31 protein-coding genes and 2 pseudogenes (1 of these 33 cut by a window edge) are annotated in these 55,595 nt (G+C 61.3%); 19 read left to right on the plus strand and 14 right to left on the minus strand.

All coding sequences use genetic code 11. From position 1 onward, the window contains the following. Nucleotides 1-407: the start of an urea ABC transporter substrate-binding protein gene (urtA, locus tag J2848_RS32355; RefSeq protein WP_149234997.1), read on the minus strand. 904 nt of this gene lie to the left of the window's left edge; 407 of the gene's 1,311 nt are visible here — the first part of the coding sequence; it begins with the start codon at nt 405-407; its stop codon lies beyond the left edge, outside the window. A gap of 370 nt (nt 408-777) precedes the next feature. Here urtA and J2848_RS32360 point away from each other — a divergent pair, with 370 nt between their 5' ends. The 6 genes from J2848_RS32360 (at nt 778) to J2848_RS32385 (ending at nt 14,769) form a co-directional block, all read left to right on the plus strand. Then, the gene (locus J2848_RS32360) at nt 778-2,289 is read left to right on the plus strand and encodes a L,D-transpeptidase family protein (RefSeq protein WP_149234998.1); all 1,512 of its coding nucleotides are present in this window, start codon (nt 778-780) and stop codon (nt 2,287-2,289) included. A 40-nt stretch (nt 2,290-2,329) separates the two neighbouring features. Continuing rightward, a complete protein-coding gene (locus J2848_RS32365) occupies nt 2,330-3,091 on the plus strand; it encodes a class I SAM-dependent methyltransferase (protein ID WP_149234999.1) in 762 nt (253 codons plus the stop codon). A 374-nt stretch (nt 3,092-3,465) separates the two neighbouring features. Further along, nucleotides 3,466-8,826, plus strand: a complete 5,361-nt coding sequence (locus J2848_RS32370) for a PAS domain S-box protein (RefSeq protein ID WP_170307266.1) — start codon at nt 3,466-3,468, stop codon at nt 8,824-8,826. After that, nucleotides 8,813-9,730: a diguanylate cyclase gene (locus tag J2848_RS32375; protein WP_149235001.1), complete on the plus strand. Its 918-nt coding sequence runs from the start codon at nt 8,813-8,815 to the stop codon at nt 9,728-9,730. The genes J2848_RS32370 and J2848_RS32375 overlap by 14 nt, the downstream gene beginning before the upstream one ends. 608 nt (nt 9,731-10,338) lie before the next feature. Beyond that, nucleotides 10,339-11,559 carry an efflux RND transporter periplasmic adaptor subunit gene (locus tag J2848_RS32380; RefSeq protein WP_246194404.1) on the plus strand — a complete coding sequence of 407 codons (1,221 nt, stop codon included), beginning with the start codon at nt 10,339-10,341 and terminating at the stop codon, nt 11,557-11,559. A 12-nt stretch (nt 11,560-11,571) separates the two neighbouring features. Beyond that, nucleotides 11,572-14,769, plus strand: a complete 3,198-nt coding sequence (locus J2848_RS32385) for an efflux RND transporter permease subunit (protein ID WP_170307267.1) — start codon at nt 11,572-11,574, stop codon at nt 14,767-14,769. Between the two features lie 246 nt (nt 14,770-15,015). Here J2848_RS32385 and J2848_RS32390 read toward each other — a convergent pair whose 3' ends face one another. The 3 genes from J2848_RS32390 to J2848_RS32400 are packed head-to-tail and all read right to left on the minus strand — an operon-like array spanning nt 15,016 to nt 20,472. Continuing rightward, a complete protein-coding gene (locus J2848_RS32390; protein ID WP_149235002.1) occupies nt 15,016-18,081 on the minus strand; it encodes an AAA family ATPase in 3,066 nt (1,021 codons plus the stop codon). Beyond that, nucleotides 18,078-18,830 carry a hypothetical protein gene (locus J2848_RS32395; RefSeq protein WP_149235003.1) on the minus strand — a complete coding sequence of 251 codons (753 nt, stop codon included), beginning with the start codon at nt 18,828-18,830 and terminating at the stop codon, nt 18,078-18,080. The genes J2848_RS32390 and J2848_RS32395 overlap by 4 nt, the downstream gene beginning before the upstream one ends. Continuing rightward, on the minus strand, nt 18,823-20,472 hold the full coding sequence (locus tag J2848_RS32400) for an ABC-three component system protein (RefSeq protein WP_170307268.1): 1,650 nt from the start codon (nt 20,470-20,472) through the stop codon (nt 18,823-18,825). The genes J2848_RS32395 and J2848_RS32400 overlap by 8 nt, the downstream gene beginning before the upstream one ends. 426 nt (nt 20,473-20,898) lie before the next feature. Here J2848_RS32400 and J2848_RS32405 point away from each other — a divergent pair, with 426 nt between their 5' ends. Further along, nucleotides 20,899-23,769, plus strand: a complete 2,871-nt coding sequence (locus tag J2848_RS32405; protein ID WP_170307269.1) for a patatin-like phospholipase domain-containing protein — start codon at nt 20,899-20,901, stop codon at nt 23,767-23,769. Nucleotides 23,770-23,990: 221 nt separating this feature from the next. On the opposite strand, the gene J2848_RS32410 is transcribed toward J2848_RS32405, so the two are convergent. The 4 genes from J2848_RS32410 to J2848_RS32425 all read right to left on the minus strand — a co-directional run bounded on the left by J2848_RS32410 (nt 23,991) and on the right by J2848_RS32425 (nt 30,108). Continuing rightward, nucleotides 23,991-24,809 (minus strand): hypothetical protein, encoded by an 819-nt coding sequence (locus J2848_RS32410; protein WP_149235006.1) that lies wholly within the window; start codon nt 24,807-24,809, stop codon nt 23,991-23,993. 11 nt (nt 24,810-24,820) lie between these two features. Beyond that, nucleotides 24,821-25,990 (minus strand): toll/interleukin-1 receptor domain-containing protein, encoded by a 1,170-nt coding sequence (locus J2848_RS32415; protein ID WP_170307270.1) that lies wholly within the window; start codon nt 25,988-25,990, stop codon nt 24,821-24,823. Nucleotides 25,991-26,209: 219 nt separating this feature from the next. Next, nucleotides 26,210-27,985, minus strand: coding sequence for an Ig-like domain-containing protein (locus J2848_RS32420; protein WP_149235008.1), 1,776 nt, complete (start codon nt 27,983-27,985; stop codon nt 26,210-26,212). Further along, nucleotides 27,979-30,108, minus strand: coding sequence for a two-partner secretion domain-containing protein (locus J2848_RS32425; protein ID WP_149235009.1), 2,130 nt, complete (start codon nt 30,106-30,108; stop codon nt 27,979-27,981). The genes J2848_RS32420 and J2848_RS32425 overlap by 7 nt, the downstream gene beginning before the upstream one ends. A gap of 70 nt (nt 30,109-30,178) precedes the next feature. Between J2848_RS32425 and J2848_RS32430 the strand changes: the two genes are divergently transcribed. The 3 genes from J2848_RS32430 to J2848_RS32440 all read left to right on the plus strand — a co-directional run bounded on the left by J2848_RS32430 (nt 30,179) and on the right by J2848_RS32440 (nt 34,757). Further along, a complete protein-coding gene (locus J2848_RS32430) occupies nt 30,179-30,724 on the plus strand; it encodes a hypothetical protein (protein ID WP_149235010.1) in 546 nt (181 codons plus the stop codon). A gap of 29 nt (nt 30,725-30,753) precedes the next feature. Continuing rightward, complete coding sequence (locus tag J2848_RS32435; RefSeq protein ID WP_170307271.1) at nt 30,754-33,036, plus strand: CHAT domain-containing protein; 2,283 nt, start codon at nt 30,754-30,756, stop codon at nt 33,034-33,036. A 77-nt stretch (nt 33,037-33,113) separates the two neighbouring features. Next, complete coding sequence (locus tag J2848_RS32440) at nt 33,114-34,757, plus strand: ShlB/FhaC/HecB family hemolysin secretion/activation protein (RefSeq protein WP_253568801.1); 1,644 nt, start codon at nt 33,114-33,116, stop codon at nt 34,755-34,757. Nucleotides 34,758-35,136: 379 nt separating this feature from the next. Here J2848_RS32440 and tnpC read toward each other — a convergent pair. The 3 genes and pseudogenes from tnpC to J2848_RS32455 all read right to left on the minus strand — a co-directional run. Next, nucleotides 35,137-36,120, minus strand: a pseudogene (gene tnpC / locus J2848_RS32445) (IS66 family transposase); the annotation flags it as partial. Nucleotides 36,121-36,556: 436 nt separating this feature from the next. Further along, nucleotides 36,557-37,513 carry a class I SAM-dependent methyltransferase gene (locus tag J2848_RS32450; protein ID WP_149235013.1) on the minus strand — a complete coding sequence of 319 codons (957 nt, stop codon included), beginning with the start codon at nt 37,511-37,513 and terminating at the stop codon, nt 36,557-36,559. 610 nt (nt 37,514-38,123) lie between these two features. Then, nucleotides 38,124-38,675, minus strand: a complete 552-nt coding sequence (locus tag J2848_RS32455; RefSeq protein WP_246194406.1) for a thiamine pyrophosphate-binding protein — start codon at nt 38,673-38,675, stop codon at nt 38,124-38,126. 108 nt (nt 38,676-38,783) lie between these two features. On the opposite strand from J2848_RS32455, the gene J2848_RS32460 reads away from it, so the two are divergent. The 4 genes from J2848_RS32460 to J2848_RS32475 all read left to right on the plus strand — a co-directional run bounded on the left by J2848_RS32460 (nt 38,784) and on the right by J2848_RS32475 (nt 42,639). Beyond that, complete coding sequence (locus tag J2848_RS32460) at nt 38,784-39,707, plus strand: LysR family transcriptional regulator (RefSeq protein WP_211103328.1); 924 nt, start codon at nt 38,784-38,786, stop codon at nt 39,705-39,707. Between the two features lie 273 nt (nt 39,708-39,980). Continuing rightward, nucleotides 39,981-40,457, plus strand: a complete 477-nt coding sequence (locus tag J2848_RS32465) for a PTS transporter subunit EIIB (RefSeq protein WP_149235015.1) — start codon at nt 39,981-39,983, stop codon at nt 40,455-40,457. Between the two features lie 17 nt (nt 40,458-40,474). Then, complete coding sequence (locus J2848_RS32470; RefSeq protein ID WP_246194407.1) at nt 40,475-41,149, plus strand: putative PEP-binding protein; 675 nt, start codon at nt 40,475-40,477, stop codon at nt 41,147-41,149. A 29-nt stretch (nt 41,150-41,178) separates the two neighbouring features. Next, nucleotides 41,179-42,639: a glycoside hydrolase family 1 protein gene (locus J2848_RS32475; RefSeq protein WP_149235016.1), complete on the plus strand. Its 1,461-nt coding sequence runs from the start codon at nt 41,179-41,181 to the stop codon at nt 42,637-42,639. A gap of 24 nt (nt 42,640-42,663) precedes the next feature. Here the strand turns inward: J2848_RS32475 and J2848_RS32480 are convergent, their stop codons facing one another. Next, a complete protein-coding gene (locus J2848_RS32480; protein ID WP_253568809.1) occupies nt 42,664-43,566 on the minus strand; it encodes a transposase in 903 nt (300 codons plus the stop codon). 316 nt (nt 43,567-43,882) lie between these two features. Further along, nucleotides 43,883-44,782 (minus strand): transcriptional regulator GcvA, encoded by a 900-nt coding sequence (gcvA, locus tag J2848_RS32485; RefSeq protein ID WP_149235702.1) that lies wholly within the window; start codon nt 44,780-44,782, stop codon nt 43,883-43,885. A gap of 205 nt (nt 44,783-44,987) precedes the next feature. Here gcvA and J2848_RS32490 point away from each other — a divergent pair, with 205 nt between their 5' ends. From J2848_RS32490 to J2848_RS32505, 4 genes and pseudogenes are all read left to right on the plus strand, one after another. After that, nucleotides 44,988-45,437: a PEP/pyruvate-binding domain-containing protein gene (locus J2848_RS32490; protein WP_211103382.1), complete on the plus strand. Its 450-nt coding sequence runs from the start codon at nt 44,988-44,990 to the stop codon at nt 45,435-45,437. After that, nucleotides 45,361-47,334: a PEP-utilizing enzyme gene (locus tag J2848_RS32495; protein ID WP_211103383.1), complete on the plus strand. Its 1,974-nt coding sequence runs from the start codon at nt 45,361-45,363 to the stop codon at nt 47,332-47,334. The genes J2848_RS32490 and J2848_RS32495 overlap by 77 nt, the downstream gene beginning before the upstream one ends. Before the next feature lie 124 nt (nt 47,335-47,458). Next, a complete protein-coding gene (locus J2848_RS32500) occupies nt 47,459-48,670 on the plus strand; it encodes an MFS transporter (protein WP_149235703.1) in 1,212 nt (403 codons plus the stop codon). Nucleotides 48,671-48,709: 39 nt separating this feature from the next. Next, a pseudogene (locus J2848_RS32505) lies at nt 48,710-49,510 on the plus strand (IS5 family transposase). 1,127 nt (nt 49,511-50,637) lie between these two features. Here J2848_RS32505 and J2848_RS32510 read toward each other — a convergent pair. Then, a complete protein-coding gene (locus tag J2848_RS32510; RefSeq protein WP_149235704.1) occupies nt 50,638-54,747 on the minus strand; it encodes a beta strand repeat-containing protein in 4,110 nt (1,369 codons plus the stop codon). A gap of 453 nt (nt 54,748-55,200) precedes the next feature. Here J2848_RS32510 and J2848_RS32515 point away from each other — a divergent pair. Continuing rightward, on the plus strand, nt 55,201-55,595 hold a 395-nt coding region (locus J2848_RS32515; protein WP_436232167.1), incomplete at its 3' end, for a transposase.

Below are 55,595 nucleotides of genomic sequence, written 5' to 3' on the forward strand. Positions count from 1 at the left end.
TGGACCGGGTAGAAGAGGATGTTGTTCAGTTCCTCGAACACCGGCAGCACCGACTTGCGGCTGACCGAGGTCCAGCAGCCGAACACGGCCGACACCTTGTCCTTGCTGATCAGCTCGCGCGCCTTCTCGGCGAACAGCGGCCAGTTGGAGGCGGGGTCGACCACCACCGGCTCCAGCTTCTTGCCCAGCAGGCCGCCCTTCTTGTTCTGCTCGTCGATCAGCATCAGCATGACGTCCTTGAGCGTCGTCTCGCTGATCGCCATCGTGCCGGACAGGGAGTGCAGGATGCCCACCTTGATGGTGTCGTCCGCCGCCTGGGCGGGCATAGCGAAGGATGCCATCGCACCCATGGCCAGACCGGCCAGCGCGCTGATCCCGAAGCTCGCCGTCAGTTGCTTGGTCCGCATGAAGTTGCCCCCTTCCTGTTGGCGCCCCGGTTGCTCCGGGGCTTCGCCACATCGTCGAAGGAAAAGCTACCGCGCATGCGAAAGGCGGTATCTACGTCAAATGACACATACAGGGCCACGACCCCGTCTTCACGGCCGCCTTCGCGGTGTTACCTCTTGCGAAGGTTCGGAATAAATCGGCCGCCACGGCGTCCAACCAGTGGATGAGCGCGTGTAACGGCAACATCTCTGGACGGGTGAGACGGCGATGCAAGGGAGCAACAGTGTGAACAGCAGGGCTGTCGTCACCAAATGTCGCTTGCGATTCACGGGAGGCTTGTCGAAGGTTGCAGCGTTCGATCCTTTCCGTTCACGTTCCGGTCCCGTCGCCATGCATGACATCCGCCGCCCGATCTCCCGCCGCTCCGCCGCCCTCTGCATGGTCGGCGGGCTGGTCGGCATCGTCCTGAGCGGCCCGGCGCTTGCCGCGGCGGCGAAGGAGGCCGTGCACGCCGCCAAGCCGCCGCTGATCGCCGGCTGGGCCACAGCACTGGAACAGCGCGCGCTGGAGGTGCAGAACGCGCCCAAGGCGCCGGTCACCCGCATCGGCTACGGCGCCGTCGTCAAGAAGGGCGACGGCGGCATGGTCGAGAGCGTGGCTCCGGCGATGGATGTGCCTCCTGCCGACGTGCAGCAGGCGCAGGCCCCCACCCTGCCCGGCCTGGAACCGGTGGAGCCGGCGCCGCCGGTGGTCATCACCGTGCGCTCGCCGCTGGCCGACCGCGTCGGCAAGCTGTCGCGCCGCCTGATCGAGCTGGGCTTCCTGCCCGCCGACAAATGGACCGACAGCTTCAACGACGATGTCGAGACTGCCGTGCGCGCCTTCCAGCTCGCCGAGGGGTTGCAGCCCGACGGCAAGGTCGGCGAGGTGACCCGCCAGGCGATGGACCGCACCCCGGCGCAGACCGTGGCGCTGCTGCGCCGCGCCGCCGCGGCGATGCGGGCACAGCAGGCCTCCATCCCCGACACCACCATCCTGGTCAATCTGCCCGGCCAGTCCGTCACCCTGATCGAACATGGCCGCCCCACCTTCACCATGCGGGCGGTGGTCGGCCGGCCGTCGCGCAAGACGCCGCTGTTGCAGGACAAGGTGACCAGCGTCACCATCAACCCGACCTGGACCGTGCCGCCGACGGTGCTGAGCGAGGACAAGCTGCCGGCCCTGCGCAAGAAGGGCACCACCGGCATCAAGAACGCTGCCGTCTATCTGGACGGGTCGGAGGTGGTCAACACCCAGTCGGTCAACTGGTGGTCGGTCGATCCCGGCCGCGTCCGCATCGTCCAGAGGCCGGGCGACGACAACGCGTTGGGCCGTTTCCGCTTCAACCTGACCAACGGCGACGGCATCTTCCTGCACGGCACCAACGACCCGCGCCTCTTCAGCCGCGACCTGCGCGCCGCCAGCTCCGGCTGCGTGCGGCTGGAGGATGCCCGGATGATGGCGGAGACTCTGCTGGGTGCGGCGAAGATGACGCCGGCCAGCATCGGCCAGCAGCTCGACACCGGGGAAACCAAGACGATCCGGCTGCCGAACGCCATCCCCGTGCGGTTCGTCTACTGGAACGCCTCGGTCGATACCGCCGGCGTGGTGCGCGTCCACCCCGACATCTACGAGGATCCGCCCACGCTGGCGACGCCGTCGGGCCAGTCGGGTTCGGCAGCGGCCCCGGCCATGTCGGCGAACCCGGCAGCGGCCAATCCGGTGACGCCGGTGTCGACGCCGCGCCCGCTGTCGAAGCCGGCGCCTCTGCCGGTTCCGCCCACCGCCCATGCGCCGACATCGCTGTCATCGGCATCGGTCCCGGTGCCGGCCAAGCCGCTGCCGACTTCGACCGGGATGTAAGGTCCGGTTTTCAGGTCCCGCTGGAAGGATGGAGATCGACATGCCGGTTCATCACTCTTCCAGCGGCTACGAGACCGGTGCCGGAGCCTATGTCAAAGGCCGACCCGGCTATCCGGCCGAAGCCGCCGTCTGGCTCCGCGATGTCCTGGGCGTCGGTCCCGGCCGGAAAGTCCTGGAGGTTGGCGCCGGCACCGGCAAGTTCATCGCGGTGCTGAAGCAGTGCGGCGGCGAGATCACCGCCGTCGAGCCGGTGGCTGGTATGCGCGAGCAGCTCGTTCCGGCCTTTCCCGACATCACCGTCCTGGCCGGGAACGCCGAGTCCATTCCCCTGCCCGACGGCTCCGTCGATGCCGTGGTCTGCGCGCAGGCGTTCCACTGGTTCGCCACCGCCGCCGCCTTGCAGGAAATGCGGAGGGTGCTGAAGCCGGGCGGCAGGTTGGGGCTGATCTGGAACGTCCGCGACGAAAGCGTGCCGTGGATGGCGGAACTGACCGCCATCACCGACCCCTGGGAAGGCGATACCCCACGCTATCGGACCGGCAACTGGCGCCGGGTCTTCCCCGCACCCGGCTTCGAGACCATCGACGAGCGCCATGTCCGGCATGCCCATGTCGGCAGTCCGGACGACGTCATCGTCAAACGGACGATGTCGGTCAGCTTCATCGCGGCGCTGCCGCCCGACCGGCAGGCGGAGGTCGAACGCGATACCCGCGCGCTGATCGCCCGTACGCCCGAGCTGGCGGACCGCGCCGAGATCGCCTTTCCCTACGAAACGGTCATGTTCGCCTACCGCAAGGTCTGACGAAGCCCCTTATCATGGCCCGCTGGACGATGCGGGAGATCCGGCCTGTTGCCGATCGCCTGACACGGCGGCCGGATAGGCCGCCGTGATCGCCGCGCTCTGGCTGTAGGGCGACCTGCTGGTGAGATGGGCGCCGGACAGCTTGACCCAGCTTCTGCCCTTGTCGTTCTGCCCTTGTCGAGCAGCCTGCGGATGATCGCGTAGGAAGACTCTCCACGGCCTATGGACGGCTGTCCGGGACGCCATCGACAACGGAACGCCAAGCGACGGCCGGGCCTTCTTCGCCGCTGCCGGACCGGAATAATGGGAATCCGCTCTAGCCGATTTTGGTTGGGCTATTGTACCTTTGGCATAGCCTCCTTGCGGGTATGCCCATGGCCCAAGACAACAGCCTCTTCGGTGGATCCTCCGGGCCCTCCGGCCTCCCAACCATCCGCACCAAGCTGGCCACGGTCGTCCTTGCCTGCATCCTGCCATCCCTGTTGGGTCTGGGTCTGCTGACCTACCAGTCCTGCCAGCGCGAACGTGCCCAAATGGAAAGGGACGCCATCCAGATGGCGCGGGCGCTGTCGATCGCAGTCGACCGCGACATCGACGTCGTGGAGAGCGCGGCAAAGGCGCTCGCAATCTTCCCCTCGCTGGAGGAGGGCGGTTTCGCAGCGTTCGATGCCCAGGCCCGGCAATTGTTGAGCGGCGATTTTCCCGGCACGGCCGTCGTGGTGATGGACGAGGCCGGGCAGCAACTGGTCAACACGCTGCGCCCCTTCGGCACGGCTCTGCCGCGCACCGGCAATCTCGACCCGATCCGCCGGGTGTTCGGGAACGGCCAGCCGGTGGTCTCCGACCTCTTGTATGGGACCATCTACAAGCAATACCTCACCGCCATCTATGTCCCCGTCCGGCAGGGCGGCACGGTGAAATACGTCATCGACATCGTTGTCCTGCCGGAGCGCTTCAACCGTATCTTCGTCGAGCAGCGCCTGCCTCCGGGACGCATCGCCTCCATCTTCGACAGCCAGGGGGTTATCGTCGCCCGCACGCATCTGGCCGAGAAGTTCGTGGGTCAGAAAGGCGTGCCCTCTCTGGTGAAGGCCCTCCAGGAGTCCCCCGAAGGCTTCTTCGAGACAAACACGCTGGAGGGCATCCCCGTCTTCGTGGCGTTCAGCCGTTCCGAGAAGACAGGGTGGAGCGTTGCCATCGGCATCCCGCGGTCCGTCGAGACGGCCGAACTCCTGCGGTCCGTGGCGCCCACCATTGCGGGCGTCCTGATCCTCTTGTGCATGGGGTTCGCCGCGTCCTGGATACTGGGCGGGCGCATCGGCCGGTCGGTCCGGGAACTGGCCGCTCCGGCCCTGGCCCTGGCCGAAGGCAGACCGTTGCAGGCGCTGGACAGCGGCTTCAGGGAAGCCGTCGAGGTCGAACATGCGCTGAAGGCGGTCGAACGGGACCTCAACGCCCACCGCAACCATCTGGAGGCCATGGTCGCCGAGCGCACCCTGGCCCTGCAGAGCGCGACCGCCCGCCTGGAGCAGGTGCTGGAGTCGGCCGGCGAGGGCATCTACGGCGTCGACGGCGACAACCGGCTGGTCTTCGCCAACAGGGCCGCGGCTGAAATCCTCGGCTGGCCGAACCCGCAAGGCATGATCGGCCTGCCTGAGACCCAAGTCGTCCGACACCAGCTGGCTGACGGGCGCGCCTGCGCGGAGGGCGGCTGTTCCATCGTCCGCACCCTTGAGGACGGCGAGACACGGCGCATCCACGACGAGTATTTCTGCCGCACCGACGGTCAGCGCATTCCCGTCGAATATGTCGTTGCCGCCCAGCGGGTCGACGGGGAGGTCGCCGGCGCCGTGGTGATCTTCGGCGACGTCACCCAGCACCGGGTTGCGGAGGCGGCACTGCGGGAACGGCAGGAACTGTTCGAGCAGATGTTCGCCGCAGGGTCGGCCATCAAGCTGCTGCTCAACCCCGAGAATGGCCTAATCGTCGATGCGAACTCCGCCGCGGCGGAGTTCTACGGTTACAGGCTCGACGTCCTGCGTGGGATGACGATCTTCGAGATCAACCCGAAGCCCGAGAGCGAGGTCCGCGCCATGATGGCGGAGGCCCGGGAGGCCGATAAGGGGTACTTTCTGTTCCAGCACCGCCTTGCGGACGGAAGCCTCCGCTGGGTGGAGTCCTACGCCAGCCCGATCGGTCTCCAGAACCGCACGCTGGTGCTGTCGATCGTCCATGATGTCACCGAGCGCATCGAGAACGAGCAGAAGCTGGCGGAGGCCCACCAGCTGCTTCGGGAGCAAAGCGCCAGCATCGAGGCGAACCGCGATTTCATCACCTCCATTCTGGATTCCGTCGCCTCGCACATCGCCATCCTCGATGCCGACGGCACCATCGCCGAAGTGAACCGCCCCTGGCGGAAGTTCGCCGCCGGCAACGGCATGTCGCCGGGATGGGCGGGGGTGGGAGACAATTATCTCGCCGCCTGCACGGTTGCCCAAGGGGACGAGCAGTCGCTGGCACTGGCCGCGGCCGACGGGATCGGCGAGGTGATGGCGGGCAGGCGGGCGGAGTTCGTCATGGAATATCCCTGCGATGCGCCCGACCAGAAGCGCTGGTTCCAGATGCGGGTCACCCCGCTGAGGGATGGTAACGGCCGTGTCGTCGTCAGCCACGACGACATATCCAAATTGAAGACCGCCGAAATCGAACTCGCCAAGGCGAGGCTGTTTCTGGACAGCATCTTCAACAGCGTTCCGGACCCCATATTCGTCAAGGACCGCGGGCATCGCTGGGTGTTCCTCAATGATTCCTTCTGCTCCTTCACCGGAACGGGGCGCGACGCGCTGCTCGGCAAGTCCGACTACGAGTTCTTTCCCAAGGAGGAAGCGGACATCTACTGGGCCAAGGACGAGGAGGTTTTCGCATCGGGACGGGAAAGCCTCAATGAGGAGCCCTTCACCGACCTTGAGGGCAAGACACACACCATCCTGACCAAGAAGACGGTCTTCGCAGACGTCGACGGAAACCCGTTTCTGATCGGAACGATCAGGGACATCAGCGAGCGCAAGCAGATCGAGCTGCGGCTGAACGAACTGCTCGACCTCAACCAGAAGATCATCAACGAATGCCCCGTCGGCATCGTGGCCTTCAAGGCGTCCGGCGAATGCGTGCTGGCCAACCGGGCGTATGCCGACATCGTGGGCACCGGCGAGGAGGCCGTCCGCGCCGGCAATTTCCGGGAGTTGCGGAACTGGGAGGAGACCGGATTGCTGGCCGCCGCACAGCAGGCCCTCGCCACCCACGCGATCGTCCAGAGCAGCGTCCACCACGCCACCCCTCACGGGCAGGAGGTCCTGGCCGACGTCTTTTTCGTCCCCTTCGCCAGCGGTGGCGAGCCGCATCTGCTCTGCATCACGAACGACGTCACCGAACTGCTGAAAGCCCGCGACAAGGCGGAAGCCGCCAGCCGGGCCAAGAGCGAGTTCGTCGCCAACATGAGCCACGAGATCCGGACGCCGATGAACGCCATCATGGGTCTGTCGCGGCTGCTGCAGGATTCGCCGCTGGGCGAGCGCGAGCGGGACTACGTCGCCAAAATCCAGCGTTCGGCCCAATCGCTGCTCGGCATCCTCAACGACATCCTCGACTTCTCGAAAATCGAGGCCGGCCACATGGAGCTGGAGAAAATCCCGTTCTCCCTGGAGGAGGTGCTGCGCAACACGTCGACCGTCCTGTCCACCACGGCGCGCGACAAGGGGATCGAGACCGTCATCGCCGTGGACGCGGAGGTCCCCTTCGGGCTGGTGGGGGACAGCCTGCGGCTCCAGCAGATCCTGCTCAACCTGACCGGAAACGCCGTAAAATTCACCGAAGACGGCGAGGTGGTGCTGTCCGTCCGCAAGATGGCGGAGGACGAGACAGGGTTGACGCTCGAATTCTCGGTGCGGGACACGGGCATCGGCATCGCCGAGGAGCAGCAGAAGGAACTTTTCGCCGCCTTCTCGCAAGCCGACAGCTCGACCAGCCGCAAATACGGCGGCACCGGCCTCGGGCTGGCCATCAGCAGCCGGCTGGCCGCCCTGATGGGCGGATCCATCACGGTGACCAGCGCCCTCGGCCGGGGCAGCGACTTCCGCTTCAGTGCCCGCTTCGGGCGGGCTCCCGAAGGTTCCTTCGCACGCCCGTCCTTCGCCGGCCTGGAAAAGCTGGCCGTCCTCGTCGTCGACGACAACGAGACCGCCCGCGAGGTCCTGGTCCACACCTGCCGGTCCTTCCGCTGGATACCCGATGCGGTGGCGTCGGCGGAGGACGCGCTGGACCTCCTGCGCCGCCGCACGGCGGACGGAGCCGACCTGGACATCCTTCTTCTCGACTGGCGCATGCCGGGAATGGACGGCATCGCCTTGCTCAAGGCCGCCAAGGCGGATCCGGCAATCCGCCTGCCGCCGGTGATCCTGATGTTCACCGCCTATGGAAGTGAAGCCGTGGCGCGCGTCTGCGACGACGTGCGGATCGACGGAATCCTCGGCAAGCCGATCACCCCGTCCTCGCTGTTCGATGCGGTCGCCCGCGTGCGCAGCGGCAATCCCATGGCAGGCAATTCCCCCGCTCTGCCGCCGCTGGCCGGGCGCTTGACCGGGTTGCGGGTGCTGCTGGTCGAGGACAACGAGATCAACCAGGAGGTCGCCCGCGACATTCTGATCCGCGCCGGCGCGGCCGTCGAGGTCGTGGGCGACGGAAGGGCGGCGGTCGCCGCCCTGGCGTCGGACCCCGGCCGGTTCGACGCGGTGCTGATGGACGTCCAGATGCCCGGCATGGACGGCTACGAGGCGGCGGGCATCATCCGCGGGCGGTTCGGCCTGACCGCCCTGCCGATCGTCGCCATGACCGCCAACGCCATGGAGGCCGATCGCCAGAAGGCCTTCGAGGCCGGGATGGATGCCCATGTCGCCAAGCCGATCGACGTCGATCAGTTGATCGCGACGCTGACGGCCCTTGTTCCCGGCATCGTCCCCGGCGTTGTCCCCGGCATCGGCGCGACGGAATCCGCATCGTCCGCCGGTGATGCGGCGCCGGAAGAGGCGGACCGGCCCGAACTCCCCGCCGGGCTGCCCGGCATGGACCTGCGCACCGCCCTCGCCCGCCTGGGCGGCGACGAACGCCTGCTCGTCTCTCTGCTGACAAGGTTCACCGAGACCCAGGGCGGGACGACTGAGGAGGCCCGCCGTCTCGTCGCGGAAAGGAAGGGTGAGGAGGCTGCCCGCCTCCTGCACCGCCTGCGCGGCGTCGCGGCCAATCTCGGGGCCGTCGAGGCGGCCGGCCTTGCCGCTGCGTCGGAAGCCGCCCTGAAGGAAGGTCGCGAGGCGGAACTGCCCGGGCTGCTGGCCGAATTGGACGCGGCTCTGGCGGCGGTCGGAACCGCCGTCCGAAACGCCGCCCGGGATGCCGCCCGAAAGCCGGACCAGCGGCGGACACCGCTGCCTTCGGCACCCCATGCCGCTCCGGCGGACATCGGGGAAAGCCTGGACCGGCTGCTGACCCTGCTGAAGGCCAGCAACCTGGCGGCGGAGGATATGTTCCAGGCCCTCGGGCCGGCGATCGAGGCGGCGGTGCCCGAGGATGCCTTCGCGGAATTGGCGCAGGCGATCGAGACCCTGGACTTCGCGGCGGCTCAGGAAAGCGTTCTGCACATGTTGGCCGGCCTCGCTGCGGGGAGGGGAAATGAACCGGGTTGAACTGTCCGGCAAGGGCCGGATCCTGGTGGTGGACGACGCCATCGAGAACATCCGTATCCTGCGCGCCGCGCTGAAGGACGAGCATGACGTCGTCTTCGCCCTCGACGGGCAGAAGGCGCTGCAGGTGGCGTGCGACCAGCATCCCGACCTCATCCTGTTGGATGCCATGATGCCGGGGGTGGACGGATGGGCGGTCTGTGCGGAGCTGAAGGCTTCCGTGCATACGGCGAACATCCCGATCCTGTTCGTCACCGCTCTCAACAGCCCGGAGGACGAGACCCGGGCGCTGGAGGCCGGGGCGGTGGACTTCATCACCAAGCCGATCAACACCGCGGTGGTGCGCGCCCGCGTCCGCACGCACCTGTCCCTGAAGCGCGCCAACGACCTGCTGCGGCAAATGGCGACCAGCGACGGGCTGACCGGGGTGGCGAACCGCCGCTGCTTCGATGAAACGCTCGACAAGGAATGGCGCCGGTGCGAGCGGGCGCAGCAATCCATCGCCCTCATCATGGTCGATGTCGACTGCTTCAAGGCGTACAACGACCATTATGGCCATCAGAAAGGCGATTCGTGCCTGACCGTCGTCGCGGAGGCCATTGCGGGCTGCGTCTGCCGCCCGTCCGACCTCGTCGCCCGCTATGGCGGTGAAGAGTTCGTCGTCCTGCTGCCGGATGGAGACGAGGACGGCGCCCGGGTGGTGGCCCGACGCATTCTCGACCGCGTGCGGGAGCAAGGCATCCCCCATGCCCGGTCCTCTTGCGCTCCGCATGTGACCGTCAGCCTGGGGATGGCGGCGGCGATGCCCGCAAGGGACAAATCCCCGGCCGGATTGCTGGCCGATGCCGATGCCCGCCTGTATCAGGCGAAGGTGACCGGCCGGGACCGTTTCTGCGGCGGCGACTAGACGTCCAGTCCCGGCATCCGACGGCACATCCCGTCGCCGGAAATGGAGGGACGTCCTGTGGGCCAACTACTCCAGGCTGGCGGTGGTGACGCCGGGCGAGCGGAGGTAAGCCGAAAGCGGCACCGAACAAAGACGTGAGATGGGATCGCGAGATTCCGATGGACGATGACAAATTTTTAATCTTAAAGTTATGCGCGATGTCCGCGCCCATCATCTCAACCGCCATGCGCACATGCTCATAAAGCGGTTCATCTATGTTTGTCATGTCCTGAACAAGCATTTCGTTCTGTATGTCCGGCAAGTTTCCACTGCACACGAAATACGCTTTCGACAAATAGGCGGACGGATCGCCAAGATTTGTTTCAGCAGTGCCGTTATGGAACAAACCGCAATTCTTGCGCGCCTGCTGCCTCGCGGGAGGGTACGGCACCAGCAAACAGAACACGTCCAACTGGAAAGGATTCATGATGATGAACATCATCACCACCAAGGACGGGACGACGACTGTGGATCGCGATTGGGGCAAGGGGCGTCCAATTCTGTTCTCTCACGGCCGATCGCTGCAGTTACGACCACGGGATCAGCCTCCCGATGGGCCGGGAAGTGCCATGATTGCGGCAATGGCTGCCGATGCCGCCCGGGTCAGGCCACAGGCCGCCGCCATCGGCAGACTGCTTCTGACCCTCACCGCGACCGCCTGCCTGTGGCTGGCCGGCGCGAATGCCGAGGGTCCAAGCCCGGCCCATGCCCAGGCGGCCGGCGCCCCGCCGGTGACGGTCAGCCGGCCGCTGCGCAAGGACATCGTCGAGTGGGATGAATTCACCGGCCAGTTCCAGGCCGTGGACTCCGTGGCGATCCGCGCCCGGGTCAGCGGCTATCTCGATTCCGTCAATTTCCGTGACGGCCAGATGGTCAAGGCCGGCGACCTGCTGTTCGTCATCGATCCCCGCCCCTTCGAGGCGACGCTCGCCTCGGTGAAGGCCGAGTTGCAGCAGGCCGAAGCCAAGCTGGACCTGTCGAACCGCCAGCTGGGCCGTGCGGCCGAACTCAGGCGCAGCGACAATGTCGCCGCCAGCGTCTACGACGAACGGCAGCAGCAGGTCCGCGTCGATGCCGCCGGGGTCGAGGTCGCCAAGGCCGCCGTCCGCACGGCCGAACTGAACCTCAGCTTCACGCGCATCCTGGCGCCGCTTGCCGGCCGCATCAGCCGGCGCGAGGTCAGCGTGGGCAATCTGATTGCCGGCGGCGAGGCCGGTGCGGCGACGCCGCTGACCACCATCGTTTCCCTCGACCCGATCTACTTCACCTTCGACATGAGCGAGGCCGACTTCCTCGCCTATGTCCGTGCCGCTCAGAAAGGGACCCTGCGCTCGCAGCGTGACGGCGGCATCGAGGTCGAGGCCCGCCTGTTCGACGAGCGCGACTGGACGCTGAAGGGCACGCTCGATTTCGTCGACAATCAGGTGAATGCCGGGTCCGGCACCATCCGGGCGCGCGCCGTGTTCCGCAACCCCAACGGCGTGCTGACGCCCGGTCAGTTCGGGCGGCTGCGCCTGCCGGGATCCGACCGCTATACCGCGACCCTGATCCCGGACCAGGCGGTGGTCAGCGATCAGGCCAACAAGATCGTGCTGACGGTATCCGACGACGGCACCGTGGTGCCCAAGCCGGTGCGGCTCGGCCCGATGGAAAACGGTCTGCGCATCGTTCGGTCCGGGCTGGCGGACACCGACCGGGTGATCATCAACGGGCTGGTCCGCGCCCGGCCCGGGGCCAAGGTGACGCCGCAGGAGGGATCGATCGAGCCGCCGAAACCGCCGGCCGGGTGAGGGGCGACCGTCATGAACATCTCGCACTTCTTCATCAACCGGCCGATCTTCGCGGCCGTCCTGTCCATCGTCATCACCCTCATCGGCATCTTCGCCTACCTGACCCTGCCCGTCGCGCAGTATCCCGAGATCGCGCCGCCGACCATCGTGGTGAACACGACGTATCCCGGCGCCTCGGCGCAGGTGGTTGCCGACACCGTTTCCGCTCCGATGGAGCAGGAGATCAACGGCGTCGAGAACATGCTCTACATGACCTCGCAGGCGACCAGCGACGGCCGCCTGCAATTGACCATCACCTTCAGGCTCGGCACCGATCTCGACACCGCCCAGGTGCTGGTGCAGAACCGCCTTGCCGTGGCCGAGCCGCGGTTGCCGGAGGAGGTGCGGCGCATCGGCGTGACCGTGCGCAAGAATTCGCCCGACATGCTGATGGTGATCCACCTGAATTCGCCGGGCGGGGAGCGCGACCAGCTCTACATGTCGAATTACGCGCTGTTGCAGATCAAGGACGTGCTGGCCCGTCTGGACGGCGTCGGCGACGTGCAGGTGTTCGGTGCCCGCGATTATGCCATGCGCGTCTGGCTCGACCCCGACAAGGTGGCGGCCCGCGGGCTGACCGCGGGAGACGTCGTCCGCGCCATCCAGGCGCAGAACGTCCAAGTGTCGGGCGGCGTCATCAACCAGCCGCCGGTTCCGACCCCCGGCGCATTCCAGCTGAATGTGGAAACGCTGGGCCGCCTCACCGATGCGCGCGACTTCGGCAACATCATCGTCAAGACCGACGGCACCGCCGTCACCCGCCTGCGCGATGTCGCCCGCGTCGAGCTTGGCGCCCAGGACTACAATTTGAACGCCTATCTCGACCGCCAGTCCGCGGTGCCGCTGGTGGTCTTCCAACGGCCCGGCTCCAACGCCCTGGAGACCGCCAACCGCATCCTGACGACGATGGAGGACCTCTCCAAGGGCTTCCCCGCCGGCATGCGCTACGATGTCGTCTACAACCCCACGGAGTTCATCGCCCAGTCGGTCGAGGAGGTCTACAAGACGATCTACGAGGCCGTCATTCTCGTCGTCGTCGTCGTCATCCTGTTCCTGCAGTCCTGGCGCGCCTCGATCGTCCCGATCCTGGCCATTCCGGTGTCGCTGGTCGGCACCTTCGCCGTGCTGGCGGCGCTGGGCTATTCGCTGAACACGCTGTCGCTGTTCGGTCTGGTGCTGGCGATCGGCATCGTGGTCGATGACGCCATCGTCGTGGTGGAGAATGTGGAGCGCTTCATCAGTCGAGGCATGAAGCCCAAGGATGCCGCGCACGAGACAATGAACGAGGTCGGCGGGGCGCTGATCGCCATCGCCCTGGTCCTGACCGCCGTATTCGTTCCCGCCGCCCTGGTCAGCGGCATTTCCGGCCAGTTCTTCCGGCAGTTCGCGGTGACCATCGCAAGCGCCACGGTGATCTCCTGCCTCGTGTCGTTGACGCTCAGCCCGGCGCTCTGCGCCCTGCTGTTCAAGCCCCACCAGGAGCATCCGCCCAAGCCGTCGCTGCCGATGCGGCCGGTCGCCGCCTTCTTCCGCGGTTTCAACGCCGGGTTCGAGCGGCTGTCCAACGGCTATGCCGGGCTGACGCGGCGGCTGGTGCGGCTGCCCTTCATCGTCCTGCCGGTCTATCTGCTGCTGCTCGGCGTGACCGGCTGGCAGTTCAACCGGGCACCGACCGGCTTCATTCCCAACCAGGACCAGGGTTACCTGATCACCGTGGTGCAGCTGCCGCCGGGCTCCTCGCTCGCCCGGACCGACGAGGTGGTGCGCAAATCGGTGGACGTGCTGCTGAAGACGCCCGGGGTCGTCCATGCCGTGCCCTTCGCCGGCTTCGACGGCGCCACCTTCACCAACGCGCCGAATGCCGGGGCGATCTTCGTGACCCTCGCCCCCTTCGAGGATCGCATCAGGGACGGTCATTCCGCCGACGCGGTCCTGGCCGATCTCAGGAAGCGGCTGGCCGTGATCGAGGACGCCTTCATCATCACCATCCCGCCGCCGCCGGTCCGCGGCATCGGCAACGCCGGCGGCTTCAAGATGATGGTGGAGGACAAGCGGGGCCGCGGCCTGCCGGCGCTCGATGCGGCGGTGACGGAGCTGTCCGCCGCGGCCAACAAGATCCCGGGGCTGGTCGGCGTGTTCACGCTGTTCAACACCAAGACCCCCAAGATCTATGCCGATATCGACCGCCAGAGGGCGGAGATGCTGGGGGTGACCGCCGATCAGGTGTTCGAGGCGTTGCAGATCTATGTCGGTTCGGCCTTCGTCAACGAGTTCAACCTCCTGGGCCGGACCTACCGGGTCACCGCGCAGGCCGACGGCCGTTTCCGCCAGGACCCGCACGACCTCGCCAACCTGAAGACGCGCAACGAGCGCGGCGAGATGGTGCCGATCGGTGCGGTGGCTGCCCTGACCGACATCACCGGCCCCTACCGCGCCGCCCGCTACAACCTCTACCCGGCGGCGGAATTGCAGGGCAACACGCTGCCCGGCTTCTCCACCGGCTACGCCCTGGCCGCCATGGAGAAGGCGGCCGCCGAGGTGCTGCCGGACGGTTTCGGCTTCGAGTGGACGGAGCTGGCCTATCAGGAAAAGGCCGCCGGAAACAGCGGTTTGATGGTCTTCGGGCTGTCGGTGCTGTTCGTCTTTCTGGTGCTTGCCGCCCAGTATGAGAGCTGGACCATGCCGCTGTCGGTCATCCTGATCGTGCCCATGTGCCTGCTGGCGGCGGTGACCGGCTTGATGATTCGCGGCATGGCCGTCGACATCCTGGCCCAGGTCGGCTTCGTCGTCCTGGTCGGCCTTGCCGCCAAGAACGCCATCCTCATCGTCGAATTCGCCCGCCAGAACGAACTCTTCGAGGGGAAGAACCGCTTCGAGGCGGCGGTGGAGGCGGCACGCACACGGCTTCGTCCGATCCTGATGACCTCGCTCGCCTTCATTCTCGGCGTCGTGCCGCTGATGATCGCGCAGGGAGCCGGGGCGGAGATGCGGCAAACCCTGGGCACGGCGGTGTTCATGGGGATGCTGGGCGTGACCATCTTCGGCCTGATCTTCACCCCGGTGTTCTACACGGTCGTCCGCCGCCTCTTCAGCGGACCGCTGGCGGTCAACCAGCATCCCGTCGCAACGGAAGAGGTCGGTCTGCAGACACGGCATCAGCCTGGGGAATGACGCCGTGTCCGGGCAAGGCGGGGCTGAGGGAAGCCCCGCTCAGCTCTCAGGCATTGCCCAAAAGAGGCGTTGACAGCGTCGACCGCCTCGTTCTGCCCGGTATTTCCACCTGGAGTCCGTCTGACGCTTATTGAAGCATCAGACGCACTCCAGGCTTTTGGTTTTCCGCGTGATTCACGCTTCAAGCGAAGTGCCCGCTGACGGCTATCTCCGTCGCAATGCCGTTCGAAGCCAAACCGCCCCCCATCACTCGATGTCATACTCCACACCGTTTTCACCGATTGCCCTCAGTCGGATGAGTGTGAACGGCAGGCGGGCATTCTTGCACTTGCGGCCGATGAAGCGGGCTTCCTCCAAATCATGGGTGGACATGAAGACCTGATATTTCTGTTCGGCGACCAAGGGGCGGAGCAGGTCGATGAATGCCGCTTTGTGGACAATGTCGTTGTACTGGAGCGGATCGTCCAGCAACAGGGCGCGCCAGCGGGACCAGGGATAGGCGGTGCTTGCAGCAAGCAGGAAGCTCAAGCTGAAGACACCCGCCTGCCCTTCGCTGTGTATCAGGTTCGCCGGATGCCCAAGAGCCTGTGCTTTGACGTATGTTTGGTAATTTGAAATTCTGGTGGCCAGTTCGGTGGAAAATTCCGGGAAGGAGGACCAAGCCCGGCTGAACGCATCGGTAAGGTTGCTCAGAGGATTTATGACCTCTTCAAGAAACCCCTTATGTTCAGACTTGATCGTGTCGGCGGCAGTGCCCGCCAGCTTGCGTGCTCTTCTGCAGGTATCGACGCGCCGCTGGCACTTGAACACATGCTGCTCAAGCCGTTTTTCGCAGTCTTCCGCATTCGCGGCCTTCTCTTCCCGGATCGTCCGCTCACGCTCGATTTTCAGATTCTGGACGCTCTCGTTCGACTGCCATCGCTCAAGACCCTTGGCCGTAGCGTCACACCGGTCGGACAGGTGCGGAAGGCGCTCGGTCCGCCTCGCGGTCTCGCGCTGCGCGTCACTGAGCACGGGTGGCGACGGTTCGCCCGGAAGGCCGGCTTCCTCCCAGCCGGTGCGGGCCGCAAGGCATTGACGCTCCAGTTCCTCCCGGTCCCGTCGCAGCAGGTCGGCATGCTCGGCACAGCGGCGGCGCTGCGCCTCCGCCGTCTGCCGGTCCCGGATCGCGCTGTTGAGCATTGCCTGGGCCAAGGTCTCGCCCGTTGCGGCGTCCGCAAGATCCCGCAACGCCTTTTCAAGAGCGTCATTTGTCGCGGGTTCGTCGAAAGCGGCGAGTTCTGTGTCGGCGGCCAGCACGCCGATGGCCTCGCCCCGGCGCTGATCGAGAGCGTTGCCCCGCCCGCGCTCCCTCTCCAGCGTCTTTCCCGCCTCGTCGAGGCGGCTGAGGATGCCGGGCAGCCTCGCCGAAAGTTTGCCGTCCGGGTCCAGCAGCCGACGTTCCACCTTCAGCCGTTCGCACTCGCCTTCCAGATGCGCGATGCGGTGCGACAGCCAGTCAAGCGCTTCCCGGGCGGGCCGGCCGCCGGCCCCCGGCAGGTGGGGAAAAGCGCTGGCCATCTCCGCCGCGTTTTCGACCACGCCGGTATGCTCGGTCTCGACAGCCTTCGCCACCGTGATTGTCCGATCCAGCTCGGTGCGGGTTGCCTGCAACCCGTCGCGGCGATGGCGCATCTCCTTCAACTGAGCCGCCGTTTCACCAAGAGCCGGATCCTGTTTTTCGGCAGCCTGTTGAGCGAGCCCGGCAAGCTCGTCATGCGTTTTGAACGGTGTCTGGCAGAATGGGCAATCGGTCTCGTGCGCGTGCAACTGGCCCAACAGCTCGGTGACCAGACCGGCCCGCTTGGTTGCGGTGGTCCTCAACTCCTCCAGGCGCGCTTCCGCATCCTTGAGTCCGGCTTCCAGATCGTCGAGTTCCCTGGTCAGGCCGTTGTGCCGCGCCTCCAGCAACCGGCGCCGGTCCCTCGCCACGGCGAGTTCCGGCTGGATTTCGCGGGCGCGCTCCTCCGCCTCCAGCACCTTGGAAGCCCGCAGCTTCAGTGCGCTGTCGGCCGTCAGATCCTTGTCGTGGGCTGCGACTTCATCGTCGATGCCGCGGACACGTTCGAGATCGCGCTCCAACCGCTGCTTCTCGGACTCTATCCTGCCATGTTCCGCTACAGCCTCGTTGATCGCCTCGGAGCACGGCCCCCTCTCCTTGTCCACCTCCTGGATTTGGCGGAAGGCGTGCAACCGACTGTCCAACCGGTCGCGGTATCGGCTAACCGACGCGCATTCTCCTTGCGCCGCCTCCAGCACCGATCTTGCCTGCACCTCCAACGCCGCCTTGCCGCTCGCCTCGGTGGCCGCCGCCTCGGTCGCGGCCTCCCCAGCCTGGATGTCCTCATCCTTTCTCCGGATGGCATCGCCCTGCGCAATCCAGGACTGCAATGCTCTTGCGGCGGCTTGCATCGCGCGATCCCGCAACTCGGCCTGCGCGCGGGCCTGCCTGACCGCCTCCGCCACGACGGCCAACGCCTCCACCGCCGTGGCGGGAAGATCGGGACGCTGCCCCGTCAGGGCGCCGAACTCCACGGCGATGGCGTGCGCCTGCTCCAACGCCTCTGCCGGCGACAAGGCCGACTGGGCGCCGAGAAGCGCGTCCGCCTGCGCGATCTCCCTCAGGATACGCCGAAAATACTCCAGGCGTCTCGCCGCGGCCGCCACATCGCCTTCCGCCTTTTCCACCTCGCGATTGAAGGCTTTCGTGGCTCCGACGCCCAGCCGGTTCACCATCTCGTCGACGGCCATTCCGCCGGTCAGTCCGCTGAGGTCCTTCCACCGTTCCTTGGGCGAGCGCGCGGTAAGGCGAAGGCCGGCCGCCTGGCTGAGAAAATGGGTTGTCGCCAGATAGGCCGAGAGATCGTCGATCTTCTGGTGCCAATCGGACGATTTCAGCAGTTCCTCCACGGACGGGATCGGATGCTCGCCGCGGGTTATCTTCAAATCCGTTTCACGGGTAACGGAAACCTCATTGTCGAAGAGCAGTTCGACGCGGTGGTGGCTTCCTGTCGGCGCCCCCTCACGCGTCAGCGCCTTTTCCACGTCCTTCCCCGTCACCCCTGCCGTGGCTGCGGAGGCGGCGAGGCGGCGAACGGTGCCGGTCAGCGCCCATTCGATCGCTTCGAGCAGGCTCGTCTTGCCAAGGCCGTTCGCACCGGCGATCACGGTGACACCGGGAACCGGCTTCACCATGATCGACTTCGCCTCGCCGAAGCTGCGGAAGTTGGACACGGCTACTTTGCGGAGGAACAGAGGTCCGGTCCCAGTCATGCGTCCGTCTCCAAATCGCTCGGGTCCAGATCGGTCAGATCCGGATTGGCCGGGTCCAGCGCCTCGATCAGGCGGTGCACCCGATCGGCGTCCTTGAGGTCGCCATAGGACAGGATCTCCAGCCAGCGCTTCGCCGTAGCCTCGTCGAACTCATCCTGGACAAGCTGCTTGGCCAGCAACGCCCAGCGGTCGAGCTGCCCCTGGCCGGCCTCCCCCTTCCGCGGCCAAGGACGGGCCAGGAAGGTACGGCCCAAAAACGCCTTCAGCGATTCCGAGCGATCCGTCCCGGCTTGTGGGGGCAGCCAGACCAGCTTCCGGCAGACCTGCTCGTTCCGTTCGACGCGGCGCTGCATCCGCTTCCAATCCCGGTTCTCTTCGCCGCCCGCCGGCGCGACAAGCAGCAGCAATAAATCATCCCCTTTATGCCCGAGCCAGGACCAGGCGATGGCGGCCTGGTTCTGATAACGGGCCAGATCATGATCGACCGCCGCGTCGGCGGGATCGTCGCCAAGGCCGCCGATCAGCAGACTGTGGTAGCCGACACGCAAGGCGATGAAGTTCTTCGGCAGGTCGTCGGCATCGAGCGTCTCCAATTCCGCCTGGGCGTCCGAATCCAGGGCGTTGGCGGCCTCGGTCGCCCAAAGCCGGCGGCTCCTCATGCCCTCCGGGTTCTCCTCCACCTCCAGCGGCGGGGTGAAGGCGGCGGCCTGCGTCCGTATCTCGTCGACCAGCAGGGTTACGTCATTCATGGCCAAGCGCTTCCCGCCGTGACTTGATCAGAAGTGGAGTTTGTTGGTTGTGCAGGTCGCGGAAGAGTAGACCAAGATATGTCTCCACTCTGTCGCGCCCGTGCTGGAGCGCGCTCCGGAAGCCCTTTTCAAGGGTCACGATCGCCGGCTTCGGGAATGTCTCCGACTGGAGGCCGTCATTGCTCGGCAATGCGGTGAAAGGCCTCATCCTGTGCTGTAGACGGGGAGGGGAAAGCGTGACGCCACTCAGCAAAACGATCCGGCTGCGCCACGGGAACCCGCGTTCGCCGCAAAGCCAATCCTCGATGGAGCGGCCACCCTTCCGACTGATACCGGTGCCATGCCCGTACAGGGTCTTGCCGGCAAGATTGCCCGGCGATTTGCCATGGGGATGCAGCGGCGCATCTCCTTGCGGGTGGATGGCTTTGTTGCCGCATTCCGCGACGGCGAGCATCATGATCGTGGCCGGCACCATGCAGTTCCAGACCGAGTGCCGGCCCAATCCGAACCGACTCCACTCATGGGTCTCGCCGTCCTCCACCGAGACCAGCATTTCCAGGAAACGATGCAGAATCCGCTGTTCCCTGCGCAGGGTTTGGCGCCACGATTCCCAGAGGCTCAGCAGGTCGGCGGCAAGCGACGGCTCGACCGCAATTTCGGGCGCAATCCTTTGTCCACGGAGATATGCCTCGACTTCGCCATCCAGCCGATCCAGGCACCAATGGTCGAGCGAGATCTCGATCTGGTCGGCCAGCCGCGCGCCGGATGTCGGGGCGCTTCCCGCAGGCGCCGGATTTGCTTTCACCTCGTCGAGGGAAAGGCTTTCGGAAAACCGGGGCCTTTCTCCACACTGTGCCGGCATCCACTGTTCAAGACACTCCGTCAGCGCCACCCGCCATCCGCATTCGGCCGGCGTTTCGACAACCATCGCATCGGCCCGCATATGGCTGACGAGCCGCAGGATGACCCGGGTCAGTCCAGGCTCGTCACTGGTGGAGAACCCCAGCCGAAGGCACCGTGGGGAAGCGAACGGTTCCCACAACTCGGCGGCGTTCTGCGCCGACGGCAAGCCGCTCCACACGACACCGCTCGGGCCGGCGGACCGGATCTCCAGCAGATTGGCGACCGGTTCGGCGGCGGGCGCCGAATGGACGGCCGCCTGGCGCCCGCTCTCCGGGAGCGGAGGCAGTTTCACGCCCAAGACCCGCTCGGCGACGGCGACGATCTGCGCAATCGGCTCCTCTTCGTCCGGCTCACTTTTAAAGACGATGGGAGATAATCCTCCGGAAAATGACAGAGACTCGATAGTTCCTCCAGGCAACTGGACAAGCACCATCTTGGCATTGCCCCGTCGCACCAATCTTCTGGCCAAACTCCGTTCGTCCTTCTGCATCTTTCCAACATCATTCGGGCCGAAGCAGTCAACAAAAACACGGCAATGCACCCGAAGAACTTCTTCGATTTGATCTTCCACGCTATCTTCGTGGCGAATATTATCGATGTCCTGCCATACCGGCACTCCACGCGCCCGAAGTGCGTCTTTGATCCCGGTCACGAAGCTTCGGTCAAGGCTGTTGTGCGCAAGGAACACGATGCCGGTGGCAGGGGCGTCCGCCCGTGCGGCCGCTGTATTGGAAACCATGAGAGGAGTGCCTTGCGTCCGGGCTTTCAACTTACAGATGGGCCGGACTATCGCACGACAGTGGAAAGGCAGGCAACTCTTCGCGCTGTCGTGGTTGCGTTGGAATTCGCCGCAGCTTCGCGTCACCGATTGCGGTGAAAGCGCAATCGACCTGATGCCTTGCCGGATTGCACCTGCTGCATCGGCCGTGGTTGCCCCGGGTCTGGACATCCTGGGAAACGAGCAGGCTTCGAAGCGCTTCCCGGCATGCAGATTTCCTCTGGGCCCGCAGCTTCGACCATGTCGCGAACGAACCCGGCCGGTTGTCTCACATACACGCGGCGCTTGCGACGTGCTTCATGGCCGCTGCCGAATTGCGCTAGGTTGTAACGTCATCTGGAGGCGGCACGCCGCCTTCCAGGGACTTCCTCCGACCAAAAGTGCAGGATGATGACCGGCAAGACTTGGGGAACGTACTTGGAACGTCCAATAAGCGTCCCGGGCGGGCCGCTCCTCTTCGATGCCGCCTTCCTCGCCCATTGGGGACACTGCGACTGGAATCCGGACGTTCCGGATCGGAATGCAGCAAGGGACCTCCATACCGAACTCAACTCCCGGATCACCGTTCAGCCGCTCCGCTACAGCGACGGCGACGCCGCCACCGCGCTCAAGAGCGTGTACGACCTGTTCGCCATCACCCGCAGCATCGTTGCGAAACACCCAGGGTGCCAGCATTTCGAAGAAACGGCCATGCATGTGCTGAACCGGCATGTGCGGCCCTTCACCGCCCGATGGCACAGGCGCAACCTGGCCGGCGCACTGAACGCGATGGACAACACCGACGAGTTCCGGGCCGACCTCGACGCTCTGCGACCTGTATTGATCGCCTTCGATCGCCTGCTCCTGGAGATGCGCACCGGGGTGCAGCCGGCCCAGCCGCAAGTCCGGCAGCCCCACCCCTTCGTGGATGAGATGAAGAAGCCGCTCCGCTGGGGCATCCGCGAGGCAGGATCGCCGAACGGCGGAGTATCGGCCGAGGAGATCAACAAGGCCGAGAAAGCCTTCATCCAGAGGCGCCGGCTCGTGAACGATCCCGCCGATCCGCCGGAACGGCAGCACGCGGCCGGCATCGCCCTGTCCGGAGGAGGAATCCGGTCGGCGACCTTCTCGCTGGGTGTCCTGACCGTTCTGGCCAAGCGCGACGTGCTGAGATATGTCGACTACCTGTCCACGGTGTCGGGCGGCGGGTACCTCGGTGCGTTCCTCGCCGCCTTCCTGTCCACGACATCCGAGCCGGGCATCGGCCTGAAAAAGGGGGACGCCCCCCTCGGATGCACGGGGAGGGAGTCCGACGCCATCCGGCACATCCGCCACCATTGCCGGTACCTTCTGACAGGTTCGGTGTGGGGGCGTCTCCAGATCGCCTTCGCACAGTTGCACGGGCTCACGCTCAACGCTCTGGCCATTGCCTGTATGCTGCTGCTGCTGGCGTCGGGCGAGCGCGCCGTCGGAGCAATACGGGACTCCGTTTCGGCAGCGGCTTCGGACTTCGCGTCACCGGTTTGGCTGGTGATCCTACCGCTGGCGGCACTGCTGTACCGGCGTTGGCGAATGCGCGAGCGGACGCTTCCAGACCGATGGGGAATGCCCGAGTTCATGCTGCTGGCGGTCTTCAGCGCTGCGCTGCTGGTCGGCGGCAACGTCGCCACCGGCGCCGCGGGCATGCTCCTGCTTGGGGCCGTAACCCTGCCGCTGCTGTTCGCCATGCAACCGGATTTGCGCCCATGGGCGGATCGCACGCTCGCTTTGCTGGCCCTTCCATTCGTCGTGCTGGGCACCGGCACGCTGCTGGCGGCCCTGCACCCCTGGTACGAGACGATCAAGAGCACTTCCGATGCGGCCCTTGTGCTGGCAGGCGTGATCACGGTTGCCGGACCGGCGTTCCTCGTCGCGTCCGGCCGGGCGCCGCGCCCTCTCCGTCGGGCGCTTGCGGTGCTGGCGACCCTGACCGCGCCGATGGCTCTGCTGATCGGCGAGCTGGCCATCTATGACTGGCTCGCCGGTCTCCCGCTGTTCGAGAACGTCCGCCAGTGGTGCCTGGTGCTTGCCATGGTCATCGTCATGGTGCCTGTTGGAATAGTGACCGCCCTCCTCTTCGGGGTGGTGAACGTGAACTTTACGTCGTTGCACCGGCATTACCGTGACAAGCTCGCCGGCACCTTCCTGGTCCGTCACTCCGCCGGGCCCGGACCTAGGGCGGCGTGCGAACCGGCAGGACGGGTACGGCTGTCTCCCCTCTACGATAATCTCACCGGTCCCTATCCGCTTTTCAACGGGGCGCTGAATGTGCCGGGCTCGCGCGTCCCGGGGATGCAGGGGCGGCACACCGATCTTTTCCTGTTCAGTCCCGCATACTGCGGCAGCCAACTCACCGGCTACAAGCCTACCGAAAAATGGGAGGATGCGGACGACGATCTGGACCTCGCGACGGTGATGGCGATCTCGGGAGCGGCAGTGTCCCCCCAAATGGGACTGGCGACCTCGGCGTACCTGCGTTTCTGGCTGGCGTTGCTCAACATCCGCCTCGGCTATTGGGTCAACTCTCCCTTCAGGAAACGGCACGCCGACAAGTCCAAACCAAACTTGAAGCACCTGTTCCAGGAAATGCTGGGGTCCATGGACGAGACGGGGAGCCACCTCTATGTATCGGACGGCGGACACATCGAAAATCTCGGCGTCTACGAACTTCTGCGCCGCCGCTGCAAATACATCATCGCTGTCGATGGGGAGCAGGATGTCGGCATGACGTTCCATGCGCTGGCGAATCTCCAGCGGATGAGCAAATCCGACCTGGGCATCGACATCCAGATCGACGTCGATGATCTGCGCCTGGACGCCGAGGGCTTCAGCCGCTCGCACTTTGCGTTCTGCCGGATCCTCTACTCGGATTCGCCGCGAGAGGTTGGATACCTGCTGTACGTCAAACTGTCGCTCACCGGAAACGAGGGGGAGTTCATCCGACGCTACAAGATGGACGAGCCCGCGTTTCCCCATCATTCGACCGCGGACCAGTTCTTCACCGAATCCCAGTTCGAGGCGTACCGCGCCCTTGGCGAGCACATCGGTGAAAAGCTGTTCTCCGTTGCGATCCTTGGGACCGAGCAACTGGGCGGGTGCGATGAGCTTGAGGAATGGTTCCTCCGCGTTGGATCGAGCCTGCTCGAACCGGTTCGGGTGACGACCGCGCCGATGCCGCTGCGACCTTCGCCCACCCAGGCTGCGGCGGCCGGACAACCGCCCGAGGCGGATTCCGCCTGACCAACCGACCAGATGAGGTCCCCGGTCTGCCATGGCGAATCCACCATGGATCCTGCGATGGAGGGTATCGATCCGGCAAGGAGATCTGCGGCCCGTTTGAGGCGAAGGAGCGATAGCCGGCTCCGTCGGAAAGGGTCGACAGGGGTCTCGAACGCAGGTCCTGACTCACTCCATTTGTTGAAGCCGCTCCTTCAGAGCACGATGCCCACATGGAGCGCCGGTCAGCCGCCTTTCGGTGCAACGAAACGGCGGCGGAGTCCGCGCAGCACCAGGGCGACGATCTCGTCGGTGTTCCGGCTTTTGGCCAGTTGCCGGAGTTCGGACCCGTCAAGACCGGTGTGCAGGTCGCCTTCCGTCAAATTCGAGAAGAGCCCGGTCGCCGGCGATTGGCGGGGTCGCTGCGTGCGGAGGTCAAGCAGCCCGAGATCCTCGCAAAGGGCGCCGGCGGCCCCGCCGAAGCCGCCGACGAGGTACACGGCGCTTCCCGCGTTCATAGCCTCCAATGCCTCCTCGACGACGCCGGGCATCCGGCCTTTGTAGCCGTCCATCTTGCCACCGATCAAAATCGCAGCGTCGGCCCGACCCGCGACCGCCCGCCGCATGGCAGTCAGGCCCGCCTCCCAGTCCTCTTCAGTAGGAAGCATGGGCGTCAATTCGGCCGCGCGTCGGGCGGGCGGCATGGGCACGCCTTGCAGGTCGAGAAACTCCATCGCCGCGGCGGGCGCCACCGCCTTCGCCGCGGCCTCCAGCTCGCTCCAGTTCGCGGTGATGTGAACGGGCCAGGGCTGTGGGTTGATCAGCACCGGTTTGCTGACATCGTGGGCATGCCGGTAGGCGAGTTGGAACAGCTGTTCCGTGAAACCGCCTTTGCGCAAGTCGCCGCCATACAGCAGGATGGCCCCCTCGGCGATCAGATGGCGGGCCAGCTCGACGAGGGTATCGCGCAGGTGGGCCTCGCCAAGACCGAGCCGCTTCAGGTCGGGACTGTTGGATACCGACAGGCTGATGGTGCGGCCATCAAGGAAGCGATCGACTCTCATGACACTCTCCGTCAGGCTCGAGCAAGCCACTGGGTGAATGACAGCAGTGTCACCCGCGGCGCCACCTCATTGAACAGCCGGGCTTCCTCTTCGGCCATTGGGGGATCGGGATAGACCACCAGCCCGCTGCCGCGCCGCACGGCAGTCAGCGCCATCAGTTCCGGCGTGCGCGGCACGAACGTGACCCTGCCACGCTTGGCCGCCGCGCGGGCCAGCACGCACCGGCATTGCCATAGGTAGTCTTTCAGCACCTCACGGATCAGCCGACCGACGACCAGCGGAATGCGATCCGTGCGTCCGGGTTCGAGACGCACCACCGGGACATTGCCAAGATAGGGGAAGGAGCGCTCCTCGCGGTCGGTGACGGCATGGGCGACCACCATCGGCACGCCGGTGCGCTTGGCCTCGATCACCTCGCGCCGGCACCACTCGCGGCTGGAGTAGCTGTCGGTGAGGATCGCAAGGAAGGCGCTGCGGCGGACATTGTGCATCAGCACCTCGTCGAACGGCATGCCGGCCGGAATGTCATGCACGTCGAAGAAGCTGCCATAGCCGGAGCCGTGGTGCAGGTGGTTGCGGATCGCCGTGGCCAGGGTCTCCCCCGTCTTGTCCGCGTCGTGCTTGGAGTGGCTGAGGAAGAGCTGGACGTTGCTGAGATATTCGGTGAAGGCGTCACGGCAGGCGCGGTTGCGGGCGGTGCGCTGGCTGATCCAGGCCCGCAACATCCGGCAGCACTGATAGTCGAGGTCGGTGAGCATGCGCTGCATTTTGTCCTCGTCGCCACCCTCCCATTGGTCCCAGCGCAGAAAGTTGAAGCGCCCGACCTTGGCAGACATCGACAGCGCACGCTTGTCAAGGCAGACCAGAAAGGGCCGGGTGCGCAGGTCGGGCGTGTCACAGGCTGCCACCACGCCCTCGACCCACGCCACCCAGGCGGGATCGCCGGCCAGCGCCGCATCGGCCAGCACGACGACCGCGGTTATTTCGCTGGCGTCGAAGTCCGGCGGCACGGTGCCGGGGCCCCGTTGTTCGACCGGCACACCCAATCGCTCTCCAAGCGCGCGGTCGGGATCACCGGTGAAATGCGCCATCAGCCGGTTCTCCATGTCCTGTCCGGCGGTGAAATCCGGATGACGGACGAGGGTGATGGCGAGCAGCGGGCGCGTGACGGGCAGGGTCATGGCGGGTCCGTGGAAGGTGCGAAATCGAAGATATGGACGTTGCCGTCCGATCATATTCCACACCGACGATAGATCAACGCGCTGAACTGCGCCGGGGTGGCCAGGGAGACAGGGCGGACTCGCCGTTGGCGATGAAGCGCCCCGACGCGATTTCCCGGCTCTGCGCCTTGTCGAGCCAGGGTTCCTATCTCAAGCCGATTGACACTGTAAGCCAGATCATTAAAAGATTGGCGTGATTGCTATGAAATTATTGTTATACTCCATAGTAGAATCAATATAATTATTCGATATGGCGGTAGCGTTCGTTAGCTGAGCGCATTTTCTTCCCTCGACCCTCCCATTGTTTACATAATGGGATATTAGAGATATTGCATCGGTGCCGTAACTTGAAAATATATCTTGATAATTAGCAGAGTAGGCAATCGGGTCAAATCCGTTTGCTTTGCGATTCTCTTTCTTCCCATTTAATATATAATGACTTATTAGAGATATTGCATCTACACCAAATGCTTTGAAGAGATCCGGGTTCATGGCTGCATAGGAAAATACATCGAAGCCTGTGCCTGAGCGATTTTCACTTCTTCCCGCGTTGATGTAATGCTTTGTAAGGAGATCGATGTTCGTGCCGAAAGCTGCAAAAAGATCGGCGTTTCCAGCCGCATAAGCCAAAGGATCAAAGCCTGAAGCAGAGCGTCCTTCGTTTCTCCCATATTGTATGTAATGAGCAGTCAGAGCCTGGGTGTTGAGGCCATAAGCGGCATAAAGATCCTTGTTCAAAGCCGCATAGGCATAAGGAGAGAATCCTGTCGCCGACCTTCCCTCATTGCGCCCGTTTTTCTGATAATGATCGATCAGTGCTGACGTATTGAGCCCAAAAGACTGGAACAAATCGGCATTGTTCGCCGCATAAGCATAGATGGAAAAATAGTTGTCTTCCCCCGGGATTGCCTGGGTTACCGTTATTGATACCGTGGCTTCGGCAAAATTTCCTTGGCTGTCTTTGATCTGATAGCGAAGAGTGTCTGCTCCGGAATATCCGGCGGCAGCGGTATAGGAGATATAGCCGTCACTGGTGATCGCCGCCGTGCCGTGCGACGACGGCAAGACAATGTCGGAAAGGGTGATGGTGTCGCCATCGGGATCGCCGTCATTCGACAGGACATTGATCCTTGTTGTCGAGCCTGCAACCACACTTGCGGCGTCATTTCCCGCGTTCGGACGGCTGTTTACAACGGGTGACGTTACCTTGACCGACACGGTGCCGACACCTGCCGCACCGTAGATATCTTTGATTTGATAGGAGAAGCTGTCGTTTCCGATAAATCCCTTGCTTGGCGTATAAGTGAACTTGCTGTTCGCCATCGTCACCGATCCATGGGATGGTTGGGAGACGATGGAGTTGAGGGAGATTGGGTTGCCGTCCTCATCGCTATCGTTTTTCAACGGATCGATCGTGATCGATGCATCGGTTACCGTCGTTACCGAATCGTTGTTCGCAACCGGAGCCCCATTGATATAAATAATGGCTGATCCGACAGGTCGAATAACCACCTTTCTCTGAGAGTCCAGAAGAAATGACGTGTCTTTGGCTACAACCTTGATGAATTCCGATCTTTCATTGTGGTCTTCGTCTGCGATTGCATTTATCTTATATTCGGCACTTTTCTCGAATGTTACCGGAATGGACAGGTTTGCAAGATCGGGTAACGTGAAGTCATTCGTGGACGCCGTGCCTGTCGAGACGCTCAATTCCACGTTATAGGAAATGTGCTCCGCACTAGGATCATATGAGGAGGAGTAATCTCCAGAGTATCCGGAAAGAGCATAAGTCGTAATCAGTTGAAATGCGACCGCGCTGTCTCCCTCATTGATGCGATCGACCAATGCCACAACTTGCACGTCAAAGTAGTGGACCATAACCAATGGAGAATCGAGGTATTGCGGCCCGGGAACGGAGGGCGCGACAGGCGCGGATGCCGTCATCGGGGTCACCATGTCATGTTTCCATTGTCGCAGGATACCGATGTCCTGCTGCCCGATCCGGCCTCCTGGATGTCTCCAGGAAGCGGGAAGGCCGTCGGCAGGCGAATGGCTGGCCCGGCCACCAGCAGGGATGCCTGATCGACCACCGCATGGACCCGGCCGGCCCGGTCGCAGGGCGGCAGGACGGGGGCGGCGGGCAATTCCTTGACGGGCGCAATGCCGCCCGAGGGCGCGAATTGCCCGAAGCTCGGGGTGTTCACCTGCACACGGCCATCCATGCCGAAGGTGGAGGACACCGAAACCAAGCTGCCGGTGCTCACATGGTAGGTGTTCGAATCGATCAGGATGCTGCCGCCGGTGCCACCGACCGCCTTGGCTGTCACCTGGGCGTCGTTGAGCACGATCGAGCGAGCGCCGAACACCAGGTTGCCGCCGTCGCCGCCCGCAGCGGCCGATGCGGTGACTGCTCCTCCTTGGACATAGACGATTCCTCCGGAGGCGATGTGAATATTGCCGCCCGCCCCGGAGGCCGAGGTTGCGTTGACCATCCCGTTGACGGTCAGCCCTCCGGTCAGAAAGACTTGAAGACTTCCGGCATCATGGGAGGACAGGCTGCGCACCGTCACCTCTCCCCCGCGGTCAACTCGCATTTCGCCGCCGGAAATCGTCACCGAACCGGCTCGAAGAGCATTTTCGCCGGCCGATGAACCGATGGTGCCGCCGTTGGAGAGGGACAGTGAGCCGGCGATGATCTCGACCGAACCGGCGCCCCCCTTGCCGAAAGCGCCGCTGCCGATCTGCCCGTTGCTGTCCAGGAGCAGTTCCTTGGCTTGAACACGAACACGGCCTCCGTCGCCGAGAGCCGCCGCCCGGGACAAGGCGAAAACGCCGGATTGGGCCGCGAAAGGCGAATCGATCGGCATGTCGCCGATGATGGACAGGCGTTCGCCTGCCGTCACCGAAACGGATGCCCCGTTGCCGGCGCCATAGGTGACGCCGCCGATTCCGCCCCGTCCCTCCAGAAAGATGGAGCGCGCGTCGACGGTCACGGTTCCGGCGTTCCCGGCTGAATAGGTGTTGGCGGCGATCGACCCTCCGGAGGAAATCGTGAGATCCTTGTCGGCCTTCACCACGAGACTGGCTCCGGCAGCGGCGGAGTTGGTCTCGCCGGCGATCCATCCGCCGTCCAGGACGATGTCCGTCGCCCGTATGTTGATTGCGCCGCCCGATTTGGCCGAGGATGTCTGCGAGGTGATCTGGCCGATCCGGCCGGAGGATCTGGAGACCTTCAACGCACCTGCGGAAACATCGATTCCTCCCGACGCCTGCTGCGCCGTGGATGCGATGCTGACCGATGCCCCTTCGACGGCGACCGTGCCGCCCTCGACGACGACGCTGCCATACCCCCCTTTGATCTGGCTGCCGTCCGTGATGGTCACGGTTCCGGCGCTCGGTGCCTTGACGGAAATGGGCGCTGCCGACACGCGCGTGTTCGCGCTTCCCACTGCTCCGACCCGCACCCGACCGCCCGCCGTGCCGCTGATGATGGCGCCTTGTCGAACATGAATGTCCCCACCCAGCAACTCCAGATTTCGGCCGGCCGAAATCCCCCCTCCGGTAATCTCGATGCTCGCCGCAGGACCGGTAAACCCGAATGCACTGGGTTCGGCCATCGACAAAGCCGGGGATGACGTGGAACGGGCGGAAAATGTCTTGCCGTCAGGAAACTGAATCTCTGTCGCTGTACTCGCGTGGAATGAGCCAGTGACATTGATTGCCGCATTCGGGCCCATGACGAAACCGTTCGGATTGATCATGATCAGATCCGACCCATCGATTTCCGAAGATACGTTACCAAATATCTTCGTGCTTTCTCCGCCACTGACTCGGGTAATGACCCGGCGTATGTCAGGAGAGCCGCGAAATCTTGCGGACTGCCCTTCCCCGACCTCGAATTTGTTGAAGCTATGGAAAAGATTGTTCCCTTTGCGTGTCCCCAGTTCCTCGGAGATGACCATGGTCGGTCCGCTGAGGTGGAGAGCTGGTCCGACGCTGCCGTCCGTCAGGATGTCCGCACGGGCCTGGAACGCGCAAAAGGCCGTCATCACCAGGGCATAGCGGCATAATGGCGGCATTTTTTGCTTTTCATACCCTTTAAGAGAGTTTACTCCTTATAAATTCTATTATCAGACAAGGATTCTGGCGATGTCAATGCGGAAATGGATTTTTCTACCGATTTTAACTACTCTTGGTTTTATTTCTGTTTTGACGTGCGACAACTATTCATATGCTTCTTCAAATGATGAAGCTGTTCTATGCGGTCCCCTCAACAGCGCATACAAAAACGCAGAGTTGGCTTATAACTTTTTCTCTGATGGTATAAATCCTTTCATGACTCGCGACGAAGCTTCCAACGCAGAATTACGGAATATTTATAATAAAGCGCGAAATAACTATAATCGCTCTATTCAAAATTTATCTGATTCTATAATAAATGGTCAGCATCACAACATAACTTTTTCTTCTGATTTGAACGAAGCTTCGGATAAACTTAACAAGTTGAAAGGTGAAATTATTTACATAGAACAAAAAAATTCAAGAAGAAACGCATCGGAATATATCGATATAATGATTAACATAATTGAAAATCTGCCTTCATGGATCGAGAAATATGACTTGTTAATCAATAAAAAGGAAATTGAACAGAGAACTCTCTGCTCCAATGCTTTCAAACGAATAGCCCTTCCTTGAATGCCATGAGGGCGATTCGGCTGATCTGGATGACCGTGGCCGCGTTGGGCGCGGCCAACGATGCGTCCTTTGCCGGCGTGGCCTGCATAGATCTTCAGTGGCCTTTCCGAACCCAGCAGATCCTGCAGGCGGCGACCAGAACCGGTCCCGCAAAGGCGCCTTGCCTCGCCGAAGCTGCCCGCCTGCCGCAAGCCCTCTGGCGGCCGACCGCCCCGGATGGATGGCCCTCCTGGACGAGCTATGTCGAGGCCTGTCTCCCCTATCTGAACCATCGTGCACAAGCGCAGGCGCTGCTTGCGAGCTTTAGGGAGATGATCGCCGTTCCCTGTCCGTCGGAGGGTTTGGAAAATGTCGGGGGGCAGATTTTCAATGCGGTGAAACTGGACGGGGCTTCACCGGATCTGCGTGCCGTCCACAGGCTGCTCCAGTCGGTCGGTGCCGCCCGCCGCCGGGAAAACGCGTCACAGGTCCAGCTTGTGGAAAGCAATGTGTTGCGCATCAACGAGATCGTCATAATGCTTGAGGATCTCCGCGACGGCATGTCCGCGCGGCAGGCGGAGTGCCGCCACGAAGAGTGTGTCGTCAATGTCCGGCTTGCTGCCGCCTACGCCTGCCTGCACCTGTCGTCGCTGAAAGGGACGATGGACGGCGCGGCCTGCGCCATGGCAAGGCTGGGTGGACTGGGCGATGACATCGCGGGTGTCGCGGAGTTGAAAGCGGCAGCCGGTATGGAGTCCGGAAGGGCACGCAATGCCGGTGCCGTGATCCCCATGGACGGCGGAGTGCCGCCGGCGCTGACTTTGCCGAACGATACCGCGACGGAGTTGCGCGGGTTGGCTGATCGCGCGGCAAAGGCATGGAGGAGCGGCCGGGTCAATGAAGCCGCGCGCTTGCTGGCCATCGCCCGCGAATTGATCGGGCAGAACAGGCTCGCAATCTCGGAGCATGAGCGGTCCGGCGCAACATGGTTGAGCGATGTGGTGGACAATATCTTCGAACAATCTCTGATCGTCGCGGAGTCGGAGCGTTCGAAGCGGGGGTCGTCCCGGTCGACGGTCGCCCCCCTGCTGACGATCACCGAAGAGCGCCGCCGCTATGAGATTGTCAGTTTTTTTCGGTCTGACTGCAGATTCACCTCGTTCGATGCCCCCCGCGACCACAGTCCCGCCGCAGAGGTGACGAGCCTGCTCCCACCGAAAGATGCGGAAGGTGCGGCCTTTGCCATGGCGAGCGGCAATACGTGGATCGTTACGATCACGCGTGTGGGTACACGGGTGATGGCCATCGTCCTGAAGTCGGATCCTCTCTCCGTGGCCAACGGCACAGAGGCCGCGGGGTGGGTGCACTGGACCTCGCTTTCCGCCATCGAGCCGGCTTTGGCAGAATGGAAGGAAGTCGCCCTGGGAGATGGCAAGCCGTTGCCTTCGGCGAACGCGCAGCGATTGCTGCGCGACCTGTTGGGATTGACGGCGCGGCCACAGATCAAGACGTGGCCATCGCGCCTGGTCATCATTCCCGATGCCTGGGCAGCCGGCATTCCCTTTGCCGCTCTTTCGCTGCGCGGGAATGGCAGGAGCCTGATCGACGACACCAGCCTCGTGATGATTCCATCCCTGGTCGATGGGCCCTGGCCGATCCTGCACACCGATCCTCGTCCCGGCCCTCCGCGCATCCTGATGGGAGGTCTTGCCGCGAGCGCCATGCAGAGGGAGCTTGCCGGCATCGCGAGCACATTCTCTGAAGCGGTTCGCTTCGACGGACAAAACTTCACTTACGAAAATCTCTTCAAGACCGGAAGCGCCAAGAGTTTTGACATACTCCACTTGGCAACTCATGCACGCTTCACCACGAAAAATGGCGTGGCGGTCACCTTCACCGCTCCCGACGGGACCGCTCAGAAGGAGTGGGGAACTGCGGAGATCGGCACTTTGGCCACCGCAATCCAAGCGTCGGGCAATCGCCCGCTGGAACTCATGATTTTCTCGGCCTGCGAAACCGCCAAGGGAATTGCCGACGTTGCCGGCACCGTCGGCGACGGCCGGGAACTGGGCCTGCTCAGCCTGGTTCTGCGAACCGGAGTCAGATCATCCATCGGCACTTTATGGGAAGTCAATTCCGCATCGTCCGAAGCGCTCATGGTGGAGTTCTACGCCAATTTGCGGCGTGGCTGCGCCAAGGATGAAGCACTGCGGCAAGCGCAGCAGACCGTCCGGAGCCGTCCAGCAACGGCACATCCTTACCATTGGTCAGGATATATTTTTTCGGGCGACTGGACGCAATTTGGCCTCCCAAAATCCTGCGGCGCACAATGACCGCCTCCTTTCTCAACAGGAAATTTTGTCGGGCACTCCTTCCTTTCATCGGCATTTTGGCCGGAATGCCGATCTGCATGGCGGCTGCCAAACCATTGCCTCCCGGGGTCGTGGATGCCTGCGATGCGATCTTTCGGCGTTTGCCGACTCCCTATGTGGAGATCGAAGGAAATACCAATGAAACACACCCATTGGTTGTGGAAAAATTTAAACCAGAAGAGATTTTATTCTCTCCAATGAAGGAAATAATCGATTTCCACATGGAGAGCCACTTTAACAATCGAGCCTATGATCATGAAGGGCTCAAATTATTGATGAGAAGGATCAATGAATGCTTTTATGCGTCAGGTTACCCGACGACCGGCGTGGATTCCCTGCATATCGATGGCCATACGGCGAAATACCATGTCCGCATCGGCCGCGGCCACGACGTCACCCTGTCGGCAGTGGATGGACGAACTTCGCAAAAGGAAAGCGAGTTCGTCATCAGATGGCTGCGCAAAGCACTCATTCCCGATGAAACGAAACCATTCAGCATTAACGATCTGACGAACGGCATAAATGGCATCGTTGCCGAGAAGCGGCTGGGACGTCCGAAGATCGAAGTAGAGCCTGGAGAAGAGAGGCACAAGGCAAAGCTGGACATCAGAACTGAACATCCTCCGCATTTTCTCAGCAGCTTGAGCATCTCTAACGATTTGCCGAACATGATGGGAAGCAATGTACTGAAAACCACCGGCAGCATGCCTGTTTTCCTGCCCGGCTTTGATCTTTTGACCCTGGAGCTTTCGCGGGGAAGGGGGTATACGCAGCAAGGAATGCGTTATGAGGGGCCACTGAGTTCCGGAGGCGATCGTTGGTCGGTGGGGCTCAGCAAATCCAGCTCCGCTTTCATTGAAGGTTACTATTCCGATCTTGGAATTCGAAGCAATGAATTGGAGATCAAATTTGATTTTAGCTTTAGAATTCTTGACGAACGCAGCACCGTCAGCAACTCATTAAAAGACGAGCAATTTCACCGGCGTTTTGATTTTCTGGTTGGCTTGCGAGAGAGTAAACTGGAAACATATATGCTTGGAAGCCGATTTTCGTTCGAAAAATACGCCAAAGATGGCCGCTTAGATGTATTCGAATTGAGCGCGGGCGGTAATTTTCTATGGGAGTCACGCATCGGTGGAATTGGAATTTACGGAGGCATCCGGCGCGCGACGAAGGGTATTTTTTCATATCTTGAAAGAAACATCGGGTCGGATGACCACTCCTTTGCCGAAGTTAGCCTGGACACTTTGCGGACCGGACTGCCATTCGACAGTAAAGCTCGCTTTCGTGCTCGCGGGCAGTGGGGGTCAGGCCATGTCCTACCCTCTTCCCGCTTTACCCTCGGCGGCAGCGGAGGCGTACGCGGGATTGAAGCCAATGCCCTTTCCGGTAACGGCGGCTATATGACTGCGTTGGATATCTCTTATCCGCTATTTGCCGATGCCAATGTATCGGCAGAAGGCGTTACCTTTTTCGACTTAGGTTCCACCTACGACGATTTGCTGAATCAGAGGAAAATAGCAACCGCTGGCACGGGATTATACTTATATATTCAAGATTATATTGATTCACGCTTTCTTATAACACGCAGAATTTTCGATTCTATAGGGACGACCCGACCTCCGAGGGGGTTTGGCGATTTATCTTGTCTATTTTCCATATCTTTGAAGAGCGCATTTTAGAGCCAATACCATTCAGTTGGATCCGGGCGGGATTCGCATTGGTGTACGGATGGATCCGGTGGGGGAGGTCGGGATGCCGTACTTCGTCCGCTGGATTTCCCGCGATGCCGCACGAGGCGAACGCCGCTCTCCGTCATCGCATCCCCCGACCGAAACGCAAGTTGAAGAACCGGGCCGAGTACGACGCCTCCCTGCGCGAACGCGGTTGCCTGACCATGTGGTTCACCGAGGACGTGATCACGCACTGGAAGGCGGCGCTTGGTCACGGTGAACTGAAATTGCTGCGATGTTCACCTCATGTGCTCATCCTTGGCGTCCGATACCACCGCGATCACGCAAAGTGCGGGAGAACCAAACTTCATTCGGCCTTTACAAGGCCCGGTCTTCGCTTGCCGACGCGGATCGCCCAACGCAGGTGATCGCGGATCTTCGGCGCCACCACGCTGTCGCCGCAGTCGATGGCGTATTGCACGTCCCTCAAGACGTGCGCCAAACACACTTGATGGACCCGCCCGAGTTCCTGCTGGCCGGCGTAACGGTCGGAGATCCAGACTTCGGGCTGGTAGACTGCGGCGGCGACCGCCCGTCCCCGGCTGGGGGCGATGGTGTGCAGCACAGCGTCGTTGGGCTGGAACACCCACTGCCAGTGGGTCACGCCGTTGACCCGTGTCGTCGTCTCGTCCGAGGCGATGACGGGGGCCGTCAGGAGCTTGGCCTTGATCGCCGCGCAGGCGGTGTCGAACACCGCGCCCATGCGGCGGAAGGCATTGGCGATGGCGCCTTCGGAGATGGTCAGCCCGAACACCTCCTTCAGCAGGCGTGACAGCCGCTCGAAGCCGACATGATGGCTGTGATGCAGGTAGGCCAGCAGCGAGCGGATACCGGGACCGAACGGCGTTCCCGGCAGCATGGCGGCGGGCGGCTCGGCCCGGTAGCGCCGACCGCACTGCCCACAGCGACCGCCAAACAGCTCCACCCGCGTCACCACCGGGCGAACCTCCGGCAGGTCGATGTGATCGTAGCGGTGTCGACAGCGCTGTGCCGCCGGCGCCAATGCCGCTTGGCAATGCGGACAGCTATCAGCCAGGCAGCGCTCGGTGCGATCGGGATCAGGCGCGAGCGGCCGCGCGACACCGGGACGGGATGGCCGCGGTTTGCGCGCCCGCTTTGCCTTCTTGGCCTTGCCCCCAGGGCCATCCTGGGACGGCGGGATGTGGGAGTTCGGCGAAGTTTTCTTCGGCTTGGCGAGCAACGCCTCCAGTTCGCCGATCCGCGTCGCCATGCGCTCGATCAGCGCAGCCTGCTCAAGGAGCAGGGCGTCCTTCTCGGCGTCACTGAGGCGATAGCGCGGCAGGACCGTCATCCCGCCTTTGACTCACGTCCCGCCCTGCAACGCAACACCCGATTGCCCGACACCCCCATTGCGCAGAGCGCCGGCTGCCATCACGCGCTCAGCCAGCCCGGTGAGCAATCACCCGGAGGCGTCCGCCTCAAGGGCGCGCCGCACCACTCGGCGCCGCAGGCGCCGACCGTGCGCGCCCTTGACCCGGCCTCCGTCCTGCGCAGTGACCACGACGCGATCGAATTGCAAAACTGGAGGGAGAAGACGGAGATGACCGGCTTGACAGCACCGAAAACCCCATACAAGCAATTACCCCTCGTGGATGGTTGCCCGCCATAGATTCAGACAAAAGCCGTCGAAGGAATGCCCTTTTTTACCAGCCCATCGGCCGCCGTCAGCACCACAAGATCAGCGTTGAACAGCCCTGCAGTAGAACTAAACCGGTGAGAGTGATTCGTTACAGGTAACTACGATATTTTTTTGCGTCCAGGCTTTCCAAAAAACCACAAAGGGAAAAATTCTGGCCTGGCCCTTGCTGAAATTCTTGATTGATCGGGATTTCCCCAAAATTAAACGTTGGCCTTTTCGAAGACAGGAAAGAATGCGCAACTTCTACATACTTTTCATGAAGATCTTGCGAACGATAAGCATGCTGTATCGGCATCTCAAAATCTGTGGAGTCCATGCCTTTCTCGGCAATTACAAGAATAGATGTCTTACGTCTGGTCTCCAGTCGAGAGGGTTCATACCTACGAATCCCGCGAGGGTTCATATATGAAGGCTGCCACGAATAGATACAAAAATCTTTAATTGAATAAATTGGACTCTCATACTTTCCATATTTATCAATATCGTATTCCATCAAATAGATCTTGCAATCATTGTATTTATTAGAAACGAAAAAATCGTAAAACCAATCAGGAGAAAAAACGCTATATTCTCCAAATCCATTCATTGCGCCGTTTTCTCCAATCAAAACACGGCCATTTTTCTTTAGCATTCTTGACATGTTTATCAATGCACCAGAAGCATTGAATATATTGTCAAGACAGCTTCCATTGACTATGAAATCATACTGGCCATCAAGATTTTCAGGGATTGGTTTACAAAGATCATGAACTATTTCAGCTCCCTCATAGGCTGACACGTCCAGACAATCAATGGCGGCATCCGAGAAGAGCGAAAAAAAACTCCGGTCACTTATGAATTTATGCCCAGATGCTGAAACAGTACTGTCATCAACCTCGAATATGGCGTCGGACCGGATAGAGCCGTTTATCTCCGTCACAAGGCGACTAGCGTCTTCAATTGAAAGAAAGATTGTCTGGCGCCCCAGCAGCAGCAGGCGCCCGGTAATCGGCCTATGCAAATGTTCCTTTACGAGAAGCAGAGCTGAGTCCAAAGTTATCGACATATAAACCTCCTAACTTATATACGCTATACTACTAAAGAAACAATATGATGTACCACCACAGCAGTGTCAACTTTCTTATCCGCATCGGCCAGGGCAATCGGGTGAATCGGGAGGTGACACGGCGGAAAAATTCTGAATCTATCGCTGCCCTCATTTCGGGTGCCGGAGGTCGGGATGGAGTCGCTGGGTGCTTTGGGCAAAGCGGTATCGGCCGGAACTAACCGTTGGTGCGAGATTGTAGCATAAGCGGAAACTACACACTCGACTTCACTCGTGTCCCGGCGCCCCTGCCCGCCGACGGACAGGCCACTATGCCGGAGCCCGCCCCGGCCCAAGGGCGGCTTCCCGGCGTGCTATCCGGCCATGTGTGAATTCGTGGAAGGAATCGTTACCATGGGCCATATAGGCTAGATCGGAGTCGGTGGGACCACTTTGACGACCACAGCCACGATTTCGATTCCATCCCCTGGATGGAAAAGCCCGTACCCGTCCATGTGCTGGTCCGATAACAGATACGTTCCACAGGCAGGGTAGGGGTGTGGGGAAGGGGGCTGCGCCCCCTTCTCCACCGGCCGCTCTGAAACACTTTTTCTCGCACAGGTTGGTATTGTTATCCATAACGGGCGTTACGGTCCCAATCGTCGACCGGGACGGAGACAAGGACCGGCCCGCAGGGCTGGGTCATGGCGAGGTAATAGGCGCGGGCGATCGCATGCGGCACGTCTTCCGCGCGCGCCGGCTCGATGCTCCACTTCACATAGGGCTTGGGCAGCTCGGTCGCCTCGCGCGAGGCGAGGAACGGGTCGAACGGCAGGATCGAACGCGCCTGCTGCCCGGCCGTTATGACCATGGGTGTATGGTTTTTGAACGCGGTGAAGATGTTGCCCATGGCATTGCCGACGCCGGCGGCCGAATGCAGGTTGACGAATGCGGCGTTGCGCGTGGCCTGCGCATATCCGTCGGCCATGCCGACGACGACGGCTTCCTGAAGACCCAGGATGTAGCGGAAATCGTCCGGGAAATTACGAAACAGCGGCAGCTCGGTCGAGCCGGGATTGGCAAAGATCGTGGTCATGCCGAACCGGCGGAGCAGATCCATGACGGCGTCACGGACGGTCGGCGTTTGAACATGTCGCGACGGCATCGCATCGGCGATGGTCATATCTTCCTCCCAGTCTCGATCTTCTTCTGATTTCCCCCAGCTTACCGTTTGTGAACCAATGCTGGCAGTTGATAAGAACAGAAAAAGTCATTACATTTGGGCATGCCTTTGAACATCGACCAACTCGCGACATTCGCGGCGATCGTCAAGGCCGGCAGCCTGGGCCGCGCCGCCATCGCATTGAACATGACCCAGCCGGCCTTGAGCCGGGCGATGAAGCGGCTGGAACATCAGCTTGGGGTGGAGCTGTTCGAACGGCATTCGAAGGGCATCCAGCTGACGGAAATCGGCAAGGCGTTCCTGCCATATGCGACCTCGCTGCAGGCCGAGGCGAACCAGGCGCTTGAGGAAATCCGGGCGTTGCGCGGCGCGGCAAAAGGCACCGTGCGCGTCGGCGCGGTTGCCAGCATCGCCAGTTCGATCCTGCCGCAGGCAATCGGGAACACGCTGCAGGCATCGCCGGGACTGCGTTTCGATGTCGTGGAAGGCGTCTGGGATCTGCTGGCCGCAGGGCTCGCGAAGCACGAGATCGACATCGCCCTCGGGGCCGAGACTGCCGACACGGACGAGATCGTCGCGATCCGCGACTGCTGCTGGACGGACACGAGCCGCGTGGTTGCCGCCGTCGGTCACCCGTTGGCGCGGCGGCCGCGCCTGACGCTTGCCGATACCCTCGAAGAGCGGTGGACGATCCCGCCGCAGGGTACCGGCCCCCACCAGCATCTCGAGCGTATTTTTGCCGGGCAAGGTCTCGGCTTGCCGGATATCGTCGTCAGGACAAGGTCCATCACCGTCCTGAAGAGCCTTGTCGTCGGGTCCGGCTTTCTGAGCTGGATGGCGGAGCCGATGTTCGAGCCGGAACGTCGGGCCGGACTGATCGCTCCGCTCGCAATCCCCGGAATAGACGGCGGCCGGACGCTCATGGCCTTTCGCCGCCGTCGCGGATCGCTGCCTCTCCCATCGCACAAGTTCCTGGACGCATTGCGAAAGCTGACATCGGTCCAGGACCGGCGGGCGCAGCCGGGACTGTAGGCCGCCTGCGATTTCCCCCCCCCCGATCCCCCCCGAGGATGACGAGCGATGCCCCGGGACGTCCGAACCGCTTATTGACATCGTCACGGACAGTTCGCTATCGTCACCACCGAATTTACGAATTCGATGCCGAATACAGGATTGTGACCGCGGCAGCGGGCAAGGCCTGAGCGCTTCCAAGGAGACTTGGTGGCCTCAGGCCTTTTTTGTTGTCCGGATCCCAGCAAGCCACACCCGTGCTCGACATCGCAAGAAAAGCCAGGGGAGGTTTCCATGGATCATGCCGGCATGGCGCGCCAAATCGTCGAAGGGGTTGGCGGGGCGGCCAACATCGCCCTGATCGATCACTGCATGACACGGCTGAGGCTGACGGTTATGGACATCGCCAAGGTCGATGTCCGGCGCATTCAATCGATTCCGGGCGTGCTCGGCACCATGACGCGGGGCGGACAGTTCCAGGTCGTGCTGGCGGAGGCGGTCGTTCCCGTCAGCGCACAGGTGCGGAGCCTGATGCAGGGCGACCAGTCTCCGGCCGTTCCGGACACTCCCACAGGACCGGACATGCCGGCCGCGCCGGCTACCGCCAACCGATATGACCGGCTTGCCGCCGTCATCATCGACAATGTCGGCGGCGCCGGCAATGTGAAGGCGTTGGAGCATTGCTCGACCCGCCTCCGCTTCACCCTTGCCGATCCGGGCCGCGCCAAGGTCGACACGCTGAAAAGGACCGAAGGCATCCTCGTGTGGTAACGGCCGCGCAAACGCAGGTGATCATCGGCAACGACGTCGTCGAAGTCTTCCGCGCCATCCAGCGCGCCTTCCCCAAGCTCGGCATGGCGGCATCCGCGGATGCCGAAGATGCAGGGATCCGCGCCATCCTCCGCGTCGAGCCCCATGGCGTTGCCAGCATCATGGTGCCGATGGTTGCCTCCGTCTCCGAGATGGTCGCCGTCCGGGCCATCGTCGAGGAGGAGCGCCGGGCACTCGGACGGTCCGCGCCGATCCAAGTCGGTGCGATGATCGAAATTCCGGCCGCTGCCGTGGCGGCCCGGCAACTGGTCGAGCTTTGCGACTTCTTCTCCGTCGGCACCAACGACCTGACCCAATATGCATTGGCCATGGATCGGGGCAATCCCGCAGTGGCCGCCGGCGTCGACGCCCTGCATCCCGGCGTCCTCGGCCTGATCCGGATCGCCTGCGAAGGGGCGGCGGCCAGGGGGCGGCGGCCGGTGGCGGTGTGCGGCAGCGCCGCCTCGGACCCTGTGGCGGCCCCCATCCTGGTCGGTCTCGGCGTCACCGAACTCTCCGTTGCGCCGGCCGCCATTCCGGAGATCAAGGCAACCCTTTCCGCTCTCTCGTTGAATCAATGCAAAGCCCTGGCCGACAGGGCGCTTGCCGCAGCCGACCCGGATGGCGTGCGGTCCTTGAGCGTCGGCCAGTGATCCCGAAGTCGAATTTGAGGAAACCAAGCATGAGCAAGACCCGTTTTCCCGATGGCTTCCTGTGGGGCGGCGCGCTCGCCGCCAACCAGTGCGAAGGGGCCTGGAACGTGGGGGGCAAGGGCCTTTCGGTGGCTGATTGCTCCCTCTACAAGGCTCATGTCGATCCCAAGGACTACAAGGCGCTGCATCACATTTCGAGCGCCGATATCGCCGCAGCCGAAGCCTGCACCGAGATCGGCCCCTATCCGAAACGCCGGGGCATCGACTTCTACCATCGCTATCGCGAGGATCTCGATCTCCTGGCGCAAATGGGCTTCAAGACGCTGCGGGTCTCCATCCAGTGGACCCGCATCTTTCCCAAGGGCATCGAGACCGAACCCAACGAAGCCGGCCTTGCCTTCTATGAAAGCCTCTTCACGGAGATGCGTGCTCGCGGGATCGAGCCGCTGGTGACACTGCATCACTACGAGATGCCGCTCCATCTCGTGAACCATTATGACGGCTGGTATCGCCGCGAGGTGGTCGGATTTTTCCTGCGCTTCACCGAGACCGTGTTCCGCCGCTACCGCCACCTTGTGAAATACTGGCTCTCCTTCAACGAGATCGACAGCGCCTTCCGCCATCCATTCTCCACCATGGGCATCTGCGAGGATCGCCACCCGAAGGAGAAACTCGAGGAAATCATCTGGCAGGGCCTGCATCACCAGTTGGTGGCAAGCGCGCTTGCGACGAAGCAGTTGCACGCCATCATCCCCGGCGCGCAGATGGGCTGCATGGTGACGAGCCTGCTGTCCTATCCCGAAACCTGCAGGCCCGAGAATTGCCTGAAGGCGGTCAGGGACAATCGCGACAATCTCACGATCTCCGACGTGCAGGTCCACGGCGTCTATCCACCGTCGGCCCTCAGCGCTTGGCGCAAACGCGACATCAAAATTGTCATGGAGCAAGGGGACGAGGAGATCCTCAAGGCCTATCCGGTCGACTTCGTGTCCTTCAGCTATTACATGTCGATGGTGTCGAGTGTGAATGAAGCGGAGCGTGAGAAGGTTGGCGGCAATGTCACTTCGGGTGTGAAGAACCCCTATCTCCCGGTCTCCGATTGGGGCTGGCAGATCGACCCGATCGGTTTGACCATCTCGCTCATCGAACTCTACGACCGCTACCGCAAGCCCCTGTTCGTCGTCGAGAACGGGCTTGGCGCCCGCGACAAACTCGTCGACGGCACCGTCGAGGACGATTACCGCATCGCCTATTTCCGCGACCATATAAGCGCAATCGGCGATGCGCTCGATGAGGGTGTTGACGTCATGGGCTTCACGGCATGGGGCTGCATCGACAGCGTTTCGCTTTCGACCAGCCAGATGAGCAAACGCTACGGCTTCATCTACGTCGACTGCGACGACGAGGGACACGGCTCCATGAGCCGCATCCCGAAAAAGTCGTTCAGCTGGTATAGGGACGTGATCGCCAGCAACGGGGCAGGTTTCTAAGAACATGTTGCTCTGTCGAAAGCCTCAGGCGGAAATACCAAGGAGAACAAGGCGGTTGAGGTTGTAGACGACGCCTCTGAGCAATGCTTGAGACCGTTGCATGAGGTCGGTGCGGGCGGATAGGGCCTCGCCCCACCTCGGCTTCGCAACCGACATGACGGTTTCGACCTTCCAGCGCTGCCGGTAAGCGCGTTTGCTGGCATCATCCCCTGGGTCATTGAGCAGGCGGTGCATCTCCTGTCGGTATGGGGTGGTTGCGATGACCTTGATCGAGCGCCGCTTCTTCGCCGGGATGAGGGAGTGGACGCCCAATGTCTCGCGGCAGAAGCGATGATTGGCCTCGCTGTCGTATCCGGCATCGGCGATCACCTCGTCGAAGGCCATCACCGCAGAGGCGTCAGTCGCCAGCGGCACCAGATCGGGGAAATCGCCAGCCGGTCCTGGACGAACACGTTGCGCCAAAAGCACTTGCGGCCCCACCCACATCGCCAACGCCCACTTCAGCCATCCACGCTGGCCACGCTCGCGTTTGGCCCGCCACTCGAAATACCGTGAGGTATGGCTGAGCCAGAGCCCCGTGCTGTCCAGAGCGACTTGGCACCGCTGGCTATCGGGTTTGACCCGGCGTACGGTCTCCGCCAAGGCGGACGCCACCAGTTCGGCACTGAGCCAGCGGCGGGCGAACCACCAGAAAGTGGAGTGGTCGGGGACGCTCAGGAAGCCGAACAGGCGGCGGAGTTGCCCCGAGATCCGCAGCAGGTCCTCCAAGCCGCGGTAGTTCAGGCGGAGATGCTCCTTCACGAGCAGAGCGGCGAACAGGCTGGAGGGGCGATAGGCAGGGCGGGCGTACTTGCTCAGAGGTACGGGGAGCGCGCGGCGCGCCACAACATGGGCCAGCCGCGCAAAGCACAGCAGATGATTCTCCATGATACACGGCAGATGGGCATCACACCGTCAGATCGCGAGGCTTTCGACAGAGCAACGCACTCTAAAACCTACTCATTTGAGCAAATGAGTATTTGACCAATTACGCTCTTGGCCACTTGGGTGATAGTCTGAATCCTTGTTGGTTTACCCTCCCACCGCATGATATTGTAGAATTTCGTTGCTATACTGGACAGATATCGCGATATTATATTAAAGAGGGTGGCTGCAAATTTTCGCATGCGGGAAATTTTTACAAAAAAAAATAAATAATCACGCCCCTTCTTCTCGATTGCCTAAAATAAATATATTGCTTCATCTATATCTGCAAATTTCCATGTGCTTCGGATAAAAGCCAACGGCGCACTAATTTGACAGATGGTCGATAGGCCGTCAGCTCAGGACAGACCACATAATATCCGAGACGATCACGCAGACTAATATTAAATAGTCTAATTAAACGCCCTGACTTTAATTCTTCCTCGACAAGGGCAGATCGAACCATGGCGATACCGTATCCTAATACTGCTGCATCAATGATCAGCCCGTTGTCATCAAAGCTGAGCGCATTATCGAGCTGAACGTCAGCTACGCCTACCAAGGCCAGCCATTCTCGCCAATAGCTGTGCGACACGTCGTTGAGCAGCGGATAACGGGCTATATCACTATAAGCTGTTGGCAGTGCAGAGCCGTTAAAAAGCATTGGACTACAGGCTGGAAAAAGCTCGTCGTCGATTAACAAATCAGCCTTTAGACCCGGCCAATCACCCGTTCCATGGCGAATCGCAATATCCACGTTTTCTTTTTCAAAATCAACGTGGTGCCTAGCTGAGTTGATATGTATGTTAATATGAGGGTGCTTATTATTTAGACTTTTAATTCTTTTTACTAACCAGCGACTGGCAAATGCCGGCGAAACACTCAGGACAATAGTCTCTTTAATTGGTTTTCCAATGGCTTCTTCAGTTGCCACCTCCAAGTGGTCGAGAATATCACGCACAGTACGGAGATATTCCTGCCCAATTTTGGTCAGGAACAGAGTTTGCCTGTTACGTTGGAACAACCGTTGGCCCAAATATGACTCAAGCGAACGGATCTGGTGGCTGATGGCACTTGGTGTAACGTTCAATTCAGTAGCGGCTTGTGTGAAATTACACAGTCGGGCTGCGGCCTCGAAATATCGTAAGGCATTCAGCGGCGGTAAATGACGATATCTCATGAACAAATTTTCTCACGACTGCTGAGAAAATGTCAATTGCGTGAATTTTTTATGTCTACCATCTTATAAAGATTCGCGCTTAGGTTATATTTTCCAAAAGAAAACACCTAATGCGAGATTTTCGCCAAGTGTCTAAGCGGTCATACGGCGGAAGACGTGTTCTAAAGCGTAAAAGCTCACCAACATGTGACATAAGGTGTGGATCATGACGTCGATGTCCAATATGAAGGCCGTTTTGCCTCCTATTTCATCTGAAGGTATTACATACCGGAGCCCGAGGATAACTGGTCAACATCATGAAATAGCAAAAATTTCTTTTGGAACAAAAGCAGAAACATTGGAGCGCCTTCAAAGTCGCGTTGACAGTGCGCGAGTTCTTCCACAGCTGCGCTTCACGGTCGATGAGTGGAACTCAGCGCCAGAGACCGTCTGTCACATGGTCGCCGCTCAGGGTTGGACAAATTGTCCTGTTATCGTGCGCAGCAGCGCTTTGTCGGAAGACAGCGCAACACAATCTCTGGCCGGGCGTTTTACATCCGTTGTCAACGTGCTTGGTAAAGAGCAACTTCATACAGCCGATGATCGATCGCCCAACTACCAGCGGAGTTCTGTTTACAAGAGATCCGGCCACCGGAGCTCAATACCTTATTATTAATCATGACGATTTGGGAGATACTGCCGCAGTGACGAGCGGGAACGGAGCGTCGCTTCATATGGTTGTTCATGTAAAAGGATCACCGAGTGCAGATCCTATGGTCCAGCGGCTTGCATCCCTTTCTGAAGAATTAGAAAGACTCCTTTCTCATAGCGCTTTGGACATCGAATTCGCTTTCGATCATGCAGGCGAGCTCTACCTCCTCCAGGTCCGGCCACTTGTGCTCGGAATCGAGCACGAGATCAAGGTAGCGGACCATCACCGCCGATTACACTGCATCCGGGATCGGATCGCTGCATCTATGCAGAGCCATCCACATCTGCTCGGTGCGCGCACCGTGTTTGGCGTGATGCCAGACTGGAATCCTGCGGAGATCATTGGCGTACGGCCGCGCCCGTTGGCCTTCAGTCTGTATCGGCATCTCATCACCGACGACGTTTGGGCGAAGCAACGGGTTGCCTACGGATACAGAGATGTATCAGGCGTTCCCTTGCTCCACAGCTTCAACGGATTACCCTATGTGGACGTGCGGGCGAGCTTTAATTCATTTCTTCCCGCCGATTTGTCGCCCGATCTTGGACAAAAGCTAATAGATTACTATGTATCTTGTCTTGTTGAGCGCCCTTCTCTACATGATAAAGTAGAGTTTGACATCGTGTTTACCTGCTACACATTTGACCTTGCTGACCGCGTTGGTGCACTTCAGAGCGCTGGATTCACCAATGCTGAATGCGTGCAGATCGTCGACAGTCTGCGGCGCCTCACCAACAAAGTGATCGCCAATGATGGTCTTTGGAATATAGATGCGGCAAAGGTCGAAGAACTGGAGCGTCGCCGCCAGAGCGTCTTGAAGTCAAATCTCCGTTTGGTTGACAAGATCTACTGGTTGGTCGAAGATTGTCGACATTTCGGAACGTTGCCTTTTGCAGGTCTGGCTCGATCCGGCTTCATCGCGGTTCAACTTTTACGTTCATTGGTTTCAGAGCAGGTCCTGACTCCCGCTGATTTTGATAGTTTTATGGCCTCGATTGATACCGTAAGCACCCGGATGGCACATGATTTCGCAGTAATGGACAGAGGAGACTTTCTCACCCGCTATGGTCATTTGCGACCAGGAACATACGACATTCTCGCCCCCCGCTATGATGAGACACCAGACGAGTACTTCGACTGGACAAACCGGAATACATATGATGATAAGACGACGTTCCGCCTTAGCCTGGAGCAAATTGAGCAGGTCAGTGACCACTTAGTCAAACACGGTCTCAACCAGGACGTTCTAGGTTTATTCAAATTTATTCAGGCTGGAATTCAAGGGAGGGAGTACGCTAAGTTCATATTCACCAGAAATCTTTCAGATGCACTGAAATTGCTAACAGAATTAGGAGAACAATACGGGTTTAGTAGGGACGAAATGTCATTCTTCGACATCCGCCGCATTGCTGATATTCATTCGTCGGGCGGCGACGTTCGGGAATGCCTCCATGACAGCATCGTCGCAGGACGTGCACGGTATGCGGAAACCTTGCAGACCACTCTGCCGCCTTTAATCCGCGCGCCGGACGATGTTTGGAGCTTTGCATTGCCGTCGAACGAACCGAATTTCATCACCCGCAAGCGTGCTGTCGGAACGGTGTGCAGCCATCATGAACGCGACAGTCTGGAAGGGGCGATTGTAGCGATCCCCAGTGCCGATCCGGGATTCGATTGGATCTTCTCCCGCAAGATTGCCGGCTTCATCACCGCCTTCGGGGGCGCCAACTCCCATATGGCGATCCGAGCGAACGAGCTTGGCGTGCCAGCCGTGATCGGTACCGGCGAGCTTCTCTATCGGCATTGGTCAAGCGCTCGCAAGCTAAGCATCGACTGTGCCAGCCAGCTGGTGGAGATCCTCTGAAGGCTCCCCACAGCCAAGTTTCCGGCACGGCTCGACGCTGGCCCTCGCACCGTCACCTTCCCCCTTCGAAACGCGCGATTGACATCCTTTCGCTCTGCCGTTTCACAACCTGGACATCCATGGAATGCGCATCAATGGTCTGGCCATTGGATTTTATGGCTTTCGCCTGCTCCGCAACGCCTATTTTCACGTTGCGATCAGTATTACCTATTTCTCCAGCATCGGCTTGACTCTAGCCGATGCTTTGACATTGGAGAGCATCTATTATGTCAGCAAATGCCTGACAGAGATTCCGACCGGTTTCCTGGCTGATCGTTACGGCCGCAAGGCGTGTCTCGTTGCAAGTAGCGTCACGGCCGCAGCCGGATATGCGATGATGGTGCTGTGTCCGCAGTTCGCTTGGCTGATCGTTGCGGAACTCCTTCTGGGATTGTCTATGAGCTTGGCCAGCGGCGCCGACTCGGCTTTGGTTTATGAAGCCTTGTCTGAGCAGTCCCGTCTGGACGATTATCGGACGGTTGAAGGGCGCGGCTGGTCGATGCGCAATCTCGGTTATGGAGCGGCTTCGGCGGTCGGATCGCTCCTGGCCGCCCGATATGGGCTCGGATTGCCATTTCTGGTGAGCTCCGTCTTCATTTTGGGTTCTCTGCCCTTTCTGGCGCTTATTGGCGAGCCGCCTCTTTCTGCCATGTCTAAGAAACGGACTTCAGCCGCACGGGCAGTATTCGGGAGTCTGATCAGGGACTGTCGGTTTATTTTCGTGCTCCTCTTTTTCAGCTTGGAATTCATCTATGTCCGGGTCGGATTTTGGGTGTTCCAGCCCGCCTTGCGTGAGCTTCAGGTGCCAGTGTCCTGGTTTGGACCGCTTTTCTGCGCAACTCTTGCCATATCGCTGGCAGCAGGAATGCGGATGGATTTGCTGCGCCTATCGCCCGGCGGGACCATGCTCCTGCTGACGCTTCCTATCCTTGCCTTCCACGGCTTCCTTGCGTGGGGCGTTCAGATCTCAGGCTCCGAGGGCCTGCTGCTTGCCCTTCTCGGTTTTTCATTTCATGCGGTCGTGCAAGGCATCTATGACCCGATTATGAGGGAATGGATCAACACGTTCAGCAGTTCGGAATTTCGGGCCACTACCTTGTCACTGGCATCAATGCTCGGAAACCTTGGATTCGCCGCCGTCGCTCCGCAGTTTGGGGGAGCGCTGGAACGGTTCGGAACCACAAATGTGATGCTACTTACAGCACTGCTTTTCGCGATCTGCCTATTGGTTTTGATCGCGTGGGGACTGCGCATCAAAGCCGTTCCAGCTTTACAGCAGCTTGCACAGCGGATTTAGAGTGCGTGACAAAACGGGGCGGGAACGGTTGGTAGTGGCATGGCATCCCCTCTTGTTTGCGACGCCTTGTGGGCGATGATCGAACCGCTGATCCCGCCGGAGCCGCCCAAGCTGAAAGGCGGACGGCCTCGGCTGGACGATCGTGCGGCGCTGACCGGCATCCTGTTTGTGCTGCGCACGGATATCCCTTGGGAGCTTCTGCCGGTGGAGATGGGCTGCGGCTCGGGTATGACCTGCTGGCGGCGTCTGCACGAGTGGCATCGGGCTGGCGTGTGGGAACGGCTGCATCGCGTGCTGCTCGACCGGCTTGGCTATGCCAACGCCATCAACTGGGATCCTGCGGCGGTGGACAGCGCCAGCGTCCCGGCAAAAAGGGGGGCGAGGAGACGGGCCCGAGCCCGACGGATCGCAGCAAGCCGGGCTCCAAGCGCCACATTCTCGTCGATGCTAACGGCATCCCGCTCGCCCTGAGGATCTCGCCGGCCAACCGGCACGATAGCAAGCTGCTGGAAGCGCTGGTCGATGCCGTGCCGGCGATCCGCCAGTGTGCGGGCGGCCCCGGCGGCGACCGGCCAAGCTGCATGCCGACAAGGGCTACGACTTCGCTCACTGCCGGCGCTACGCCAACGAGCGATCATTCCGCGGATTGCCCGGCGCGGCATCGAAAGCAGCGAGCGTCTCGGCCGACATCGATCGGTGGTCGAGCGTACGCTCGCTTGGTTTGCCCGCTTCCGCCGCATCGCCGTCCGCTACGAACGGCGCGCCGATATCTTCACTGCCTTTCACCACATCGCGGCCAGCCTCATCTGCTGGCGATTCGTCCAGAGATGGTTCTGTTAGGCACTCTTAAACTCGGCGCATGAAAAGCAGGCCCGAGCACCAGAGACACGCAATGTGACACCCTGTCTCATGGGAGCCTCCTGCATTGAATAATGCCAATGATGATATTTGAATTCCGCCTGATGCAAAATGCTTATTGGTGATAAACTAATGATAAACCTCTACGTTATTTAGTTAATAGTATTTTCTGTATAATATATCTTAGGATTTCTAAGTGAAAAATCAGAAATTTCCAACATCCATTTTATGTTTTCACTACAATATGACGAAGATTACGTCAATAGCAACTTCCTTTTTTCAAATACAATACGCTTTACCCACGCGATCGTTAGAGCATAGGTGAGCCAAGGTTCGGGCAACCAGAGGCCAAACGCCAGACAAGGATGGCAGCAGGGTTTGTACAAGATGACTATGTTAGAGGCTTTTATTCCACGTCGCTCTGTCGGCTCCGGCAGCCATTTTCAAACACGGTTGTGGCGGACCATTTTATGGTTCCCGCGAGTGCATTATATGGGTGCTCTCGTAACACTTTATGGTTCCATCCAGAAAAAGATCTGGAAGGAACCATAAAATGCAATTGCGACCCTTTGATTCCATTAGGAAATTGGCGAGATCTGGAACCATAAAACGCAACGCTGGAACCATAAAATGGTCTCTGGAGACTGTTTTGGAACCATAAATTAGTTCAGTAAAATCTCGGAAACAACAATAGCAGACTGTATATTTTGCGAGTGTTTTTATACACTCATAGCGCGAGCTCTGTCCCGAGCGTTGACGGCTGTAAAGGAACAAAATCATTGATTAGCGCGTCGGAGCTTTGCCATTTCATTTCAGAATGAGTCCAGAGCAGGCAATGACCTTGTCACCAGCTCCGACGTAATGACCAATCGTAAGTTCAGTGACGCCAAACCATCGGAAACCGGCATGACCAAGTGGAGCATTTCAGCTACAGGCTCCCACATTTCTGATTGATGGCGAGTTTTCCGCTTTGGACACTTGTCTCTCACCTCCACAACATTCTGATCTTTTCAGATCAGAATTTTCGCTCTATCACCCTTTGACGGACAACCGGCAGCAGTTGGGGCCTGAGTGAACGGGGGAAGCAGGAGCCTCCCCCGCTTGTTGGCTCAGATGGTGACGAACCAGGCGCTCGACACCGCGGCGGGCTGAATGCCGACCAGGGTGAGGATGTCGCTGGTGCCGTAGACGATCACTGCGTCGCCATTGGCGTTGGTGTCGACGCTGTAGCTCTGGCCGGCCGCCAGACCGATCCGGTCGCCCTGCGCCGCGTCGAAGTCGGTGATCGTGTCCTGTCCGTCCCCCGAGGCGAACGCGAACAGATCGGCGCCACTTCCGCCAGTCAGCACGTCGTCGCCCAGGCCACCCAGCAGGGTGTCATTGCCGGCGGCGCCGTCGAGCGTGTCGTTCCCCGCGTTTCCCGCCAGCCAGTTGTCCAGCCCGTTGCCGATGCCGCTGGCATCGCCGCCACCCTGGAACACCAGCCGCTCCACATTGTCGCCCAGCGTGAAGGCCGACAGGGTGGTGCGCACCTCGTCGATGCCGGCGTCGGCCCCTTCAATCACCGTGTCGCCGATGCTGTCCACCACATAGACATCATCGCCGAGCCCGCCGATCAGGGTATCGGCACCGAGCCCGCCGTCTAGCGTGTCGGCGCCCGCGCCGCCAGCAATCAGGTTGTCCAGCCCATTGCCGGTGCCGGCAAACGCCGCCACGCCGGTGTAGGTCAGGGTTTCCACCCCATCGGTCAGGGTGTAGCCGGTCAGCGCGGTCCGCACCTCGTCGATGCCCTCGCCGGCCAGCTCGACCACCTGATCGCCAAAGCCGCCGACGAGATAGACGTCGTTGCCGGCCCCGCCGATCAGCAGGTTGCTGCCCGCTCCGCCATCCAGGGTGTCGACCCCATCGCCGCCACTGAGCGTGTCGTTGCCAAGCCCGCCGGTCAGCAGGTTGTCGAGCGCGTTGCCGCTGCCGGTGAAGTCGCCGGTGCCGGTGTAGGTCAGGGCCTCGACATTGGCACCGAGAAGATAGCTCGACAGGCTGGTGCGCACCTCATCGATGCCTTGGCCGGCCAGTTCCGTCACCATGTCGCCGGCATCGTCGACGAGGTAGACGTCGTTGCCCGCCCCGCCGGCCATGCTGTCGGCGCCCAGCCCGCCATCCAGGACGTTGGCGCCGCTGTTGCCGGTCAACACGTTGTTCAGCTCGTTGCCGGTGGCGGTGATCGCCGCCGAGCCAGTCAGCGTCAGGTTCTCGATGTTGGCGCCCAGCGTCCAGTTGATCGAGGCGTTCACCGTGTCGATCCCTTCGCCGACCAACTCCGTCACCACGTCACCGGCATTGTCGACGACGTAGAGGTCGTTGCCGATGCCGCCGATGAGCGTGTCAGCCCCGCCACCGCCGTTCAGCGTGTCGTCGCCCTCCAGCCCGGTCAGCAGGTTGGCCGCCCCATTGCCGGTCAGCAGGTTGTTCAGTGCATTGCCGGTGCCGGTGAGCGCGGCCGAACCGGTCAGGGTGAGGTTTTCGAAATCGGCCAGCAGGGTATGGCTGATCGAACTCTGCACGGTGTCGGTGCCCTCGCCGGGCAGTTCCACCAGGACGTCGCCGCTGTTGTCGACAACATAGGTGTCGTTGCCGGTGCCGCCGATCAGGGTATCGGCGCCGGCCCCGCCGTTCAGGGTGTCGTTGCCATCCAGCCCGGTCAGCAGATCGACTCCCGCGCCGCCGGTCAGGCTGTTGTTCAGGGCGTTGCCGGTGAAGGTGACGGGGCCGGAGCCGGTATAGATGAGGTTCTCGACATTGGCGCCGAGCGCGTAGCTGGCGAGGCTGGTGCGCACCGTGTCGGTGCCCTGGCCGGCCAGTTCGGTGACGATGTCGCCCGTGTTGTCGACGATGTAGGTGTCGTTGCCGGTGCCGCCGACCAGGGTGTCTGCACCGGTTCCGCCGTCCAGCGTATCGTTGCCGGCGTCGCCGGACAGGCTGTCGTTGCCCACTCCGCCGGTGATGAGGTTGTTGCCGGTGTTGCCGTTGCCGCTGAAGGCCGCCGTACCGGTGTAGACGAGGTTCTCGACATTGGCCGCCAGGGTGTAGCTGGCGAGGGTGGTGCGCACCTCGTCGGTGCCCTCGCCGGCGGCCTCGACGATGACGTCTCCTGCGTCGCTCACGAGGTAGGTGTCGTTGCCGGTGCCGCCGCGCAGGGTGTCGATCCCGGCGCCACCATCCAGCGTGTCGTTGCCCGCTCCGCCCTGGAGGATGTTGGCAACACTGTTGCCGGTCCCGGCGAACGCCCCGCTGCCGATGAAGGTCAAATTCTCGACGTTGGCAACTAGGCTGTAGGCGTTCAGCGACGTGCACACCTCGTCGGTGCCTTCACCGGCCAGTTCAGTCACGACATCGCCGATGTCGTCCACGACATAAACATCATTGCCGAGACCACCGATCAGCGTGTCGGCACCGGAGCCGCCATCCAGAGTGTCGTTGCCGATACTGCCACGCACCGTATTTGCCGAAGCGTTGCCGGTGCCATGGAACGCTCCCGTCCCGGTAAAGGTGAGCGTTTCGAGGTCAGCGCTCAATGTGTATTGAGCACAGGAGGCGCGAACCTCATCGACACCCTCCCCCATGTTCTCAACGACTTGGTCAGCCGTATCGTCCACAAGGTAGATGTCGTTTCCAAGGCTGCCCGCCAGCGTGTCGATACCGGAAGCGCCGTCAAGTGTGTCTGCACCATTTCCACCCTGAATGCGGTTGGACAAGGCGTTGCCCGCGCCAGAAAACGCCGCCGTGCCGGTATAGGTCAGATTTTCCACATTGTCGGGCAGCGCGTAAACGGTGAGCGTCGTTCGCACCTCGTCAATGCCCTCGCTCAATGCCTCAATCACCGAATCGAGAGTATTTACAATCTCATAGACGTCGTTGCCAGAACCGCCCACCAAGGTATCGCCGCCGGCTTGCGCAAGGCCCACATAGACCTCGTTTTGGCCAATTCCGATGATGTCGTCGCGCCCATCGCCGTTCACGTCGGCCACGAAACGGGGAGTTTGATTCTGCGACGTCCATCCGGCAGAAAGCCCAAAGTATCCATAGTTGTAACTGGCGTAAGGATATCCTGCACTTCCGGCAACGAAGGTGCCATCAGCTTGGCCGAAAGCCACCACTGTCGTCGAGCCGAAGCCAATCAAATCGGCGCGGCCGTCGCCGTTGATGTCGCCGACTGCGCGCGGCGTGTTGTCCTGCGGTCCCCAACCGGAATCGCGAGTGAAATTGGTGTGGGCCAGGATCGGATAGGCAATGGTGCCGTTCGCTTGTCCCAGACCGACCCAAACCGCGTTGCTGGCGATAGCAACGATGTCGTCACGGCCATCGCCGTTGACGTCGGCAACGAACCGCGGCGAATTCTCCTGCGTGGTAAAACCTTGAGCTGCCGATGCAAAATATGGATAGGCATAGCTTGCTTGGGCAAAGGTTCCGTTCGCCTGCCCGAAGGCAACCACAGTGGAGCCTCCGCCAAATCCAATCAGGTCGGCGTACCCGTCGCCGTTGAGATCTCCGACCGCGCGAGGTGCCTGGTTGTTGGGTGCCCAGCCTGAATTTCTGGTGAACCCGTTGTTGGCGTAAAGCGGATAGGCGATGGTGCCGTCTGCTTGACCAAGACCGGTCCAAACGGCGTTGGACGCGATACCGATGATGTCGTCGCGTCCGTCGCCGTTCACGTCGGCGAGAAAGCGAGGAGATTGATCTTGCGTTGTGAACCCCTGGGCAGCTGACGCAAAGTACGGATAAGCATAGCTGGGATAGGACGGCGTGAAGGTCCCGTCCGCTTGGCCATAAGCAACGAAGGTCCACCCGCCACCAAATCCAATCAGGTCGGCACGTCCATCACCATTGATATCGCCAACGGCGCGTGGCGTATTGTCTTGCGTTCCCCAACCATCGCCAATGCTGTAATTGGCATGTGCTAAGATCGGCGCGGCAATGGTACCGATCGCGCCGGCAGACGCCGAACTCCCAATCAGCGTGTCGTCACCGGCACCACCAAACAAACTATCGGCTCCAGCCGCTCCATCGAGTCGATCATCTCCGTCCAAGCCGTATAGCACATCGTCACCCGAGCCACCGACCAGTGTATTGTGGCCTGACGTTCCTGTAACGATCCCCATCCCTACCCCCAATAATAGATTAGCCTGCACATCTTGCCCCAAGGCAGGTGACGTTTTCATATAATCGCGTACGCGGATGTGATTATCATCACTTCAACGTCATTTTGGATGTAAGAGATGGTTAAAGCTGTCGGCATGGGAAGCGCTGAAAGTGTCCATCAAACCGCCGTTTGACGGCCAGCCGCCAAAGTGTCCGGAAACCCACGTTGAGGATGGCTTTCCGGACAAATTGATTGTCGGACGGGTTTCCGGACAAGGAGAAAAGGCCGCCGGAGCGAGGGCGACGACCTCCTTCGTGGCGGTCGCCGCTCCTTTTCGCGACACTCCGATCCGGTCGGACCGGAGTGTCCGCATTGGCACCGGATACTGTTGGCGAATCATTTGAAGTGAATTCGCCCGGGATCTTCTTGAAGTTTAGCCGCATACCGACGCGTAACGGACTGGGCGGCGCAGGCTGTGAGACTGTGTCAGGGAGCAACAGTTGACGGAGGTGAAGCGATCGGAGATTACGCCATGTCGCTCCACGCCCAGCCATCTGTCCCATCGGTCCCGGAAGAAACCGTCCGTGTCGCCCACGCCGCCTTTCCGAGGGGAAATCCTTATCTGACGCTTCGGGATGATCTTGGTTCAGCCTTTGTGGACAAGGACTTCAATGACCTCTATCCTAAACGCGGCCGGCCGACCTATCCCCCCTGGCGACTGGCGCTGGTGACGCTCCTGCAGTTCCGTGAGGGGCTGAGCGACCGCCAGGCGGCCGAGGCGGTGCGGGCGCGCATCGACTGGAAGTACCTGCTCGGCCTGGATCTGACCGACGCCGGCTTCGATCACAGCGTCCTGACCGAGTTTCGCGGACGGCTGCTGGCCGGGGGGGGGCCGAGGAACGCCTCCTGGAGCGGGTGCTCGATGCC

The sequence above is a fragment of the Azospirillum lipoferum genome, assembly GCF_024170005.1.
In the GTDB taxonomy this organism is placed as follows: domain Bacteria; phylum Pseudomonadota; class Alphaproteobacteria; order Azospirillales; family Azospirillaceae; genus Azospirillum; species Azospirillum lipoferum.

Bases quoted from the DNA above. Each gene is read 5' to 3' on its own strand.
- J2848_RS32360 (WP_149234998.1), top strand. From the start codon at position 778: ATGCATGACATCCGCCGCCCGATCTCCCGCCGCTCCGCCGCCCTCTGC.
- J2848_RS32365 (WP_149234999.1), top strand. From the start codon at position 2,330: ATGCCGGTTCATCACTCTTCCAGCGGCTACGAGACCGGTGCCGGAGCC.
- J2848_RS32370 (WP_170307266.1), top strand. From the start codon at position 3,466: ATGGCCCAAGACAACAGCCTCTTCGGTGGATCCTCCGGGCCCTCCGGC.
- J2848_RS32375 (WP_149235001.1), top strand. From the start codon at position 8,813: ATGAACCGGGTTGAACTGTCCGGCAAGGGCCGGATCCTGGTGGTGGAC.
- J2848_RS32380 (WP_246194404.1), top strand. From the start codon at position 10,339: ATGATTGCGGCAATGGCTGCCGATGCCGCCCGGGTCAGGCCACAGGCC.
- J2848_RS32385 (WP_170307267.1), top strand. From the start codon at position 11,572: ATGAACATCTCGCACTTCTTCATCAACCGGCCGATCTTCGCGGCCGTC.
- J2848_RS32390 (WP_149235002.1), bottom strand. From the start codon at position 18,081: ATGACTGGGACCGGACCTCTGTTCCTCCGCAAAGTAGCCGTGTCCAAC.
- J2848_RS32395 (WP_149235003.1), bottom strand. From the start codon at position 18,830: ATGAATGACGTAACCCTGCTGGTCGACGAGATACGGACGCAGGCCGCC.
- J2848_RS32400 (WP_170307268.1), bottom strand. From the start codon at position 20,472: ATGGTTTCCAATACAGCGGCCGCACGGGCGGACGCCCCTGCCACCGGC.
- J2848_RS32405 (WP_170307269.1), top strand. From the start codon at position 20,899: ATGATGACCGGCAAGACTTGGGGAACGTACTTGGAACGTCCAATAAGC.
- J2848_RS32410 (WP_149235006.1), bottom strand. From the start codon at position 24,809: ATGAGAGTCGATCGCTTCCTTGATGGCCGCACCATCAGCCTGTCGGTA.
- J2848_RS32415 (WP_170307270.1), bottom strand. From the start codon at position 25,990: ATGACCCTGCCCGTCACGCGCCCGCTGCTCGCCATCACCCTCGTCCGT.
- J2848_RS32420 (WP_149235008.1), bottom strand. From the start codon at position 27,985: ATGGTGACCCCGATGACGGCATCCGCGCCTGTCGCGCCCTCCGTTCCC.
- J2848_RS32425 (WP_149235009.1), bottom strand. From the start codon at position 30,108: ATGCCGCCATTATGCCGCTATGCCCTGGTGATGACGGCCTTTTGCGCG.
- J2848_RS32430 (WP_149235010.1), top strand. From the start codon at position 30,179: ATGTCAATGCGGAAATGGATTTTTCTACCGATTTTAACTACTCTTGGT.
- J2848_RS32435 (WP_170307271.1), top strand. From the start codon at position 30,754: ATGACCGTGGCCGCGTTGGGCGCGGCCAACGATGCGTCCTTTGCCGGC.
- J2848_RS32440 (WP_253568801.1), top strand. From the start codon at position 33,114: ATGGCGGCTGCCAAACCATTGCCTCCCGGGGTCGTGGATGCCTGCGAT.
- J2848_RS32450 (WP_149235013.1), bottom strand. From the start codon at position 37,513: ATGTCGATAACTTTGGACTCAGCTCTGCTTCTCGTAAAGGAACATTTG.
- J2848_RS32455 (WP_246194406.1), bottom strand. From the start codon at position 38,675: ATGACCATCGCCGATGCGATGCCGTCGCGACATGTTCAAACGCCGACC.
- J2848_RS32465 (WP_149235015.1), top strand. From the start codon at position 39,981: ATGGATCATGCCGGCATGGCGCGCCAAATCGTCGAAGGGGTTGGCGGG.
- J2848_RS32475 (WP_149235016.1), top strand. From the start codon at position 41,179: ATGAGCAAGACCCGTTTTCCCGATGGCTTCCTGTGGGGCGGCGCGCTC.
- J2848_RS32480 (WP_253568809.1), bottom strand. From the start codon at position 43,566: ATGGAGAATCATCTGCTGTGCTTTGCGCGGCTGGCCCATGTTGTGGCG.
- gcvA (WP_149235702.1), bottom strand. From the start codon at position 44,782: ATGAGATATCGTCATTTACCGCCGCTGAATGCCTTACGATATTTCGAG.
- J2848_RS32490 (WP_211103382.1), top strand. From the start codon at position 44,988: ATGACGTCGATGTCCAATATGAAGGCCGTTTTGCCTCCTATTTCATCT.
- J2848_RS32495 (WP_211103383.1), top strand. From the start codon at position 45,361: ATGATCGATCGCCCAACTACCAGCGGAGTTCTGTTTACAAGAGATCCG.
- J2848_RS32500 (WP_149235703.1), top strand. From the start codon at position 47,459: ATGCGCATCAATGGTCTGGCCATTGGATTTTATGGCTTTCGCCTGCTC.
- J2848_RS32510 (WP_149235704.1), bottom strand. From the start codon at position 54,747: ATGAAAACGTCACCTGCCTTGGGGCAAGATGTGCAGGCTAATCTATTA.